The organism is Zhongshania aliphaticivorans (genome assembly GCF_902705855.1).
Lineage (GTDB): Bacteria > Pseudomonadota > Gammaproteobacteria > Pseudomonadales > Spongiibacteraceae > Spongiibacter > Spongiibacter aliphaticivorans_B.
In genome coordinates, this window is sequence record NZ_CACSIJ010000014.1 from 1 (window position 1) to 57,180 (window position 57,180).

The window sequence follows — 57,180 nt, forward strand, 5'->3', positions numbered from 1 at the left end:
GAACAATGATTTATCGCCGGTTCAGTATGAGAAATTAGCAAATTAATGTGTCCGGTTTTGTTGACCAGAACACACCTATTCAATCAAGGTATATACGGTATCAATCTCTAATATTGAAGCATTATTGGTAGAGGAACTAAAAGCAAGTAACAACCATTCAACAAGAGCTAAATATACATTATTAACCCGCGCCCTTAAGAACTTTCCAGAAAATTCAGAACTATTGAGAATGAAATCTGAATTAAAAGAACAGCTAGCAGAAGAAGCCAAGCTGGCAAATATTAGGCAGCTGGAATACAGAGACAATACTGCCTATACCGACGCTAAGAATAAAGAAAAATTCTATAAATCTCGTGACAAATGGATTGAAGAATATCAACAATATCTTGCAAAATTTCCGAATGGAATCCATGCAAATAAAGTAAAGGAACGTATCAAGGAAATTCAGGCTGAAATTACTCAGGATGAACAAATTTATCTTGACCAGTTACGAAAATTCGAGAAATTAACTATCAATTTCGTACAAGCAATCAAAGCTCAAGACAAAGATCGGCTATCTAAAATGGCCTATCAATCAAAAAGCGCAGACTCTTGGTTACGCTCAAATAGGCTATCGAAAGCTGATTACTCGTCAATTAAAGCAGTGAAATTTCATTATTCAAATGCTAAAACCCGCAACTACACTTATGTCCAACTTTCTGGGAGCCCATTAAAACAGTTAAAGTTTAAGCTGCGTGATGGTCAGTGGTATGTTTCAGGCTATGTAATTTAAACTCACGGGAGCCGCATTTAGACACCCCACTGTTTCTCAAGGATAAGGCAATGAACATAAAAACATGGCTGCCCAAGCTGTCCAAACAAACAAAATCCGACACGCTTATTTTTATGCTTTTAAATATTGGCGCGGGATTGTTATGGGCTAGTGATATAGCATTAGACATGGTGTTTTTCGTGTCAATTATTTTGATAATCCCTATGCTGTATTGCGGTGTTAGGGCGATAGGCGGTATCGGTGCAGACTGGGATGCAGTGCTACGTGTTAAATTTAACAACCATATTCTCTATCGCCTTGCTCGACTTGTGATTGTCTTAGCCTTCGGTTTGGTGGCATTTATCGTTAATATCCTTGTCAGTGCTTTTAACACTCGAAGCTCAAGCTCAGATAGCTCTTATTCATACACGGGCAACGGCTCCACTGCTGGTTATGGCCATATTGGAGAAGATGATGCCAATGTAAATACACAAATTGCTAAATACCACCCTTACGACAAGGTGTAGTGTTGATGCTTAAAACTAAGGCGGGGCCACCATGCTCTAAGCTGCATATATTACCCCCCCTCTTAGATAAATTCATTGACGGCATCTTCGCACATCCTTTAATCGGCTCACAACCAGTTAGTTTACCCATCTACCACTTATATCCCCTCACCATAAAACATTATTGCCGTATTATGAGTGTTACAAGAGATACCGTCTCTCAGCTATTGAGCGCTAGCGGTAAGTGGGCCAATATCACGCACATCCAATAGGCGGCGTGCCGCCGGATCGGTTTTAACTGACGTCTCAATCCGAGTATCAAGATCGGCTATGCGGTGATCAAGGTGCCTCAAATCATTGGAGAGTTCGGCCAGTAAAACCCGAAAATCATCGGTCAAACCATTCTCCGCATCTTCAAGCCATTAGGGCAATGCTTGCCGAAGATTATTGATGCGAGCTGACAGAGCATATCAAGCCACTCATGACGCCTGAGCCTTACTTGCCACTGAGTCTTTTCATGTCGATCAACACCGTGAACATGAAAAACAGATTTTGCGATATCTGCTCCAACTCTTGTAATGTTCATATAGGGCTTCTCCTCATCTTCTGAATGGCAAACTGACACTTACCATTCTGGCGCATTGACGCCGCATTGCTAGGGTGAGGAGGAGTCCATCCCATTGCTTACCTTCAACCGGACTACAGCCGCCAAAATTATAGATATTTACACTACTCAAGATGTGAGCCCGCATCACCTACTATTGATAGAGAAGCGCCGTTATTACTGCGCGGCCATAACACTATATTCTGGGCCATTCAAAAAGACTTCATGCTTAAATGAGTCGCAAATATTTGGATGCTCCTTTAAGCACACTTCGTAGTGCGCATATCCAGCCTTGGGAGTTGTATCTAAAAATGTGCTCATATCCATAGTATGTACACCATAGTTTTCGTACCCTTCCCCCTCTTCATCTGAAAATGAAACGCATGTCATTTGCGCATTTTCGTCATAGACACACCGATATGAGGCATGCACACCGCAATGATATTTGAAGCCGAGATTAGGAATACTACATTCAGAAGATATCAACAAAGAGCTTTCTTCCTCAATAAGCTCTTCATCTTCGCTCAAATAGACTTTAGCAGTATACAGAACAGGGCTTTCAACCGGATCACCATCTTTTTCGATTGAAACGAAAGACCAATAAATATCTATCCTATCGCCTACACTGAACTCGTGATCGGGCTTGTCGCCATCAATAGTCGCCATATTTGGATCAAGTGGGGGGGGCGAAAAACTGATATTATAACCAGAAGAATTATCTCCCTCATTACCGCCATCATTACCACTACCATTACTCCCGCCATTACCGCCGCCACTACCACCGCAAGCTGTCATAGATAATGCCATTACAAGTGCGAATACGATTTTTTCCATGCGAACTTCTCCATTTTATTGTTAGCTGATGATAATACAGCCTGTTATATTTTTACGATTTAATGGGACACTACCCCGTGACCCTTTATTTATGCCACCGACAACGTGCCTGCTGGACATAAATTCACTTTCCCATGAAAATTTTTGGCAGCAAGCCCTGTTGAGCCTATTTTTAATATTTATTTTCGTTGGTGAGCGGCCTTGAACCTGACCCTTTACCACGTATATTTAATGGGATTGGCTGCACCACGCTTGCGGTATTCATCAGGAATACGTTTATCTATGTACTGTGAGCGGATTTCATCTGGTGCGTCTTTCCCGTAAAAACCATATCGTCCCTCTACATCCTCATGGCCCGCGAAATGCTCAGATGTGGCAGGTAGCCATTTATCTGCTATGAAGACACCAACAATCAAACCTTGTACAACGGCAAGGACAATCTCGGCTTTTTTCGCCTTCGCCAAATTAATTCGCCATGCAAACCGCATGGCCTCATAAACAGAGCTATCCAAGGCAGAGCGATTAATGTTGATCATTAAGGCTTTGTGAGTAAAGACGACGGTTTCTGCCGCATAACGGCGAACCACCTCTGCGGCGTGCATAACGCCGAAATCGTTACTGCCATGCCCGTCAACAATATTCGTGTTACTGGGGTAGGCGTCTATCAAGGCCGCTTCTACTTCAAAGGCGGTGCTTGAGTCGAGGTTGTGACGATGGATAACGTGGGCGACCTTAAAACCGGCGAGCTGGATGGCTCTTATTCGCGCCATTTTCTCTGAAAGGGCGTCACTCTCAACGTCGCCTTTTGCATGGGCAAAGATACGATTGCCTTTACCTTTTCCCACGTAAAAGGTTTCGCCGTTGCGAGGATCAATCAAGCGGTAAACGTAATAGCGGAGTTTTTCAATTACTTCAGAAGAAAAATTTTCAATGTCTGAGTCGGACACAGCATTTCCTTATTATGCTTTATATACACCCCGATTCCTTCGGATTGCCAAGTCCGAGTATCCCATAATTTTTTGAAGATCGGCAACTGATTTAGTACTACGATTTACTTAAGCCTATACACAACACGCCACCATACTCTAATTCCCCACTTATCTGCCCAAACCCGAGCAGTGAACCACAAAAGCCAAACCAAAGAGAATTGATAAATCAGCCCTCATCATCTAACGATTACGAACTGACGCGACAACTCAACTACTTCTACGTATTGAAACTTGATCTGGACATGCACTGGATTCTCCTTACAGAAATTCATATAATTCTCAAAAATATGACAAAGGAATGTCAAGTGTCGTTTTACAATGATTTCAAAGATTCACTCTGCTATCCATTTAAAGACAGCGAATGGGCAGCTAAGTTATGGCCATTGCCCTTAATCACTCTAATTCCAGCGATAGGCCTGCTTAGTGTCATCTTATTAAAGGGGTGGCGATTCGAAATGGTAAAGCGGTTAAGTACTGGAGACGTTACCTTGCCGCCATTTAATCCATTTATTATGTTTAAGCGCGGACTATTGCTATGGTGTGTTATGACAGCACACATATTTGTACCTGGTATTCTATGTGCCATATTAGGTATCGGTGGCCCGATTGGTTTTGTTCAAGATCTATATCAAATACTCGCAAATGGATTTTCCGATTGGGCTCAATCGGAGCCCGAAGACTGGGCATTCTCTATATTGATATATTTTATATGGGCCATTATTTCTTTCCCCGTTTTTCAAGCTGGCATGATTAGATACGCTAACTCGGGGGATTGGAAAACACTGCTTAATGTAGCGCTTAACTTCGCTTTATTTGTTAAATACATACATTACTTTATAAAATTTTATCTCTCTTGGCTCGCTCTAATCGTGCTAATTGCTGCACTTGACTCCGCACTAGCAATTACTGGCTTCGGTATTTTGCTAATACCCACGGTTAGTATTGTAGGCTATTACATTTCGTCCGCTTATGACTTGGGGGTATTGGCACACAAAATTAATAGCAAAGAGCAAAACGTACAATATTCATTGTGATAATTGCTAGTGCCGGATGGTAACTCTCCAACAATTGACGGGTATTGCCTCTTATTGAAGTGTACGGCTCATTCAACCAGAACTATGCTAGCTGGACTGCTCTTTCGGAAGGATAAAACACCATATTAATGCCGCAATCCAACCCAAACCACCAACAACACCAACGATATTAACCAATATTATGCCTACTTTTTGGGGATGCTTCTTAAGTAGCGCAATAATTGTTGGCAAAAAGAAGATGGCTAAAATTATTAGCACCGCTAAATATAACCCCATTGACTCATCCATAAATCCACCTCATCCTTACAAATATAGTTTTCTAAAAGGCATAGCCGAAACCACACTATTGCTAGGCTCAAGCTATCAGAAAGTCAATTCTCCCACTATAGGAATTTCAAATTATTTTATCTATACACGCGAACTATCCATGCTGCATCTTTAAATGTGTACTTTCTTTTTCCATATAATCCAATGCAAACTCTTGGGTGTATGCTGCTCTAGCCGTATAGTTGTTGAATTCACAATATGAGAAGCGAAGCTGGTTGGAGACCAAAGCGCCGACAAAAACTAAGCTAAAACTTCAGACATTTACGCAGCCTTCAAGGACGAAGACATGCCACTTGCTACTGTTTATAGCCGCGCCAAGCTCGGCGTGAATGCCCCACTGGTCACGGTTGAAGTACATTTATCTGGCGGTTTGCCCGCATTTAACATCGTTGGTTTACCCGAAGCAACGGTTCGTGAAAGTCGCGACCGAGTGCGCTCCGCACTGATTAATTCGCGCTTTGAGTTTCCCGTCAGTCGCATCACCGTTAACCTAGCACCTGCCGATTTGCCCAAGGAAGGTGGCCGTTTTGATCTACCGATTGCCATTGGTATTTTACTGGCCTCTGGGCAAGTGCCCGCCGCACCCCTAGAACATTTAGAGCTCATTGGTGAACTCGGTTTAAGCGGCGAACTTCGCGCGGTCGATGCCGCACTGCCCGCCGCGATTCAAGCAAATTTAGCCGGTCATATATTAATTTTGCCGGCGGCGAATACCGGATTGGCATCAATAGTCGACGACACCGGCCTACGTGAAGCCGACTCCTTACTCGCCGTAGCCGCACATTTACACGGCCAACATGCCCTCCCCTTTGCAGGCGCCAGTGTTGAACCTATTGATGAAAACAACTACCCCGACCTCAGCGACGTAAAAGGCCAAGCCGGCGCCAAACGCGCGCTTGAAATTGCCGCAGCTGGCGGACATAGTCTGCTTTTAAATGGGCCTCCGGGCACAGGCAAAACGCTGCTGGCAAATCGCCTACCCGGAATTTTACCGCCCTTAACTGAAGCGGAGCGTTTAGATATTGCCACTGTGCAATCGGTCGCCGGCCAGCCATTACGACTGCATCGCCCGTTCCGCTCACCACATCACACCGCCTCGGCAGCGGCCTTGGTCGGTGGCGGCAGTTATCCTCGTCCTGGCGAAATTTCCTTAGCTCACAATGGAATTTTATTTTTAGATGAGCTGCCAGAGTACCCCCGCAAAGTATTAGAAGTACTGCGCGAACCCATGGAATCTGGCGAGGTGATCATCTCCCGCGCCGCGCAGCAATTAACCTTCCCGGCAAAATTTCAATTGGTGGGTGCAATGAATCCATGCCCCTGTGGCTATGACGGTGACGAAAGTAAAAACTGTCGCTGCACACCAGATCAAATTCAACGCTATCGCAGCAAATTATCTGGCCCGCTGTTAGACCGAATCGATTTACGCATCACCGTGCCAAGACTTCCACCCGGCGTGCTACAAGATTCAAGCAAAGCAGAAAGTAGCGCAGTGGTTCGTGAGCGGGTATGTGCGGCGCGAGCCCGTCAGCACCAGCGCAGCCCTAACATCAACTCTAGGCTCAGCGCCGATGAAGTCGCTAAGTTCTGTAAACTTGATGAACCCAGCAAACAATTCATGCTCCGCGCCGAGCAAAAACTAGGACTCAGCGCTCGCGCCCATCATCGCCTAGTTAAAATTGCACGAACGATTGCGGATCTTGCGGGGGATAAAGACATCAGTCTTGGTCACTTGCAGGAAGCCATGATTTATCGAGGAGAACTTTAGCGGCGCGTGATGAGCTCAAAACGAATCATCAAGACCGCACTTTCCCAAATAGGTATATCTAACTGCTTTTATCTTCAGTCAAAACATAAGGCGAAGCTTCCGCTGGATCAGGCCGCGTCTTAAAGCGCTGATGAACCCAGAGGTATTGTTCAGGCGCCTCTTTTATTTCCTGCTCTAGCAACTCATTAAATACTCTGGCCACTTCCACGGGCTCGCCGGCAGCCTCATCCAACGGCGGCAAGATGCGCAGCAAGTAGTGACCATCAGCCTCGCGACGAAAGAAAAAAGGCACCAAGGCCGCGCCGGTACTTTGCGCCAATCGACCGGGAACGGTCACGGTTGCCGCCTCGACACCAAAGAACGGCAAGAACACACTGTGTTCCATACCATACTCACCAAAATCCTGATCGGGCGTGTACCACACTATCTTTCCCTGACGCAGATATTTGAGCGCCTTGCGCATATCATCACTGGGAATCATATCGGCAAAATGACGCAAGCGAGCCTGCAGCACCGTTGCCTCCTGTACCGGATCGGAGTGGCGACGATAGACGCAATGCACTTGGTGATGAAGGCTGAGCATACGCACTCCCATCTCTTGGGTGGTAAAGTGTGCACCCAGCAACAAGACCCCTTTGCCCCTCGCCAGCGTGACATCAAGGTGTTCAACACCTTCAATACGATATTGCTCACTCAGTAAAGCATCTGCGCTAAACCAGCTCGCCACGGCATCAAACACACCCATACCCAAAGCATCTACATGGCGGCGTAGAAGCGCTTCCCGCTTGGCATCGTCCAGCTCAGGAAAACATAACTTTAAATTGGTGCGTGCCACATGCATGCGTTGACCAAGCAAGGGCCACATAATAAAAGCAATGCCCCGGCCCAAGCTAAGCTGTATACGCAAAGGTAACTTCGCACAGAGTTTGAATAGTCCGTAGCTGAAACGAAGAATGATGTGACGAGGACGAAAAGACAGCTTGGTTGCGGTCTTAGCAGTCGGCTTCTCAATGGTGGGCATATGCTATACCTGTGCCTAATATGGTTTCTAATAACATCGACTGAAACCCTTAAATAACAGCTAAGGCAACTCGGTAAATCCTAGCTGGCTGAATTCATACCTGAATTTTTCACACGTCTTGACTAGGGGCTAGTCACATTAATTAATACAGTATTTCCTGTGCAAGTGACTTATTGCCCGCATCAGTCAATAGGGTCGCCTAGTATAATACCTGCCAGCAATTCAGGATTTTCTCTTTGAATATTGTGGCCACCTACAATATTGATCACTACCCACCCATTATGTTGCGCACGCTTAGCTTGAGCATAAAAATCATCTTGTTCAATTTGCGTGTGTGGCGCCACCGTTAAAACATATTTCGTGGGTATAGTTAAATTATGATGCGTTAGCGTGATTTTGTCTGTGACGGTATTCAAAGGCTGCGGCATAAGTTTTGGTGGAGGGGCGCTATCCTTATATCTCGGCGGGTAAACAAAACCATTGCGAGTTAGCGAGGCCAGTGCTTTTGCCGCCTTGCTATGAATATCAAGCATGCTTTCACCGTTAGACGGCACCATGCCTTCAATATAAATACGGCGCGCTATTCGCTCGGGGATGCTATCGCTTACCCCGCTGATAACCATGCCGCCATAGCTATGCCCCACTAGAACGACATCGTGCAAATCCTCATACAAAATAAGATTAACAATATCTTGAATATGCGTTTCTAAGCGGATGTCCGTAGAGCTTAAATGCGCACGCGCACCCAAACCAGTTAGCGATGGTCGATAAACTTGGTGCCCCTGTTTGCTAATCTCACGCGGTTTCAAATCCGAAGTGCATCAAGGTTTAAGCTGCAATCGCAGCCCGGTAATCACCCATTAATTGACCCGGTGTTTTAAAACCTAAATCTTTTCTTGGGCGGGTATTTAGTCGGTTCACAGCTCTATCTACCTCTGCCTTAGACACCAACTTCAAATTTGTGCTTTTTGGAAAATACTGCCGTAGTAGCCCATTCGTATTTTCATTTAATCCGCGCTCCCACGAACTGTACGGATGTGCAAAATAAATATCCGTTGAGAGCGCCTTACTGATCTCAGCATGATAAGCAAATTCTTTCCCGTTGTCCGCCGTAATACTGTGAACCACATCTTTAAATGGCTTTAACAAACTGATCGTGGCTTTTGTGACAGCCGCAGCACTTTTGTTATCAACCTGCGCAGACAAGGTGAATTTGGTGACCCTCTCCACTATGGTGACCAGCGCACCGCTATGGCCTTTCCCTATCATTGTGTCTATTTCCCAGTCACCAATTCGGGATTTGTTGTCCACAGCCTCAGGGCGGTCATCAATGCTTACACGGTTCTTAATGTGTCCTCGTGTGGATTTGCCATTACGGCGCTTGTCGTATTTCTTGCCTTGACGTCGCAAGTACGTATATAAATCTCCGTTTGATCGCTTATCCGACCAAACATGCAGATAGATCGCCTCATGGCTAATCAGAAGCTCTAGATCATCAAGCAGCCACCCCGATATTTGCTCCGGACTCCATTCCTGCCGAAGCTTGGACTCAATCAGTGCGACCATAGCCAACGTCATTTTAGAGCGCCTAGCTGCCGCCTTGCGACGTAAGGACGACTTAGCTTGAGCTTGTTTGTGCCGGTAACCTCGGCCACCTGTATTACGAGCTAACTCTCTACTGATTGTTGACTGACTTGTGCCGACGTTCTTAGCTATCTCTCTTTGTGAACAACCTGTTTTATTTAGGACTGATATCTGGCATCGTTGCTCATAAGTCAGCTGCTGGTAATAACTCATTGTGATTTCATCTCTTGCCGGAGAAAAAAATGATGAGCTTACCTTCAGCTGACCCTTTCTTCTACTGCATCAGATGATGCACTTCAGATTTGAAACCACGTATTTTAATAACTACCGTTCCTGGCTACTAAAGCAACATAAGCCCATAAGGCATGAAGCGTTACGCAGCACTTAAATCTAATGGAAACACCTTGGTAAGCTTCAGCTGCTTTTTTGCAACTGACAAATCGTAATTGTCTTGCATAATAAGCCAGCTTTCTGGGCTACGACCCAAAGCCTTGGACAACCTTAACGCCATTTCCGGACTGATGCCGCTCTGACCTTTTATCACCCTGTTAAGCGTTGAGGCCGCAACATCAAGATGTTTTGCAAGGGTGCGGCAACTAATATCAAAGGGCTCCATATAGGTTGCTTGAATAAACTCACCCGGATGAGGGGGATTATGCATATTCATTAGTGATAATCCTCATAATTAACGATGTAAACATGGCCTTCCTGGAACTCAAACGTGACTCGCCAGTTCCCATTAACAGTAATCGACCACAGACCTTTTCGACTACCTTTTAATGGATGTAATCGGTAACCGGGGATGTCCAAATCATCAACACAGAAAGCGGTATCTAAGGCAGCAAGCTGCATTCTTAGCTTACTAGCATGGGAAGCTTGAATGCCCTTCGTAGTTCCAGCCTTGTAGAACTTTTCTAGTCCTTTATGCTTGAATGATTTGATCATGAGCAGAGTGTAGCATGTTGCGCAACACCGTCAATAAAAACCCCCATAATAATGGACAGAGCGAAAATCCACCCAAGATTGATTTGACTGCTATCTACCTTTAGCGCTGGTCTCGAATTCTTGTCTCGCTTCAGTATCTAATATAATGTTCATGACATTTACTTTACCTTTGTCTTCAAAACCTAAGTCCTTTCGCATATCTTTCAAAAACTTATNACCGTCGCGAATAATTCTAAATGGGTCTGAGGGATCTGCTGGCAGTTGTGATTGGATATCAAAATCCAAGTAATTGGCAATAAGTTCTTCGCTTCCCCAGTTCATTAATCCTTTTTTAAACTCCATCATGTCAGATATAATCTTTGGTGTTATTTTGCTGCCGCTCCCTGCCTTGACACTGGCGATAAGATCAAAATACGCAGTATAAAAATATTGGAAGACTTTTATTTTCTCTTTAATTCTAAGTAGCTCTAACTCTCTTTCTTTGACTTTATTGTGATTTAGAGTAATTGAATGTACAGAGATTATGGTGGTTATCAAAGCTCCCACAATTCCAAAAATTAAAATCTTATGCTCCACACCCTCAACAATGAATGTTCCCCATCCCGTTAGGGAAACCAAGAATAACACTAAGAAAGCCATCCAAACTTTCATCATTTTCACAATACTCATCTAGGCAGATAACATCTATTTACTAAGCACACTCAGTTTTTTCTTATACTCCTTCGCGTACTACATAAAAATAATTTATTTATCAAAAGGAAATTTCAAGCGCAGTTAGTGGCATTTCCATATTTATATTCCCCACTCCCTTTGTGTTTTATTTTTTCTAAGTCTTTTCCGCCGCTTTCGACAAAGTGCCTCTCCAAGCTTATAAACTCAGCATCATACGTGCCGATTAAAAAAAATAGCGCACAGAAATTCTCTCCACGCCATCTCGTTTTCCCCACCTTTTAACCCAGCTTTAACCACTCTTTAAGACTATTCCCAATATCACTAATTTCTTCTCCACAAACTTCGTGCTGCATTGGGTAGCTGCGGTATTTAGGTTTGAAACCCATGCTTTGTAGAATTTGATTGGCGGTATGGCCCATGCTTTCTTGCACCATGGGGTCTTGGCTGCCGTGGAATATATGAATCGGTAGGGCTTTGTTCGCCTCATTGAGTTTTACTTCTTTAGCCGTGGCGAAGTAGGTGGACATGGTTAGTAAACCAGCCAGCGGCTTGGGGTAAGAAAGTGCTGCGTGGTAGACCACCGCACCGCCCTGACTGAAGCCCGCTAGCACGATGCGGTCGCTTGGGATTCCTGCATCTAATTCTCGCTGAATTAATTCGCGCACAGCGGCAGCTGAGGATTCTATCTGCACTAGATCGATCTCTCGCTCAATAGACATAGCAAGGATATCGTACCACCCCGGCATGACCATGCCGCCGTTGATTGTGATAGGTATTTCTGGTGCGTGGGGGAATACAAAACGAATACCGTGATTGTCTGGCAAACCGAGGTGGGGCACCACGGGTACAAAGTCGTGGCCACTGGCGCCTAGGCCATGTAACCAAATAACGGCGGCGTCTGCTGCGCCTTTCGGTTCTACTATTTCACAATTAAGCAAGGTCGAGCTCCTGAGCGTTTTTAATTTACGATGATATTTTTTTAGTTAAGCTGCAAAGTTTATTTTTTAAGCCATGCTTCAAGTAAATCGGTATTACGTATATTTTTCCGATACGCAATATCAGCGATGTCGCCGATAATGGGTATGCTACCTAGCAAGAAATCGAGGCCGATATTAGCTAACATTCTCAATTTTAGGCGCCGTGGTGCTTCAAGCCTATGGGCCTGCCAAACGATGATTAAGCCCAGCAGTGCGCTCACTAAATCACCGGCGACGGGCAGCAACCCGAGTAAGGCATCTATCCCGAATCGCCAGGGGGTATGTGGTATCCCCCACGCACCATCCAGTAAAGTGGCGAGTTTGCGACTGCGCTGCAGTCGCTGTTCTGCTTCTTGCGATATCATTTTTTTGCGATGATATAAACGGCATGAATAATGCCGGGCAAGTAGCCGCAGAGTGTAAGAATAATATTAAGCCAAAAATGCTTGCCTAAACCGACTTGTAAAAACACTCCCAATGGCGGTAGTAAGATTGCAAAGATGATACGAATAATATCCATAGTACGTTTCTCGCTCTGTTAGTTCGAGTTGGTAATGCCATCCATAAGGTAGCACAAAATTACCCTTTTCAAATTATCTGTGAGCACGCTATATAAGGATGGCGCTCGGTTGATCTGACTACTGATGTTGCATATGCTCTACGCCCGAATTGTATTATAGCGAGCAAGGCCAGCGTGAACCTCACCACAACGAATCGATATATTCCCAACGCCACCGAAATGCTGCAGTTTGACGTCATTGGAGAAGATCGATTTCGCGCTCGTCATAACCTCGACAATATGGCCGGCGTTACCTTTGGCGGGCAAGCACTTGGTCAATCGCTTGCCGCTGCGACGCTCACCGTAGATAACTGGCATTGCCACAGTATCAACGGCTTTTTTATGCGGGGCGGGATTATCGACGATGCTATCGATTATCAAGTTGAGCGCCTTAGCGACAGCCGCCGCTTCGCGACTCGTCGTGTTACCGCGATACAAGATGGGCGACCGATTTTCGAGCTATTGTGCTCTTTCCATGAAGGTGAGGAAGGCGTAAATCATCAATTTGCAAATTTAGGCAATCCGCCAGCGCCGGAGTCATTGATAGATTTACAAGTATTTGCTCAAGAGAATAAGCATCGCTTACCCGAGAATATTTTTGCCTTGCTATCTAAACCCTATATCTTTGAATTGCGTATGCTAGATATGGAAACCTATTTTGAAACGCCAGACACCGCATTTAGGGACTATTGGGTTCGCATTCCTTCCGCCGCGCAGATTGAAGACCCTCGCGATCATCATTCACTACTCGCTTTGTTGTCGGATTACTGGCTACCCGGCACAATCGCGATACCTCATGGCCGCAACACGGGCATTAAATTGCTAGCTTCGTTAAATCATTCACTTTGGATACATGCGCCCGTTAATGTCGATCAATGGTTGCTATATCGAACTGAAAGCCATTGGGCGGGGAACGGCAGAGGGCTTGCTACGGGAAAAATATTTTCTCAATCAGGCCAACTCATTGCGTCTGTTACACAAGAAGCGGTATTGCGTTAATTCAATACCCCGCTCATGTTTTTAATTTTTAGATTTTACCGAGCGTTTGTTTAACATCGAACGAACATGCATGAAACGATAACTTCCGAATATTAATACCAACACAGCACAAACCGCTAACACCCAGCCTGCCGTCATATACGAGTTTATCGAGGTAAAAAACTGAAACAAGACAGCGGCCCCTGCAAGTAAAGACAAGCCGGTTCGAATATACGCAAGAAAGGTCCGCTCATTAGCCAAGCGCGTACGCTCCAAAGCGAGCATATCTCTAATTTCAGAGTCATTATCCATTTTACATTCCCAATTATGCCTGCGGACACTCACGGCAGTATGACAAGGAACTCACGGAAATCCATTAAAATTCTGTTTTAATACGTTGTGTAGAGAGGGGCTTAACTTACGATTGCCAGACGATATTTGCAGTACCGTTGTAAATAAAAACCGCTGCGAAATATTATTTCACAGCGGTATTAACAGATGAGTGTTATTTTTTATCGCCATCCGCATCAACAGAAACAGAAGTACTTTCGCCGTCGCCTTCACTCTTAAATGAGAATGAGCCCTCGCCGGTATCTATACTTACCGCCGTTGCACCTTTCTCTGGCGCAGGCGCTGCAGCTTTGTCATCTGAGCACGCCATCAACAAACCACTCATAATAATGAACGAACTTGCAATCAATGTATTTTTCATAGTTTATCCGTAGGGTATCAGAGAAAGAACGTCGGTTTAGACTCTGCTTGGCACTCACAGTTCAATAACGAATTTTTAGCAACGCTAATCTAGAAAGGTAGGCGCTCACTATGTGGACGCCGGCCGTTCTAATTTCAATTTCTGCCATTTAAAAAATTATAACTGTGATGACAAATCACTAAGAAAATAATTTATTTTCCAATATCCAACTTCGCTTCCAAACCGTCGTTGGCGGCGGAAATAATATAGGCGCGCAACATTTTCACGTCATCTTTACTAAGTACATCCTTAAATGCGGGCATACCACGAGAGGTTAAGGCGCCACCAAGTACCACTGTTTCAATGGCCTCGTCGGCAACCAGCAAGGGTGACCAGCGTAGATCAGGAATCAAGCCACTAGAGATGACGTGGTCACCATGACATACCACGCAATTGGTGTCGTAAATGTGCTTACCCTTTGCAATGATTGCCGCGTCAGCGGTAGATTCAGGCGGTGTCGGCTTTGCCACTACCGTATCGGCTAACGCGGGTAATTTTGCCTTAGCGCCAAGCTTAAACACCATCAAACGGCCCACACCGGGGTCGCTCGCTGCGGGAAATAAACCGCCGTAAACCAACGCGAAAACACCACCCCAACCAGAGGCCACCGCAATATATTGTTCGCCATCTAATTCATAACTGATGGGCGGCGCAACAATGCCCGTCTGGGCGAAGAAGTCCCACAGGCGTTCGCCATTGTCAGCACGATACGCAACCAGTTTAGCGTCGGCATTACCTTGGAATACCAAACCACCCGCGGTAGACAGTACACCGCCATTCCACGGACTATTGTGTTCAACCTGCCACGCTGGTCCCTGCTGCACTGGGTCCCACGCAATTAGGCGGCCCTTAACCGCCGCTTTTACCGCTTTAAACTGTTCAATACCGCTGGGCAAGGAGCCCATAGCGCTATCAGAACCGGTATTCCAAGCGCCTTCTCGGTATTTAAAACCTTGATCATTCGCATACACATAAGGCGCTTCTAAAGCCGGAATATAGACCAAGCCGGTGTTAGGGTTAAACGACATGGGGTGCCAATTGTGCCCACCAAATGGCCCTGGCAATTGCAAATACGGTGCCTTATCGCCCCAGCGCGCGTCAGGTATTTCTACCGGTCTGCCCGTTTCTGAATCAATATGCGTTGCCCAATTTACCGGCACGTAATTTTTGGCTGACAGCAATTCGCCGGTCGCACGGTCGATCACATAGAAGAAGCCATTTTTAGGTGCCTGCATAATGACCTTGCGCGGCTTACCATCAATAGTGAGCTCGGCCAGAATCATGTGTTGGGTGGCGGTGTAATCCCAAGTTTCACCGGGCGTGGTTTGATAATGCCAAACGTATTCACCGGTGTCGGGGCGCAGCGCAACGATGGAAGAGAGATACAAATTATCACCGCCACCGGGGCTGCGAATGCTTTGATTCCATGGCGAGCCATTACCGACGCCAATGTATAGCAAATCTAGCTCGGGATCGTAGGCCATCGAATCCCACGCCGTGCCGCCACCCCCGTATTTCCACCATTCGCCTTTCCAAGTTTTGGCCGCTTTGGCCATGGCCTCGTTTTCAACACCGTCCTCTGGATTACCGGGTACGGTATAAAACCGCCATAGCATCTCGCCATTGCTAATGTCGTAAGCCGACACATAACCGCGAACGCCGTATTCTGCGCCGCCATTACCAATAATGGCCTTGCCGTTCACAATTCGTGGCGCGCCGGTAATGGTATAGGGTTTGCTTTGATCGATGGTGACAACATCCCACAATTTCTTGCCAGTTTTGGCGTCAACGGCAACTAAACGCCCATCAATCGTGCCGGTGATGATTTTACCGTCGGCATACGCGACCCCACGATTCACCGCATCGCAGCACAAATCTGCGCCCTTGCTACGGTCGACTTGGGGATCAAATTGCCAGCGCAGCGCACCAGTTTTGGCGTCCAGCGCGAATACCTTATTCCATGTCGCGGTCACATAAATAGTGCCGTCGACCACCAAGGGCGTGGCTTCAATGCCGCGGCTCACGCCTAAATCAAAGGCCCAAGCCAAACCGAGTCCACTGACATTTTCAGCGGTGATTTGATTTAACGGTGAAAAACGCTGCTCGGCGTCGCCGCCGCCGTGCTTATTCCACTCTTGAGTGGTGCCGGCCACTGTAACTTCGCTCGTGTCAGGCTGTGTAGGTGCTTTATCGCACGCCAAAATAAGCAGAGATGCACAAAGCAAACTGGCAGCCCGCAGGGCAGATTGTCGTTTATTATTCATTATTATCCCCATGTAATAGGTGATTACTTTTAGCGAACAAACAATGCCAAGCAAACTCACAGCTGTAAAGCCTTTAGTGCTTTGGCTAGCGGCTAGGTAACCGGCTTTACTCATGTAATACGGCGGGGATTCACAAAATTCAGGCAAAAAAAGAGCGCTCATAAGAGCGCTCAAATATACCTAGAGTAGGAGACTTCAAATGATTAGAGAGAGCCTATTGCAGAAAGTTCAGCAGCAGATGGCGCAAACCAGTAATTTCCACTCACGGGTGTTGAAAAATCCGTCAAATGGTCGTGAACACCGTCGCCACTGACCCCAAACATGCTCTGTAGAATATGGTCGAATCGACGAACATCGCAGCTAAATGCCAGAAAATACAAACCATGTTCTAGCACACCGCCATAGGGGACACTGCGCCGATATAATTTTTGGGACACCCCATTTATTTTCACATCGCTGCGACTCACATGGGAATTTTCTGGCATGACGTCGTCTTCCAGCTCGATGCTATCCGGCTTGGTACGACCAATGACACCCTCCTGCTCGCTCTGACTCAAAGCGTGAAACGAGGCCAAATTATGCACCCACTGCTGGCTCATCACATAGCTGCCGCCTGCGCCTGGCTCTCCGTCTGGAATCAGCGCCACGAGCTGTTGTCCGCGCCCCTTGGGGTTTTCGGTGCCGTCAATAAAGCCTGACAGGTCCCGTGAGTCCTTGTACAAAAAGCCTATTTTCTCTAGCTGCAATACCGCGACCGACGCCAAGACTGTGGTCGCCATCATCGCCGCATCAAAGTTCGCACTGTGATTATCGCCATGCAGCCATAAAAAAATACCCTGCTGGGTTGCCGGCGCAACACGCTTGCCTTCGCCAATGGCGACAAAGGGTTTTAAATCGGCTGGGCAGGCTGCAGGCGCGATGCTACGCCAACAATCAGCGCCAAAACTCCACACCCGGTTAACACCGGCATCGCCTAATACAACTGCCTTCGCTAAGACATCCTTTAGCTGCGCGGCGCTAACGCCCTCAATAAGTTTATATTCCAGAAAAAAATGGGACGTACTTCCTTCAACAAAAATACCAGCCTGCGGTTCAGACATTATCGTTCTCCTTATCCAGTGCAGTGTTTTATCAGCACTTTATGAACATGACAATCCCGTCATCTACAATGCTTGTTCACAACCGAGCGCGGACTTACACTTAGCGGCCTTTTCAAGCTCCGCTGAGGACGCCATTTTGGCCACATCGCTAGAACAAAGACTGGCATTTTTTGCAGCAGCTCCACGACAGCATCTTTTACGACAGATCCAGCGCGGTATCGAGAAAGAAAGCCTAAGAGCAGACCAAGATGGCATTCTGGCCCAAACTGATCACCCCGCCGCTTTTGGCTCGGCGCTCACGCACCCGTCCATCACCACCGATTTCTCTGAAGCGCTGCTGGAATTCATCACGCCGGTCAGCAACTCGATTGACGACACCCTAAATGAACTAGACGCCATCCACCGCTTTGCGGTGAGTGAACTGGGCGACGAGACCATTTGGAATGCGAGCATGCCCTGTCGCTTAGGCGAAGACGACGATGCCATCCCCGTCGCCCGCTTTGGCAGCAGTAATACCGCCACCATGAAAACCCGCTACCGCATGGGCCTCGGTCATCGCTACGGCCGCAAAATGCAAACCATTGCGGGTATTCACTACAATTTCTCGCTGCCTAAATCGGTGTGGGAAGAACTGCACGCCGCCGAAAATAGCGAGCTGCCACTCAAGACTTACATCACCAATAACTACTTTGGCATGATTCGTAATTTCCGCCGCTATGCTTGGCTGCTCATTTATTTATTTGGCGCCGCTCCCGCCGTGTCACGCTGCTTTTTAAACGGCAAGCCACATCAACTGCAGCCGCTTGGTAAGTACACACTATACGGCCCGCACTCGACCTCACTACGCATGGGTGATCTGGGCTACCAAAGCGACGCCCAGAAAAACCTGCACATTTGCTACAACCATATCGATTTTTACGTAGAAACCTTAAAAGGCGCCATCACTACCTCCCACAGCGACTACGAAAGTATTCCCAGCGGCGAGCAGTTATCGTCTGGCTTACTGCAAATAGAGAACGAATTTTACAGCCCAATTCGCCCCAAGCGCGTGACCGACAGCGGCGAAATTCCATTGGGTGCACTGCGCCGTGGCGGCGTGGAATACATAGAAGTGCGCTGTATCGATGTAAACCCGATGCTGCCAGTGGGTATTAACGCTGAGCAAATTCGCTTTATCGACGCCTTTTTACTGTATTGCCTGTATAAAGACAGCCCACCATGTGACGACGACCATAACGCCGAGATCAGCAGTAATTTACTGAGCGTCGTTAACAGGGGCCGCGAACCCGGCCTTGAGCTAAGCCAAGATGGCAGTCCTCGAACATTGGCCGCGTGGGCAGAAGGATTAATCGGCGACATCGGCCGTATTGCAGGCCAACTAGATGCGGTACACAGCACTGACGCTTACAGCCAAAGCTGCCAAGCGCAACTTGCCAAAGTCCACGACGTTAGCCTAACCCCATCGGCACAAATTGTTGCTGAGCTAGAACAGCGCGACGACGGCTATTATCACTACGCTATGGAGCAATCTCTGCAACACGCCAAGGTATTTCGTGATCGCGGCCTAAGCGCAGAAGAAACCCAGCGCTTCGCCGCCATGCGCGAAGCCTCGGTCGCTGCGCAGGCAAGTGTTGAGGCCGAACAACAAGACGAAAGCTTTGACGAATACCTCAGCCGCTTTTATATGCAATATCAGGATCTGTGAATTACCTTGCCCACTTCCATTTAGCCCAGCAGCTCGCGAGCCGCACTGGCTTAGATCAGCAGGGGCTACTCATCGGCGGGCTACTTGGCGATTTTGTTAAAGGCCCGCTGCGTGGCGACTATCCTGCAGAGTGGGAAGTCGGCATTCGTCTTCATCGGCGAATCGATGCCCTCACCGACAGCCATACTCGCGTAACAGAATGCTTGAACGTATTACCCGTAAATTATCGCCGCTACGGCGGCATTATGTTGGATGTCTGTTTTGACCACTGCTTAAGTCTGCACTGGGGTGATCTTCATCCCAGCCCACTTGGCAATTTCACCCAAGACTGCTATCAGCATATTCTCGTAAATAAAGACCAATACCCACGTGCAGCAATGCGCCAAATTGGTTTTTTGGCGGAATACGATGTGCTCAGTAAAATGGACAACTGGGATAATATCGAAGGCATGCTCGCGCGGATTGCCAAACGCATACCGCGAGAAAACCCCCTGAGTAGTTGCGGGCCTGAGCTGGCCCGCCAGCTGCCCTTTATCGAACAACAGTTCCTCGCGCTATACCCAGCATTACAAGCACAGCTATTTGCAGAATTTAGTGAGGCCCTACCAAGCTAAAATTTATAACATCTGGCACCAACAACAACGACCAAGGTCGTACTTGTCAGCATTTACACAATCCCCTACTGTATGGCGCTTACGAAGAGAGAAAACACTATGTCACTGACGCCCCGATGGATTTACGCCTTTATTGTCGCCAGCTGCTGCGGCCTTCTCGGCTACGCGCTTTACACCCAGTATTTTGACGGCCTGCACCCCTGCCCACTGTGTATTACCCAGCGCGCCTGCTTTGTGCTCACCGCACTCACGGCGTTAATAGCACTGATCGTTAACCCCCAACAAACCGGTCGCTATGTCGCCGCCGGCTTTATGTTGGCCAGCACCATTGCCGGCGGCTCCGTAGCCTATCGCCAAGTTTGGCTGCAAAGCCTACCACCAGATCAAGTCCCCGCCTGCGGCCCCAGCCTAGAATATATGTTTAGCAATCTGCCCTTTGGCGAAGCCTTTAGCACCCTCATGCTAGGTGACGGAAACTGCGCCGAAATCGTCTGGACACTGTTTGGCCTGAGCATGCCCAACTGGTCGATGTTTGCGTTTATTGGTCTAGGCTTGGCAGCCATTGCCAGCGCCCTACCCATGTTAAAACGCTAATGCTGGCTGGCTTTCTTACCTTAGTCGGCTGCCAACTGCTCGGTGAATTTATTCAGCGCGCACTGGGCCTACCGCTGCCCGGCCCAGTGATTGGTATGCTGCTGTTATTTATTGGCCTTTGTATTCACGGCAATGTACCAAAAGATTTAGAAATCGGCAGTCAACGCCTGATTGAATTACTACCCATGCTATTGATGGCACCCGCCGCCGGGGTGTTTTTTCTGGGTGCAGGTTTTGCCGACCAGTGGCCGGCATTTATCGCCGCCGTCACCCTTGGCACCGTGAGCACGCTGGTATTTTGTGGTTTGTTAATTCGTTTTTTACACGGCCGGAATAAGCGCACATGAGCGAGCTTATGCACGGGCCATTATTCGCCATCACGCTAACGCTACTCGCCTACCAAGGTGCAATGTTCCTGTATACCCGCAGTGGTCGCGCCGCCATGTTGCACCCCACTATTAGCGGCGCCACCTTAATTGCGCTGGCCTTAATGTTGTTGCAACAGGACTACCACGCCTATTATCAAAATATAAATTGGCTTACTTTTTTATTAGGTCCGGCCACCGTGGCCTTAGCCGTACCGCTTTATCGGCAACTTCATTTATTAAGAAATATGGCGGGGCCACTGCTCATCACCGTCACCGTCGGCGCTATATTCGCGTCGGCTTCGGCACTGATCATTGCATGGTTGTTTGGTGCTAATCACGGCACCTTGTTATCGCTTGCCACCAAATCGATTACCACTCCCATCGCCATTACCGTGACCCAAGACCTTGGCGGCATCACCACCATTGCCGTTGCTTCGGTCATTCTGACTGGCGTCGTGGGCATCACCACTATTACGTGGTTATTTAATAAATTAGATATTCAAGACGACAGGTTGTGGGGATTTTGCCTTGGCCTTACCGCGCATGCCATTGGCACGTCTAGAGCCTTTGAGCGCAGCGCCGTGGCAGGCGCATTTTCAAGTTTAGCGCTGTGTTTAACGGGTACGTTCACCGCGATCTTTGTGCCCTTTGCAGCACGCTGGTTTATGTAACGGTATTTTGCTTTTTTAAATATGCTCGATAGCCAGCGGCTAAGACCAAGCACGTAAACCCCGGCACCAATAAAGCTTGGAATCTAAACAGGGTAAATAGATACGTACCAAGGGTACCGCCAAGTACAAAACCAATAATAATATGCGTAAAAAGTGCAGCCTTTCTTTTATCAAAATTCTCACCTTTAAGCACAGAGCCCAGCATAATACCTAAGTCGGTAAAGATACCTGTCAAATGGGTTGTGCGTATTACTGCGCCGCTATAGGTCGTCGCCAAAGCATTCTGAATACCGCAGGCCACAGACGCTGCCAACTGCCCGGCAAAATAACCTTTTGATAATAAAAATAATGATACAAAAATGAATACAGCCTCAAAAAGCAGTGCAACATCATAGCGACGCCCCAGTTTTAATCGACCACCATGTAATAAAAAACCCGAGATTGACGCGCCTGCAAAAAACGCGATTAAAACAGCGCCAAGATGCAGACTTGCTTCGAATGAGTCACCAAGAAAACTGGTACCGAGTAGAGTAGCCGTACCAGAGAGATGCGATACCGACTGATGCTCAAAACCTAATAGCCCAATCGCGTTAATACAGCCAGCAACTAGTGCTAGAACAAATGCGCCGTATTCAATCCACTTGGGTAACTTAGATAGCAAAGTATATTCTCTTTACCAATGCTGCTAGCGGTAGTCATAGCTCATCGGTACCGACAGGGCGAAATGCGTTCGAGTTGGCCTAGTGTAACCTGTCTAAGGTTTTATTGATGTTTAGAGAAGCAGAAGGGTATCTGATGGAATTTCGATTCATACAATTTACGATCCGGCCAGTGACTAGTTTAATCACTGGCCGGATCGTAAATTTAGTTTAACGGTCTATTATTCAAGCCCGCCCATACACATGTATTTCACGACTTGGTATTCATCAATGCCGTAATGGGAACCTTCACGGCCAAAACCGGATTGCTTCACGCCACCAAAAGGCGCAACTTCATTTGAGATAAGACCGGTGTTTATGCCGACCATACCGTACTCCAATGCCTCAGCTACTTTCCACACGCGACCAATATCGCGACTATAGAAGTAGCTCGCCAATCCAAACTCGGTGTCGTTGGCAAGTTGAATGACTTCATCGTCGCTGTGAAAACGAAATATCGGCGCGACTGGCCCAAAGGTTTCTTCGTGGGCGATACACATATCTTGCGTCACATTCGCCAATACGGTTGGCTCGAAAAAATTGCCCCCTAATGTATGGCGCTTACCACCACTTAACACCACCGCACCTAGACCAAGGGCATTGCTAATATGCTGCTCTACTTTTAACACCGCGTCTTCATTAATAAGCGGTCCCTGTGACACGCCGTCATCAGTGCCATTGCCGACCTTTAATGCATCGACGGCCTTAGCTAGTTTTTCTGAAAAGCGGTCATACACGTTGTCATGAACATAAAGACGATTGGTACACACACAGGTTTGTCCGGTATTTCTAAACTTAGACGCCATCGCGCCATCAACAGCGGCGTCAATATCAGCATCCTCGAACACGATAAACGGTGCATTACCCCCCAACTCCAAAGACAATTTTTTTAGAGTTGGCGCGCACTGCTCCATTAATTTTCGGCCCACTTCGGTAGAACCAGTGAAGGATAATTTCCGCACTTTTGAATTAGATGTTAACTCAGCGCCAATCACCCGCGATTTACCGGTGAGCACGTTTAACACCCCAGCAGGTATCCCTGCCTCCTCTGCCAATACTGCTAACGCCAAGGCCGTGAACGGCGTTGCATCGGCAGGTTTAACCAGCATTGTGCAGCCCGCTGCCAGTGCCGGTGCGGCTTTTCTAGTGATCATCGCGGCGGGGAAATTCCACGGCGTAATGGCTGCGCACACCCCCACCGGCTCTTTAACCACTATTAGGCGTTTATCGTTGCTGGGACTTGGAATTACATCGCCGTAGGTGCGTTTAGCTTCTTCAGAAAACCACTCAATAAATGACGCCGCGTACTGCACTTCACCACGCGATTCAGCAAGAGGCTTACCCTGCTCGGCGGTCATAATCTGGGCAATATCTTCGGCGTTCTCTTGAATTAAATTAAACCATTTACGCAAATAGCTGCTGCGCTCTTTGGCAGGCAATTTTTTCCACGGCCCCCAAGCTAGCTCCGCAGACTCAATTGCCGTGCGTGTTTCGGTTTCACTTAAGCGCGGAATAGTGCCAAGCAGCTCGCCGTTAGCGGGATTATAAACCGCAGTCGTGTCGCCAGACACGGCGTCAAGCCATTGACCATTTACATAGGCTTGCTGCCGGAATAATTCAGGTTTATTAAGCGATAACATAATTTATATCCAAATAGAAAATGATGTCGTTTTAGATGCGCAAAAAAACATAAATATTATTTATCAAATCCCGTCAAATCGTAAGGCATTCATGATCGATTTAACTATCTCTTCTAACACTGACAATACAGTAGTAAAGGAGTTCTAAAATGGCCAAAACACCTTTGGCATTCGCCCCTGCTGAAGTAAAGACGCAACATCCATACCTACAGCTACGCCCGCGTGAACAAAGAATCCACCCCAGATTGATCGGGAGCGCAGCGCTAAAATGCCAAGGAATAAGCCAAATGAAATTGCCCCAAAGGCTTCAGGCCAAAGTTTAGGGAAGTGGATCATCAAATACGGCACACACATAATCCACACCGCATTGGCGCCCACCGCTGGCCGTAATGCCTGTAGAAAAAAACCGCGAAAGAAAAACTCTAAGCAAATAAATTGTGTTAAGTACAAGACTTCCCACGCGATAAAATCAAACCAGCTTCTACCCGCCTGTTTGTAAAAGGGGTAGTGCGCCAGAAATTCGCGATTAAAGGACGCAATAACAATAAACACCAAGATCGGCGATAACAGCAAGGCATATGCCCGCCAATGCTGAGAAGTGCTATTCCAGCGCCATCCAAAATTAATCAGCTTATCGCGAAATAAATATTTAATAAGCAATGCCGGAATGAATACGTAGCCGACCATATGCCACACGGTCCACCAGGCATAACTAGCAAGCTCTAAAAACCCTGTTTGTCGAAGCTGTAAATACAGATAGTTGGGCGATTTTTCTAATGTGCCGCTGAGTATTCGCAATGACTCTACAAACACACTGCCGTATTTAAGATAATGTATTAGCAACAAACACAGTGATACACAGGCCAGTACTGCAAACACACGTCTCAAGGCCTGTGGTCTATTCAAGGAATAGCTTGGCGATGACGCATCAATGTCATCTAATATCTGCATAATGCGCTTAGGGTGCAGCATGCGAACAAAATCAGAGCCACGCGATACTATCGTTCTTGTCATTAGATACTCTATGCAAATAATGTGTCTTGTCACGCTCCGGGATGCTAGCAGACTTGTATTACAAACGTCCCACAGTCAGCTGCCAGCCATTTGCTTAACAAAGACTGATATTTTTTATAATGCTATAGTTGGCCGTCCATAACCAGCCAAGATCGGCAACGAGACTCGATTCAGCGATGCCCATGCACCACAAATTACTACTGCCCCTGCGCACCCTACTCTACAGTAGCCTGAGTCTCATTCTATGCCTCTACTTAAGCTGGCATGTGCTATTGAGTGCCGATTTTTTCTATGGCTTTTGGCACGACAATATCGGTATTGCCGAGACCATCGCTGAGACCGGCCCCCAAAATCGCTATCGCAGCGGCTTTGAAGATACCGACCGTGCACAGCGAATTACCCTATTCCAAGAAATATGTCAGGCCATCACCCATCAGGGCGAGGGTTTACGGAATATCCGCTATTCCCCCAAACCCGATGTTCAAATTCCCTTGCTACATCATGCAGAAATTGTACACCTGCAAGACGTGGCGAACTTGATTACTCTTACGCAAAAACTAGAGTCCTATATGTTGCTAATGTGGTGCATGCTAATCGCTGTATATGCGCTTAGATCGTGGCCACTACCAAATTACAAACAAATACTCACTGTGAATTCGGTGCTAATCGTGGGTTTAATCGCCGCAGTATTAGCTGTGGGCTGGGTTGAGGTTTTTTACGCGGCGCACCGCTGGATCTTTCCGGATGATCACCAATGGTTCTTTTTCTATCAAGAATCACTGATGTCGACAATGATGCAAGCACCTGATCTGTTTTTATATATTGGTATCAGCATGGCAATACTGGCGCTGCTTGCGTTTGTATTACTGCATAGTGGGCTTGTTTTTATTCAAAACAATATTGGCCGTGAACTAAGCCACAATTAAACACCCAAAACTCTCAGCACAGATTCTTGCAGGGCGGCAATGCGCGCCTCATCAGACTCACCGGGTAATTTTTCTCCACCCTCATTCACTAAGTGATAGAACTCCGCATAACCCAACAACATCGCATTAATAGTAAAGACGGTATGAGCATCCGCTTCGTGGCCTAAAACCTCAGAGGCCAACTCCCGAATAAACCGCATAAAGTAGATATGCTGGCGACGACACAGGAACTGCCCTTGGGTAGAAGCGACTTGAGCAATATCGCGCTGAACCAATAATAATAAAGAACGCTCTTGGGTAAACAGATCGAAGAAACCCGCCACTAATTGCTTGAGGCGGTCGCGGGCGGACAATTCATCGGACAGGCGACCGCGAATGATATCGATGGCGTCTTCTATTCGATTCGCAAAGGCTTCGTTATACAGGGTTTGTTTATTAGAAAAATGGTAATAAATAATGGGTAAACTACAGCCACACGCTTTAGCTATTTCTCGGGTGCTCACACCGTCAAAGCCGTGCTCCGCAAATAAATTTGCGGCCGTGTTCAATACATGGTCAATATCAATAGCAGGGCCACGATGTGTGCCCTTGCCTGAGCCAAGCTCATCTTGTTTTGTCATGCTTAAACCAAATTGAGACAAATATTATTATTCACTGATAGTAGCGCTAAGCTAAACACTATAAACCACATTTTACGCTGGGACGAGAACCCAAAATGCGGGGCCGGTAATGCCCCACAATATGGAAGTTTCAGACTTTTTCTATGGCTTGATAGCCATCATGGCAAACACCGTTCACAAAAGTAGTCGGCATACGTTTGCCGCACTGGATATTTGCCGTTGATTCAAAATCACAGAAGCCACGCATATCGCCACAGCTAATTTCGCACAAGGTATCAACACAACATACACCGTGATGAGTGGAAATGAACGCTTTCTCTGCCGCACGGTGGCATTCAATATCAAAGACTTCACCAGTGGTGAGTTCAAAGCGAACACTACCGCCGCGATTGACCATACCGTCAACTTCAACATGAGTCAGAATATCCACACGCTTTGCGTAGGTTACCGTGTCGCCACGAACTACCCAGCCAAAGCTGGCGATATCCTCTTCTGACGAATACCATGATAGCGCCAAAAAGCTAAAATCTTCACCAAAAGTGCCAGCCACCCAGCGATGCGCTAATAATGACTCCCACTCACGGCGACCCCAACCGCGATCTCTAAAGCTCAGGCCTTTTACTTGGTAAGATTTACCACCGATGCTTAAGTCTCCGGTCACCAGACCAGGGATATCTGCGTGTACATTGGCAAATTCTTCCGACACCGTTGAATCCTTGGGATAACATTCAACCGATGCATGAAAGTCCGAATGCGACAGCCGGGCACTGACGTCGCCGTCTGCTATCGTCCACACATGCTGACCTTCCAAAAACTCGTAGCGACAGGTATCTCCCGCGCCAAAGCCACCATTATCTAAACGGTCGGCATCTCGCAGATCCAAATACTCATTTTTACGATAATTGCCGTCCGGAGAACACAAATGATTCCACAGTGCGATCTTCGGGCCGTCTTTAAAATTGGGCTCGTGACCTATACGATGAAAACCACCCACTTTGTTTTCGGCATCCCACCACACCAACACAACACTGTCCTGCCAATTATGCTCTGCGCCAGCGGGCTGCCAATTGTTTACCTTATCGTCTAGCAATGGCAGTTCGCGCCCGTCACTTACTTTCATCATATTCGTCTCCTAGTTATTCGTATCGAAATGGATTTAACCTTTTGCACTGTTTAGCGCTAGATTCATAAACGATGGCGTAAAGCCAAGCTCAACCATGCTGTAACGCAAGTCGCGATTTCGACCCTGTTGTAAATTTAATGTCGCCTTATTGCCAGCAAGGTTCGTTCGCAAGGCAGCGTAAACCATGCCGTAATTCATCATTGCTTCATCCGGCTCACGACCACCATGGGCAAGGTAGTGATTTAAGAATTTCTGCCAATCGATATGTTGAGAAATATGTGGGCGAATATAAGCGAGGTCTTGTTCCGCGGCGCCAAAGCCTGCGCACTCCCAATCTAATATCGCGGAAATGCGACCTTCACTTACCAACACGTTATGAATATTAAAGTCGCCATGCACTAATACCGGTGCACGCGTATCTTCAGGCAGGTTCGTCTCAAGCCAATTCATTAGCCAAATTAAATACGGCGACGGTAAATGCTCTTGCTCCTGAATATAGCCTGCCCATCCTGCAAGGTTTGCTCGGTAGCTGTCTGCAACTGTGCCCTGCAATATATTGGGTGCATCGTATTTTTCAGCGTAGTCGCTAAATGTGTTAAGTGGAACGCTGTGCAATTGTCCTAACATTTCTGCTAAATCAAGAAACACCTCCTCGGGCATTTCCTTATTCATACCGTGTAAAAACGCGCCCGGCACTTCGCCGGCACTTCGCTCCATAATGTAAAAATCGGCGTCAACATTTTGCCATTGGGCTGCATAAGCCAAGGGCTTGGGCGCGGGATAGTCATGCGGCAGCGCACATAGCAAAGCGTGCTCATTGTCGAGTAAGCAGCTGCCGTGCAACATGATCGGCATAGGATCAGATTTTCTTACTACTAACTCTCGGTTGCTACCGTCGGTGTTTTTATAGCTACACAAAAACGTTTGCTTACCAAAGCCACCCATTAAAGATTCAAACTTATCGAGCTTTACGGGTGCGCCAACATGCTCATCAAGACTGTTTATAAAATCTTGCAAGGCCGATTTTGTTAGCGGCTGGCGAGGATTTTCAAATTTCGGCCCATCTGCAACTTTCAATGCTGCAGTGTTGGTGTAATAACTTAACTCCCATTCAGCAACACGACGAAGTAGGTCTGCGGTTTTTTCTCCACGGTATTCCTCGCTTAAAGTTTTACTCGCCACCGATAACTGCGTAGTTAACTGCTGGTGCTCTATACTCAGGCTTTCAAAATGCTTTTCATGGGAAATGTCATTAAATATGGGCGCTGTATCGCCAATTACTGCATGCATGCCCTCAAGAATAGTACGCCCGTCATCAATAAAAATTCGCAATATATCCACTGCGCCAGATTCTCGTTTACGGAGCTNATTCAGCGTTGTCTTCATCATTTCTACCGCCGTCTTAGCGGCCGCAGAATTCACCTCTGGTGCGATCAGCTCATCAAGCGCTGTTATCACCAAAGATAAATAATTTTCATTACTATTAATTTTCATTTATAGGTTTCCAATTATAAGAATTAGTCTTAGTTAAATTTATAATCCAGACTAATACCCCATGTTCTAGTCATGCCCACATAGCGCGCAATCGTATCGGCGCCGGTTTCGAACATACCGCTGGTGTAGACTTCGTCGGTAATATTGCGCGCCCATATAGTCGCCTTCCAATCTCCGCCTACCGAACCGAGATGTACTCTGGCATTGGCAACGGTATAGGCATCGATCGTAAATAGCTCTTCACCGGTAATTACCGCATTGGTTTCGCTGCTATAGCTAATATCTCCACCAACACCGATATCTAATGAATTAGTTAGCGGCCAGGTATAATCAGCAATTAACGTCACTTCAATTTCAGGTGCAAAATTAAAATTATTTCCGGCTAGGTCGACTTCATTTCCTTCACGATCTAACGTGCTGCCTTTTTTAACTTCGGTTTGTAAAAAATTAGATGCTAAAGAAATGAATAAGCCGTCAATGGGATTCGTTTGAGCTTCAAACTCAACGCCATAGACTTCGGACTCTGGCACGTTCTCTAAAATTGGTAGAGGGCCAAATACTGGGTCATATGTGCGCCCCAGTAATTGCTTATCTTTATAGTCGTAGTAATACGCGGCAACATTTACATTTAATGCGCGATCGTAAAAGCCAAACTTAGCGCCCACTTCAAAGGCATCTAAACGCTCCTGTGTTGCGGGCGAATATTGACGTTGATCTGACGAGGCAAGTACCGGAAAACTTCCAGATTTAAAACCTCGACTATACGATGCGTAAAGTAAATCTGTATCCGTCATCTGCCAATCTGCCGCTAAACGCCACGACACATTATCTTCTTCAAGCACGCCCTCAAATAAACCGGCATTCCTTACCGCTGGGCCGCCCGGGATAGGCGACGGCTCATCACCTAAAATTAAACAGTCTCCCGCGCTAACACCGCCACTTCCGCCAGACGCCAAGCTCAACGCATTGATCAAACTGCCGTAGCCAATACCTGCAGAGTTTTCTGGGCTATCTATTGTGCAGCCGGCAAAGTCACGTTTCTCATTGGTATAACGCAGGCCCGTGGTCAGTTTTACGCTATCGCTAAGCTGCCAGTTGGCATTCATGAATATTGCCTGAGTATCGGCAACTTGCTCGCCATAGGTATCTACTCGGTTGCCAACAATAGGGCCAAGCAAATTAAGATTTAATGGATCAGGTGGTAAAAAAGATGAACTCGCTTCGTCAATATAGACCGACTGATATTCGTAGACATCGTCGTGGCTATAGAACGCGCCGACTAACCAGTCCATATTGTCACCCCAAATACCATCCAAGCGTGTCTCTAAAGACCATGCACTCGTATCTACGGTAATTTCTCGCTCGGCGTTATTCACCGACAAACCACTTTGGGGAATAAGCGAGTGATCGTTTTCAAAATCAGAATATGAGGCAAGTACCGTCAGTGTATTCGTGTCAGTTATGGCCCATTCATTGCGAAGAGACGCCATCATAAAGGTCTCATTAATTTGCCACGGCAAATCTGACCAATCCGCAACGCGATTGTCCTCCGTGTCGCGATCTACAATGGGATGGTTTCTAACACTATCGGGCAAACCTAATTCGGAGGGAGCGCCGGCCGCAGCCAAAATTTGTCCTGTGATCGCGTTCTGTAATCGTAAGGCAATTGCTTGTGGTGCTTGTGGCTCTCCCCTATCCGTCCAACCAGCTAAAGAAAATGTGGTTTCCATATCATCGGCTGATTGCCATACCAAGGTGGCGCGGCCTGAAAATTTATCAACTTCACCCAAGCTATCACCAGGACGAGTTAAACTTTGCTGCCAGCCATCACCGGAATAAATCTGGCGCAACGCAATCCGCCCACCAACCGTGTCACTCATTGGGCCACTAACATAACCCTGCACATCGTAGGTGTTAAAGCGGCTATAGTCTGCCGTCACACCCGCTTCAAATTCTTCGCCAGGTTTTGCGGAAATATAATTAACAACGCCGCCGGTGGTATTGCGACCATAGAGCGTACCCTGCGGCCCCTTTAATACTTCTATTCGCTCTAGATCAAGATTCGTGCCCTTAGAGAATACGGGGAACGCGAGGCTTTGTTCATCAATGTAAACACCAACCGTAGCGCTGGCGGTTTGGCTCGCCTCGTTAAAACCAACACCCCGCAATGAGTAAATAGGAACCGAATAGCCACTGTCTGAATAGCTAAAGCCCGGCACTAAATTACCTAAATCGCGGGTATCGGTTAAACCTAAATCTTTAATGGTGTCACCTGAAAAAGCGCTAATTGATATAGGTACTTCATAAATGGATTCAGATCGCTTTTGGGCTTTTACGAGAACTTCTTCTATGACGACGCCACGCGATCTACGGGCTGTCTCCGTAGAAGGCTCAACATCCTGAGCTCGTACTGTAGAACCGGCAGCAATTGCCGCGGCAAGAATTGCGATTTTTTTAGACGTCATAACGTATCTCGTTTCCTGTTGTTATTTTTACGACTCAAGTGAGCGTATTTTTTAACAGGCTATAGCATCCGTAATAACGGTTTTGAACGCTTGTTCAGGAAATACTGCAAATGCTAATCTTTGTGTCATTCACACAAAATTTCTAAGTAAATGCTCTTATATAAAGTCTGAAATATTCTATTTTTACAAAATTCTCTGAGCTTTTATCTCGCTGTTTTTACCGATACACATGAGCTGGCATGTTAATCATTCAGAAATACAGAGCTGGGATTTAACCTAGCTGTTAGTTCACTTAGAAAATCACCTCGGCGCTCAAGCCCTCCAACGATGTCCGAAATTCTACAGTTAGTGTCCGTCGCCCACATAGAACTCGGCGCATTTCTCCGTATGATTGCTACACTAAATCCACTTAGCGCCTACAAAAATAACAGGATCACAATATGGCAAATTCAAATGACGCTAGCGACGTAAGCTATACAAACACTCAAATCCTTATTGTCGGTACTGGCTTCGCTGGCCTGGGTATGGCAATCCGCTTGAAGGAAATGGGAATAAACGACTTCATCATCATTGAGCGTGCTAAAGATGTCGGCGGTACATGGCGGGACAACCGCTACCCCGGCGCGGCCTGTGACGTGCCATCACATTTGTACTCCTTTTCTTTTGAGCCCAATGCAGATTGGTCGCGGGTATATCCAACCCAGCCAGAGCTAGAAACCTATTTACAGAACGTTGCCAACAAATGGCAGCTGCGCCCGCACATTCGCTTTGATCACACCCTAAACCAAGCGCGCTATGACGAAAAAAATAGTCAGTGGTTAGTAAATACCAGCGGTGGCAATTTCAAAGCCCGCTTTGTCATTAGCGGCAATGGCGGCTTGGCCGAGCCAAAGCTTCCAGACATTCCCGGCGTAGAAAGCTTTGCTGGTCATCATTTTCATTCTGCAAACTGGGATCACAGCTACACTTTGCCTGGTAAACGCGTGGCGGTGATTGGCACTGGCGCATCGGCTATTCAGTTTGTGCCAGAAATTGCTGGCGTGCCTGCCAAACTCTCGATTTTTCAACGTACGCCAAACTGGATCATTCCCAGGGGCGATCGTCCTTATAGCCGTATTGAAAAATGGATTTTCAAACACATTCCCATCACCCGTAAAATTCTGCGCGCTAAAATCTATTGTCAAAATGAAAGCCGCGTACTCGGTATGGTCTTGCATCCTTCTATTATGGGCTTGTTCCGCCGCTCAGCGATGAAGCACATTCAACGGCAGGTATCTAACCCAGCATTGCGACCAAAACTTACACCCAGTTTTCCTATCGGTTGCAAACGTATTCTTGTTTCTAATGATTGGTATCCCGCACTTCAAAAACCCAATGTCGAAGTTGTCACCAACGGCATTAAAGAAATACGTGAACACAGCATTGTCACCAATGACAATGTTGAACACGAGGTAGATTGTATTATTTTCGGCACCGGATTCTATGCTACCGACAATCCCATCGCCGGCATGATTTATGGTCGAGACGGTCGTCAATTATCGCAGGTTTGGAAAGACGGCGAAGAAGCGTACTTAGGTGCAAGCGTACATGGTTTCCCGAACTTCTTTTTTATCGTTGGCCCCAATGTCACCCTCGGCCATAGTTCGATGGTGTATATGATCGAAACCCAGGTTCAGGCGATTAGCCGCATCCTCTTAGCAACTGATGAAAATAATGCCGCCACGGTTGAAGTGAAATTAGACGTACAACAAAGCTACAATGAAAAATTGCAAAAACTCTTAGGTGGCTCTATTTGGGCGACCGGCTGCGATAGTTGGTATAAGCACCGAACTGGAAAAATAACCCAACTCTGGCCGGGGTTTACCTTTACCTTCCGCCGCTGGAATCGCGATTTTAAACATTCAGATTATCTTTTTAATTCTGTAGAAAAATAATAATTGGGCTCAGTGCTATGACAGATACATACGACTTCGACGTGATTATTATTGGCTCCGGTTTTGGCGGTAGCGTTTCTGCTTTAAGGCTGAGTGAAAAGGGCTACTCCGTGGGGGTAATGGAAATGGGGCGGCGCTGGAGCCCTGAGAATATGCCGTCTAGCAACTGGAAGGTGTGGGATTTTTTATGGCGCCCCCTTCTTGGTTTACGCGGTTTTTTTAGTTTGCGGTTTTTTCGTCACGTTATGGTTTTACATGGCAACGCCGTTGGCGGCGGATCGGTAACCTACGCCAATACTTTATTGGTTCCGCCCAACTCGGTATGGGCAGACGGTAGCTGGGTCGGCTTAGATGATTGGGAATCGGTTATGCCCAGCCACTACGCCACCGCAAAGCAGATGCTCGGTGTAAATAAAAACCAGCGCCTTGCGGCTGCCGACCGCGCCTTAGAAAAAATGGCCATCGCACAGGGCAGACACGACACTTTTTACACCACCGACGTCGGTGTTTTCTTTGGCGATAAGGACGATACCTCTGGCGGCAAACGCTACCCCGATCCCTATTTTAACGGCGAAGGCCCAGACCGTCATAGCTGCATTGGCTGCGGTAGCTGTATGACGGGCTGTATTTACAACGCTAAAAATTCCTTAGATAAAAATTATCTTTATTTAGCGGAGAAAAAAGGCGCGCAGGTTTTTGAACAAACTCGTGTCGATGATGTGCGGCCATTAGAGAATAGTGATGGTGATAAGGGCTACGAAATTTTTACCAGCCACGGCACCTCATTATTTCGTAAAAACAAACGGCGCTTCACCGCAAAGAAAATAATATTTTCGGCTAGCTCATTAGGCAGCCAAGAATTGCTGTTTAAGCTGAAACAGTCCGGCTCCATGCCTAATATTTCCGATGAACTTGGTAAACGAGTTAGAACCAACGCCGAATCCTTGCTCGCACTGCGCTTTCCCGGCGGTGAAGATATGTCTAAGGGTGTGGCCATCGGCTCAGGGTTTTATCTAGATGATTACACCCATATCGAAGCCACCCGCTACGGCAAAGGTCACGATTTACTCAGCTTATTATTTACCCCCTTAACTGGTGGTAAACCCGGTCTAATACGACCCTTTTTGTGGCTGGCAACCTTGCTCTTATCTTTAATACGGCATCCCGTGAAAACACTGCGGGCCTGTAATCCCTTCGGCTTTGCTAAAGAAACAATTATCTTTCTATGTATGCAAACCATAGAGGGACATTTGAATATGCGTTATCGCCGCCCCTGGTATTTTCCTTTTATTAAGGTGCTGCAAACTGAGGGTGAGCCGATTCCGTCGTTCATCCCCGCCGCGAATAAATTTGTCGCAGATAGCGCCGCACAAATGAACGGTATGGGTGCCAGCATGGTGTCGGAGTTATTTTTTAATATTCCCACCATCGCCCACTGTATGGGTGGCTGTGGCATGGGGGAGTCGCCGAAAAGCGGTGTGATCGATAGCCAGAACAGGCTGTTTGGCTATAAAAATGCCTACGTCTGTGATGGTTCAATGTTGGGCGCCAATCTGGGTGTAAATCCCAGTCTAACCATCACCGCACTATCTGAACGGGCAATGAGTTTTATACCGCCGAAAGACACTATCGCCAGTGCTTAAACACTAAGACTGCGGCCCTGCTTGCGCAATACGCCCGGTGTTTTCCCGCTCATACGCTTAAAGGCCTGTGAGAAACTGGAAGCATCGGCGTAGCAAAGTCGTTCGGCTATTTGCTCAACGCTAAGCCGCGTACCGGTTAGCATTTCTTCAGCGAGGGTCATACGAATCTCGTCCACCAATTGTCGAAACGAGGTGCTTTCAGCTTCGAGTTTTCGGCGTAAAGTACGCGAGGTCATACACAGCGATTCGGCGACCAACTCCATGTCCATCGTCATTGGTCGTTGGCGCAATAAACTGTCACGCACCTTTCCCGATATGCCCTTTCTGGCGATGCGCTTAGCGACCAACTCCGAGCATTGTTTGTCTAATAAACTCGCGGTTGCCACATTGCCAACAGCGCGAGGTTCATCCATTAATCGACGTGGGAATATCAACTCATTACGCGGAGCTGAAAACTCGACCCGGCCGCGAAAGCATTTTTCGTAAAGATCGGCATGGGGTGGCCGTGCGTGCTGGAATGTCACCCATTCCGGCCCCAGTTGCGGTCCCGCCAACTCACGGAGAATAAGCATGGCGGCATGAATTTCTCGCTCTATTGAAAACAGCGCGACATCTGCTGGTACGTCCGAATTGTCGAACACCAAACTCGCGTAATCGCCCTGTTCTTTGACGGTAAAGCCAGAAAAGACAAAGGTAAGTTCTTGATACGTTTGCGACAGTTCCACCGCCTTGCGTGCAGTCGGGCTGCTAGCCAAGGCAAAACCCCAAATGCCGTAGGCCGATAAGTGGTAACGCTCGCCAGCGTATAAACCTAAACCGCCCATATCGGGTAGCTCGCGGAGTAAATTACGAACTACGGTCATCTCGGTGCTGGCTTCGACCTCAGTTTCCGGGTTATCTAAACTCTGCTGATCTAATCCGGTATTTTGAAGTAATGCTAATTGCTTTACGCCGTTTTCGACACCTAAGGCCACCAGAATTTGAACACTGGTGATGCTTCGACAAAAATCCCAACTTTTCATTATTATTCCTACTTATTTGCAACATCGTGCAATCAAATGTCGGTTTCATAAGCCGAATTCAAACTGCATTTGCAGCCCGCGTAAAGCGATAAAATTGTCCGTAAGCCGCCAGAAATGTCCGAATTTCAACATAGCTTATCAAGTAGACTGTGACTCGTATAATACTTTTAACGTTCGGCGTCACACTTTTCGCCGCTATGTCCTATGATCAAAGCTTAATAATAAATACATCGTCCTGCGAACTTGCTTTATACGCTCCGATCAGTAAGCGGATTACGGCAAGGTCGTCGAATCGATGATTAGAGGAGTTACCCGTGGCCGTTTCAAAATTCACCCGTCAATTGTTTCTCAATACCAGCCTTAGCAGCGTGGCGCTATTTACAGCCGCGCACGCCGCTGCCGCGCCAGCGCTAGAAGAGGTGCTGGTCACTGCGCAAAAGCGTAGTGAAAGCGCCCAAGACATTCCCATTGCCGTCACCGGCGTTACTGCCGATATGCTCGACAAACTCGGCTTTGAAAACGCCAACGACGTGTCTGCCCAAGTACCTAATATGCAGGTTAGTGGCCCCTATGGCGATGTGCAGCCCATTTTCTCGATTCGCGGCGTCAGCATGTCTGACTACAGCTCGAACCAAGCCAGCCCGATTGGGGTCTACGTAGATGAAGCCTATTTAGGTCCGGTATACAGCCACGGTGCCAACTTTTTTGACATCGAACGGCTAGAAGTATTACGCGGCCCGCAGGGTACGCTATACGGTAAAAACACCACCGGCGGCGCGATCAATATCATTACCCGCACCCCAAATTTTGACGGTGAGAATAGCAGCTACGTTAAAGGTGGTTTCGGCAGTTATAACGCCACATCGCTAGAAGCGGGCACTGAAGGCGAATTAATCCCCGGCGTTTTGGCCGCGCGAATTGCCGGTAGCTTGAAACGCGATGACGGCTATGTAGAAGTTGTTGGCCAAGATGCCAACGCGGCTCAAACTGATTTTTAAGGCGCTCGCCTCAGCCTAAATTGGATTATTAACGACAAGCTCGATGCGGTTTTAAAAATTACTACCTCAGGCAATGATTCGCTAAGCACGCCACCCCGTAACGAGGCGCGCACTGATTTGCGCGGTACCGGCCTAGAGGGGGACTCCAACGGTTATATCGACTACACCGGCTATTCACGTGGCAGCCGCAACCTCGACTTCCACGAAACCGAATCTAATGCCATCGGCGCGTTAATCACCAATACCGACCTTGCCGTTCTTACCATGAACTACAACGCCGATAACTACACCCTCACCTCGGTCAGCTCCTATATGGACGCCGACTACTACCAAATGGCCGACACCGACGGCAGCCCCAACGGTCTGCTGGAAATTAAATGGTCGTCAGATTCGGTAAGCTTTAGCCAAGATCTACGCTTCACCTCTAATTTCGATGGCATGTTCAATATTATTGCTGGCGCATATTACGGCAGCGAAGATTTATACATGCAGAATATCTACGATATATTCGACCAAATTCCTGACGTTCGCGTCGGCGTCGCCAAACCTGACAATATTCCTATTTTCCCCTACCTAATCGACTTCGGCATGATCGACCAACGGCTGGAAACTAAGAAAACCAGCGCTGCCATCTACACCCAAATGCGCTTCGATTTCAGCTCTGATTTCGGTATGGATGTTGGTCTGCGTTATACCCGCGACGAAAGCAAACTCAGCTATTTGAATATCTCGCGGCTTAGTAATTCGGGTCTGCCACTCGGCAGCTACGTTCCCGGTAATACCACTGGTGTAGACAATGCATGGATAACACTGCCATTAACCGTGTTTGATTTACAGAATCTGATTTCAAACCCAACAGCCCTATTAGACTATGCCAAAGCGGGTTTTACCCATGGCGCCTACACGCTAGATTCCGCGCCAAAACTCAGTGCACCAGAGCAGGAATTCACCGGCAAAATTGGTCTTGATTATCGTTTTAACGACGACTTCATGGTTTACGGTAGCGTCAGCCGCGGCTACCGCGCAGGCAGCTATAACGGCGGTGTGTACTATCAACCAAGACCACTGGAAACTGCCTACGCCTCACCGGAGTTTATCAACGCGTATGAGGTAGGTATTAAAGCCGATATGGCCGAAGGCAGCGTGCGCCTAAACGCCGCGGCATTCCTATACGACTACACCAACCAGCAGTTTATTAACGTGGTCGGTATTTCTAACTTCTTAGAAAACGCCGGTGGATCACAAATTATGGGGGCAGAAGCCGAGCTGTGGGCGCGGCTCACCGAGCGTCTAACCCTGCAAGCTGCAGTCGGTATTCTCGAAACCGAGTACACCGACCTATCGCTCGCCAATACCGAAACCATCGCCAACCAAGACGACCGCGTCGACCTCTCTGGCAATGAGCTAATCTCGGCACCCAAACTGAATGTGAGCTTTTCTGCCGACTACGACTTGATCGTAACTGAATACGGATATTTAAGCGTAAACGCCAACGCCAACTTTCAAGACGACCAATGGTTTAGCGCCTACAACGATCAGTACGGTTACGAAAACATTCGCCAAGACGCCTACTGGCTCTACAACGGCCGCCTAAGCTGGTACGCCAACGATGGCAGCTACAGTATTTCGATCTGGGGTAAAAATCTGTTAGAAGAAGAATACGACAGCTACGCCATTAACCTACAAGCAGGCTTTGGCTTCGACCAATACCTTGCGGGTCAACCACGCACCTACGGCGCAGAAATTCAGTTTAAATTCTAAGCGCCTCGCCCGTTTATCGATGTTGATTATCGATAAACGGGCACTAAACCTTTATTTCACTCACGTCCTACACTCAGCGTCATCAACTTGATGCATTTCTACGTAATAGCACTATCTGGCGTTTATTCATTCCCATTTAGAGGTATTACGTGCTGCACAAACTATCCAAATTCGGCCTACCGGTTTGGTTTCTCACCAGCTTCTCGTTGTGGATCTGGTTACCTACCAATAGCCTACTCGCCATTACACCTAGTGTTTGCGCGGTGTTACTCAGCACTTTAGGTGGCGTGTTAGGATTAGCCTTGTATCAAGTTTACCTGGCCCAATTTCACCACCATAAAGGCTTTTATACCGCTTTATGTTCAGCGTTATTAGCACCACCGGTGGCCATTATTTTTTCTTATAAATTAAGCGCATTATTGGCGGCATATCCGCTTAGAGAACTCGCGGCACTGGTATGGTTTCTGAGTTCGATGGGGGCCGTTCTAACAGTTATTGTTTGCCGCCTATTAAGCGAAGTGATTGTGCACCGACCGCACACGGCGGTCGACCACAATATTAGCGAACACGGCATTTATAAGACTCACGCAAATTCGAAATTTAATACTATCGTGAAAATAAAAACATAAATACCAAGCACTACTTTAAACTGAGCCAGTATCTACTGGCTACTTATCTTGGTCTTGGTCTGACTCTGCATCTCGTTCCGCTTGCTGCCGAAGATAACCGCCCGCATCCTCTTCCATTTTTGACAAGGCTTCCGGAGACTGGCGAGTAGCAATCGCTCGCGACTGTTTATTAATTTCATGAATCTGCGAGGCGTTGCGTAAATCTCGCTGACTGGTAATCGCAGCAATCGATTCTCTATCCTTCAAGAAGTTAATAACATCGCCGCGAATACTGTTTAGTTCATCGTCATTTTTATGCATTTCTAAAATGAATCGAGGGTGTTCTAAATTTTGAATACCGGTGGCGGCGAAGGTGCTAGACACCGCTCGGCAAACAATAATCCACGGTGTGATGCTCGATCTAACTAAGGTATTCTCTGAACGAGTGGAGTCGTGAATACTGGCGCCAGTAGAAATTTTAGACTCGGTAAATGTTCCCTCTACTTTCAAATAAATTAGATTGCTTTCAAATAGCATTTCAGCGAAAAATAAGTGTGCAGAGTTTTCAAGTATTTTTGCAAAAGCGCGAATCAGCACACCCACTAAAAACAAATGAATAATCGCGCTGATATGACTAGACACCTCAGCTCCCTGCGACGCGCTTAATTGAGTAAGGCCACCCAGGGTTTTTATGAAGGTATAGGCATCGGCCACGCTAAATGCTAGGGCCAGAGTAAGAATTGAGCCAATAACAAACAACACATTTGCCGACACTAAACTAATAAGCCGTGCGCGTTCAAATATAAAACCTAAATCCATCGTCTTAAATTTTGGCTGGATTTCTTGAATCATTTCACCAAAGAAATTACCTTTCCCCTCAACCTGCTCATTCAAGCTAGGCTCTAACTCCTGATAAACACGGTTAGGCACTTCCTTATAGCGCCGGTTGGCCATAACCAAATTATCTAAATTAATAAAAATCTCATTTGGGTGCACCGACTCCTGCCAGTTTTCCCGTAATTCCGAAACCTCTACTTTTGGGTCTGCATAGTTAAGGCGTTTGTTTAACATAATCGCTACCACAAACGTCGACGCACCCGCGCCAAGCAACACACCCAGTAAGTATAAAATAGTATATGGCCGCGGAAGATAAGCCAGATATGTATCTATTTCTGCTAGCGTCAAATCACTAACGCTTAATACAAATTTCAAGCTCAACCCAATAACAACCGGCATAAGAATCGCGACGGCAACCACCTTCACCAAGGTCATACTGCCCATCGTCGGAATCGTCGTATCGGCCATACGACCAATCGCACGCCCCGCTGACCGCCACACCAGTAGGAGGTAAACGGTAAATACCACTGAATACGCAGGGAAAACAAATTCACCCACCTCACCAGCAAATCCTGCCAGTGATACAAACGCAACAAAGGCATAGGCAATCAGCGCAACCAAGGTTTGCGCCCACGCACCACATAAACGCTGAGCCATATTCCTCACCGGATAAGGCATGTAGGTTAAGCGTCTAAAAACACTGTGTACAAAGCGCGCAAGAAAGCCAACTGGTTCAACAAACGTTGAGTTTTTGCGCCCCACCAGCATTTCTGTCAGACGCTGCTTGGTATAGGCAACGTAAGACGCCTCTTCCTGAGCGGTGCTGGTTTCAGAACGGCTGTAATTATGCGCCAACGAAGTCGGATGATTACGACCAACAAAAAAGCGCATCATGGCGATAATGCCCCTAGATGCGGTAGTGATACCGTTAGCTAATAGGCCCAGTCCAAACACCACAATAATCCAACCGGCTACCGCCTGATCCTTCACTGTTGCAGCAGCTTCAATCAAAAGATAGATACCCAACAAAGTCACAATCACACCGCGAACAGCAGTTACTGCGCCTTCCGTTTTAAATGGGTTTCTAAGCCCTAAATCAATGGAGCCATAATCAAATGCCATTGGTAGCTTCCTTCTATGTATCAGATGGCGTAAATCGTCTTGCCCAATCCACGCGGGCAAACTATGCGCTTTGCTTTAAAAAACTATTATAAAAAAGGATGGGATAAGACCTTACGGCGTTTCAAAAAAGCTACGCGTAAAGATAGCTTATTAGAAAAATATTTATCACCACATCCCTATGTAGCCGAAAACGCCGCAGACCCTAGAGTGCAGAGGCAAAAATCAATATTACCGCTATAAACTCACTTTACAGCTATTCCGGCAGCTTAATATTTCTTACGTCGAATACCTGAGCATAATGGCTAAGCCCCCAAAAATACACTGAATTTAGCCTTCTCGCTAATCAAACCTACGACAAAACTAGGCTAGCATTAAAACCGCAATACACAGTGCCAAACCGAAAATATAGGTGCCACCCGCGCCGATTTGACGCAATGGGTTAGGCCGCGCCATGGTTCTTGGGAAAATCAAACCCGCCACCAGAACAAAGCGACTCACCGTGGCGAGAATAATTGACCACAGCACCCAGCTCGCCATTTGCGACTGACTGAGAATATACATAAGCACCATCAATACTGGCGCAAACTCGATAGTATTAGCATGAGCGCGAATGTATTTATGGAGGGTATCCTTAGGATCGCTAGGGCAGCCCGAACCCAACTTCTGTTTGATTCTGTTCACGCTGACGGCAATCCCCAAAGCAATACATAAGGAGCCCAATAAACCGATACACAGCAATGCAATATTCATATTATTCTCCGAAGTAATTTATTTAGCCAAAGTCACTAATTACAAGATCTATCAAACCGCCATAAACAAGGCCAATACCAAGTAATAGCCCACGCTGCTTATCAGCACAATACCAAACACGTTTACCAAAAATCCCGCCTGCATCATGTCTTTAATCCGCAGCTCACCACTGCCAAACACCACCGCATTAGGTGGCGTTGCCACCGGCATCATAAAAGCGCACGAAGCAGCAATGGCGGCAGGAATAACAAACAACATAGGTGACACCGACTGCGCCACCGCTAACGCGCCAAGCAGGGGTAAGAAGGTCGCAGTTGTTGCGGTGTTACTGGTGATCTCGGTTAAGAAAATAATCACTGTCACAATCACAGGCACCATCGCATATAGGGGCCACGCATTTAGCATCGAGAAATTCTGCGCCAGCCACTCCGCCAAGCCTGAGCTTTTAATCATGGTCGCCAAGGCCAAGCCACCACCGAATAACAACAACACGCCCCAAGGTAACTTCTCAGCGCTTTGCCAATCCAATAAGGCTTTCGAATCGCTCCCGCCAGAACGCACCGAAAACAATAGCAGCCCCGCCGTCATCGCAATGACGGTATCAGTAACACCCGGTAAGTAATCGTTTAACAAGGGTCGAAATATCCACACCGCCGCTGTCGCGACAAAGATCAATAACACCCGCGCCTCTCCGCCACTGAGCGGCCCCAACTTTCGTAATTCAGCGTGGAGTAAATCGCGACTACCCGATGTTTCTAGACCCACAAAGCCCTTGCGACACAGCCACCACCACGTAAACAACAACATGCCTAGCGCTACCGGCAGGCCAATCATCATCCACTGACCAAAGCCAACGCTAATACCGTGACTCTCTTTTAAATAAGCCGCCAACATCGCATTGGGCGGCGTACCGATCAGAGTCGCAATACCACCGATACTCGCGCTGTAGGCAATCGCCAACAACAGCGCGACGGCAAAACGGCGACGCTCACCATCATTACCATCAGGTAAAAAGCTAATCACCGACACGCCAATCGGCAGCATCATAATACTGGTCGCGGTATTGCTCACCCACATGCTTAAAAATGCCGTGGCAATCATAAAGCCCGCAATCTGCCGATTAGGCTGCTGCCCCACCGCCAGCAAAATATTCAAAGCAATACGACGATGCAAAGCCCAACGCTGCATCGCCAAACCTAATAGAAAGCCACCCAAAAACAAAAAGATAATACTGTTAGCATAAGCACCGGCTAAATCCCCCACCTCGGCAATACCCAAAACCGGCACCAAAATTAAAGGCAGCAATGCCGTCGCTGGAATAGGCACCGCCTCCGTCGCCCACCAAATAGCCATCCATAAGGCTGCACCTAGAGCTAACCATGCTTCAGCGTTCATGCCGGTGGGCGCGGGGATCAATAGAGTTAAGGCCAGCATGGCGGGGCCGATAATTAGAGCTAGCAGCGAAGGCTTAACGATGTTTTCTGGCGCAGTACTCATGTCAGCTCACAAATATTTGGGGTCAGTGTAAAAACTCTTGATTCTAGGCCATTTAAGATTCTAACCCATGCTGGAACTTGATGTGTTTTCTGACGCAATGGATAGGAGTTTTTACACTGACCCCAAATATCGTAAGTTTCGCTCTACGAATACACTCACACACACCGAACAGCATCACCTTTTTTACAACATCTCCCCAAAAAGTGCCATCATTACGCCTACAGCTGAGGCAGAGTTACAAATACGGCACTACACGACATTATGTTATCGACACTAATTTAGTATTACGGCGTAATCCCTATGAAAAATAACTACGCCTGTATTGGCTTGTTCAATCCTAAATCTCCTGAGAATATCGGCTCGGTAATGCGCGCCGCTGGCTGCTATGGCGTTAACTCTGTGTTCTATACGGGCACGCGTTACGACTTAGCGAAGCCCTTTTATACCGACACTCAAAAGGCGCTTGAAACGCTGCCACTCATTGGTGTTAAAGAATTGAGAGATGTTATTCCCTTAGGCTGTGTGCCCGTGGCGGTTGAGTTGATTGATGGCGCCAAGCCATTGACGACGTATAAGCACCCCGCCCGCGCTTTTTACATTTTTGGTCCAGAAGATGGCACCCTGAAAAAAGAGATTACCGACTTTTGCGACGATATTGTCTACATTCCCACCGAGGGCTGTATGAACTTAGCCGCCACGGTGAACGTGGTGCTCTATGATCGCCTCGCCAAAGGCGACAATTTTTCTCACCATCAAGATGCCTTAAGAACGAAACCAAAATAAGCTTAAGTTGCTGTTACTCGGTCGTCGTTTATATTTGTTTCATTCGCCAATAGCTCATCGCAATTCTCAATCAAACTCAACACCAAATATCCACGCGACCAAGAGTTTTCTGAGTTGAAATTTTTTACCTGCCCTTGCATGAGTCTTTATGTTTCACTGGCCACCACTAAGGGGCTTAAGCATGGATTTACTGGTCGAATATCCGTTTTTGTTAGTACCACTCATCTTTTTTGCTCGGGTTGCCGACGTATCACTTGGCACATTTCGCACTATTGTGGTTTTTCGGGGCAATAAACTTTTAGCCTCGATTATCGGCTTTTTTGAAATCATGATTTGGTTGGTCGCTGCGGGGCAGGTTTTAACAAATCTTGATCACTGGTATTTAGCAGTCGCCTATGCCGGTGGTTTTGCGGTGGGGAATTATGTGGGTATTTCAATTGAAGGCCATTTTGCTATTGGCAAGGAGCTTATCCGTTGCATTTCGTTTAACCGTGATGTGCTTGCCGACAAATTGCGCGAGCAGGGTTTTAAGGTGGTGTCATTCGACGGAGATATGGGCGAAGCCAATCCGGTTGAATTGCTACTTATTATTGAAAAAAGACGCAACACGGCGGCGCTTATTCAACAGATTAAAGAGCTAGACCCCAGTGCGGTCTATTCTGTATCTGATATTAAAAGCGTTTATGACGGCCCCGATCTTTTACCCCGCCGTCGGTTTTACAGTAGCTTACTAATGCAAAAACGCAGCTGAACAGAATTCGGACTGGCCTTTAAATTATGCTAGTTTAGCGAATTCTCAATTTAAAGCTTGGGCCAGCAGCCCTTTAGGACACCTCGCATGCCCCCATTATTTGAAGAAATTGATAGCCAAACCTCTGCATTAGGTGAGATCTCATTACGCAGACGGCGTATGCCCGCCTTTGGCGACCGAGACATTTATGAAGTTAAGTTGGGCGACGAATTTTTAATGTCGAGCATGTTTGTTGATGCCGAAGAAGCTTTATCGACCCTTGGCTTAGCGGCAACACAGGGCGATAAGCTGAGTGTGGTTGTGGGTGGTTTAGGCCTAGGTTACACCGCTGTGACCGCCTTAAAAGACGAGCGAATTAGTGAGCTATTGGTAGTTGATGCCTTAGATACTGTAATAGGCTGGCACAAAGACGAGCTGGTTCCACTGGGGAGAATACTCAATGCTGATGCGAGAAATCGCTATATATTAGGTAGCTTTTTTGACCTAGCCACCGATCCTAGCACGGGCTTTGATCCCGACAGTGCGGCCAAGAAATTTGATGCCATTCTTTTAGATATAGACCACTCCCCCACCGAATTTTTAAACGCCGCCAATGCCAGTTTTTATACCACTGAAAATCTCACACTTATGGCAGAGCAATTAAAGTCCAAGGGTGTGTTTGCGATGTGGTCGCAAAACCTGCCGGAAGCCAATTTCGAAACGTTATTAAAAACGGTATTTACTAGCGTTACCTCCCATGTCGTGTCTTTTTATAATCCGTTTCAAAATGGCGAATCGACCAACTCTGTTTATGTGTGCATAAAAACTTAAAAAAGATTTACGTTAATTTTGACTAAAACTCAGTGCAACGAATACGCAATAATTCCGTCAGAACAATCTGTAAAATATCTCTTTTAAAAAGGGATTAACAGAATTCACGGTGAGACAGATAATGGCCAGAAAAAAAGGACTAGCAGGCTTGTTATGGCGCGCGGCACTGACATTAGTCTTACTCAGCGTCGCGCTGGTTTTGCCTTTCCGCTGGATAAACCCGCCTACAACTATGGTTATGCTTGAACGCAGCTGGCAGCAGCGCGGCACGGACTATCATATAAATATGCAATGGCTGAGCTGGAATCAAATACCGCGCCATGCCGCGCTGGCCGCAGTAGTGTCTGAAGATCAGAATTTCCCCAATCACTACGGTATCGATATAAAGGCGATTAAAAAAGCCATTGCCGAGCGAGAGCGCCGCGGCAGCCTGCGCGGTGCCAGCACCATTAGTCAGCAGGTCGCCCGCAATATGTATTTGTGGACGGGGCGCAGCTGGGTACGCAAAGGTCTAGAGGTTTGGTTCACCGGGCTGGTTGAGCTGTGCTGGCCCAAACAGCGTATTTTGGAAGTTTATTTAAACATTGCAGAATGGGGCGACGGCGTATTTGGCTTGGGTGCCGCCAGTCACTATCACTTTGGCATACCCGCCTCGCAATTATCTAACTGGCAGTCTGCGCTGCTAGCGTCTAGCCTACCCAGCCCGCTTAAATACAATCCAGCCTCACCCGCGCCGCATTTGATTGAACGCGCCAATTGGAATCTTGGTCAGCAACGGATGCTGGGCGGCACTAACTGGCTAGCGCCATTGAGGTAGCGCGTCTTATTCAGATTCCCGCTTGAGAAAATACCGTTAAGAAAATGTCTGGCTCAGGTCTTACGCGATAATCATCGGTAAGATCTGCAAACAATATTCTTCCTACCGCGTCCGTCATAATGACTGTTGGCATAACGGTGTCGCTGTCGTAGCCTAAAACCTGCATGCCCGACGGCAAGCCATTTGCTGCGAAGATACCTAGGTGTTTAGCCATGGCATTATCTTGGTCGACCAAGAAGGACATTGGCGCGTCAAAGCGTTGCGCAAGGTTGGCAGTATGGCTTTGCGACTGCGGGCTGATTAGCATTATCTCTACGCCTTTCTCTGCAAGCTCTCGATATTGCCCGGCTACTTCTTTTATTTGCGCCATACATAATGGGCACCAATTACCGCGATAGAAAATCATCAGCATTGGCTTATTTAATTCGCTCGTTTTAATGCGCATGCCTTCGGCATTAATAAATTCCAACGCCGGTAAGGTTTGACCTACCTTAAGTACCTCACTGCTACGACCGCCAAAGCTGGAGTACCACCATTCATACAAAGCCGACCCGATAACACCAGCGCCCAGAACCCACATGAATGGCTCTGTAGTCAGGCTTGGCGACAATGCCACGCCGACTAATGAGCCCAGTGTTATTACAAAAATACGCTTTGTGATATTTTTTGTACGAGCGACATTCGACGTAAATACCCAAGTAAAAAATGATAGTGGAGCCGCCATACTAAGCAGCACCCAATACCAAATAGTATTACTTGGGTAACTATATATTTCCCAACCGCTGCGCACCGCTCCCGCAACAAGTAACGTCATCCACGCGGAAATAAAAAAAGCTTTTAAACGGTCCATAACCATTTCCTTTTGATTGTTATTTTAATTAGGCATTAACATATTAAGTAAGGGGCTAACACTCTGGCGTAAATGTGATTTTGCTGCGCCACGCCGACACTGTACGCGTAAGCCAATCATGCTATTCATTAGCATTCTTCCCGCTTCTTCTGCACTTACCATCTTATTCATTTGTTTCAGAGTTTGGGCGCGCCTGCAGGCATCGATGAACGCTTGCTCTACTAGCATGAGTTTTTCTGACGCCTGCGCTGTTAATTCAGAATTCATCGGCGACAGCTCGTTAACGGTATTAACCAATAAACACCCCATCGCCAATGCGTCTTTCGGCAAACTAAAAACCGTGAATTCAAATACGTCACGAATACCTTTTGCGGGGTTTTCTTGATTACCCAATAACTCGATAACAACGACCTGCATACTGCACTGGTAATTGTTAAGCACTTCTGTAAACAAACCGGCTTTATCACCAAACGCGGCGTAAAGGCTGCCACGATTTATCTGCATAGCGTCGAGTAACTGTTGCAATGAACTTGAGTAATAGCCGTGCAGCCAAAAAACCTGCATGGCAGAATCCAGCGCCTGTTGGCGATCAAATTGCAAGGGTCTGGCCATGCTGTCCTCCTCAATATAGAAGGCACACTATCGGTTCTGGAATGGTCGGTCAATAACGATGTAACTTACCGTAAAAAGCTGCCTTAGCAAGTGAGCAAGGCCTGCACCAAATTCATAGTAGGGAATGAGGACTTAAAGCAACACAGAATGGATACATATTTTGCACTTCTCTTTATATAAGTTCAGTAGACTACCCCCCAAACGATAGCCCCAATACTCAAACACTGGAGTACATCATGTCCCGCATGCGGCTAGCACTGCTCACCACAATGGCCATGCTGGCATTTGCAGCAAATTCCTTGCTTTGTCGTGAGGCATTGGCTGCTGGCCACATCGACGCGTCGAGCTTCACTCTGGTACGGCTTGTCTCTGGCGCCGCCGTGCTAGGTTTTCTACTGCTAGTTAAATTTCGGGGCGTCACCCTCGGTGGGAGCTGGCTGGCAGCGGCTGCCCTATTTGGCTACGCCGCTGCCTTTTCATTTGCCTATATAAGTTTGAGCGCGGGAACAGGGGCACTGCTTTTGTTTGGTGCAGTGCAGGCAACAATGATTGGCTATGGCTTATGGATGGGAGAACTCCTTAGCCCCCAAAAAATGATGGGCGCCGGTGTCGCCTTTGCTGGATTGGTATGGCTGATGCTGCCCGGCATTGAAGCGCCGCCTTTGCTGGGTGCCCTTACCATGTTTGCTGCAGGTGTTTGCTGGGGCGTGTATTCCTTGCTTGGTCGGCGCAGCACCGAAGCAACCATTGCTACCGCCGGCAATTTCATTCGCACTATACCTTTCGCGATCATTCTATTCTGGCTTATGGGAGACGCCAATCAAGTCACCCATCTAGGCCTAGCCTATGCAGTTGCGTCAGGTGCCGCGGCCTCTGGCTTGGGTTATGCGCTTTGGTATGCGGTGCTACCCGCGTTGCCGGCATCTAGCGCTGCTACGATTCAATTAAGCGTGCCTATAATCGCCGCGTTTGGTGGCGTGTTACTGTTGGATGAGCAGCTAACACTGCGTTTTGTTTTGGCGGCGATTGCGGTACTTGGCGGTATCGCGGTTTTTATATTGAGCAGACGCCGGTCATAACATAGGCAACGACACTGTTATTGCACAGCAATATTCATTGAGATATTTTGCCACCACATTTGCTGCACCACGCCATGCCAGCTACCATTAAGAACAAAACTAATAATGCTTTAGGACACACCATGCGCTTTTTAATGCTGCTACTTGCTACCACCGCCATGATTTCAATTTCTGGCTGTGAATCGACGTACTACAACGCCATGGAAAAGGTGGGTGTGCATAAGCGGGATATATTGGTAGACCGCGTTGACGAAGCCAAGGAAGCACAGGAAGACGCTCAAGAACAATTTAAAGACGCTCTTACTGAGTTTCGTTCGGTGGTGAATTTTGATGGCGGCAATTTAGAGAGCCATTACAATCGTCTCAACAGTGAGTTTAAAGACAGCGAAGCCGCCGCTCAAGAAGTAACGGATAGAATTAACAAAGTCGAGTCAGTCGCTGAGGCATTGTTTGATGAATGGCAAGACGAACTAAAGTTGTACACCAACGATAGCCTGCGTAGCGACAGTGCTAATAAGCTCCAAGCCACTAAACGCCAATACGCTACGCTGATTAAATCTATGCGGCGTGCCGAAAAAAGCATTGACCCAGTACTGAATGCGCTACGCGACAATGTGCTCTACCTAAAGCACAATTTAAACGCCTCGGCGATTGGCGCGCTTAAAGGTGAGCTGGCCGGTATCGACCGCGATGTGCAGCAACTAATTGGCAATATGGCAAAAGCCATTAATGAATCTGACGCCTTTATTAAGCAGTTAAAATAGCGCGAGCTAATAAAGCCAATAAATGCCACTCACCAGCTATTGACGAAATTTGAGTTTGGCCTTAAAAAGGCGCACCTCAATTTATTGTAAGCAATCATGGCGTGGATATCTTTCGACGTTTTTCGCACCCTCGGTTTTAATGACACTCTGCAGTTAAAGCCTGAGCAAATTTTTAAGCATAAAGACGATATCAGTAATGCCGACTGGGTTTTGTATCCCGAGTACTGGCAACTCAATGCCTTAATTTATGGCCTTAAAGCCAAGGTTTTCCCCAGCCAAGCTAGCTACCTGTTAGGCCACAACAAAATTGAGATGAGCCGCGCCTTTGAAATGGTCGCGCCGGCCAATATTCCCCAAACCGAAATTCGCGCCAACACCCCCAGTAACGCTGATGAATTGTGGGAGCTGATGCTTCACCCATTTGTTGCGAAGCTTCCCAAGGCCTCTCAGGGCAGTGGCGTTTGGCTAATTCAGGACCGCTCGGATTGGCGGGCGTATTTAGAACGCACGGATATTTTGTATGTGCAGGAATACCTGCCCATTAACAAAGATATACGCGTGGTGGTTATTGGCGATCAAGTCGTGTGCGCTTACTGGCGCTTACAGTCAGATCAAGGCTTTTACAATAATGTCGCCAAGGGCGGTGTTATTGACCAAAGTCCGATACCCGCACAGGCCATTAATCTTGCCCTACATTTAGCCCAAAGCTTGGATATAGACCACGCTGGCTTCGACATCGCGATGGTCGGAGATCACCCCTATGTATTTGAGTTTAATCGCTTATTTGGCAATCAGGGCATCGAAGGTGGCGACCAAAAAATTCGCGATGCGATTATTGATTACTTGCATCGCAAACAGGAACCCACCGGCCCGAACTTCCCCAAAGCGCCAGCCAACGGCCGCAAGCGTCTACGTCGCGTTGCATAGCTAAATACCCGCCCCGATGCCCTTGGGGCTAAGCCTTATATCCAACCTAAGTACAAACTTTCTCCAGCCTTTAGTGTCCAAATGGAAAATGTTTCCTATTGACACCTTTTTGTAGCGCGTTAACATACACCTCCATTATAAAAACCTTACAAGCTCGATCGGCTCGCAGACTCCGTCGATATATGGAGCCACGACAAGCTTCTGGGCTATAACAAGGGCATAAAAAATATGAACTCGAGATTCACCTTGTTCTGTACGGGAAGCGGCCTCGCCTTCGGGGCGCTTTTCGTTGTTGCTTGGCTCTTAATTGCCGGCTTTTTTCCGCTGCACCTACCTTCTGCTAGCGCGAATGACATTGCCGACATCTACGCAACTAACGTCGGTGGAATTCGTGCAGGTATGATGCTCAGCATGCTCGCGACAGGATTCTATGCTCCGTGGATTGCCGTTTTATACGTTGTTACAAAGCGAATAGAAGGCGACGCGGCGCCTATTATGGCAGTTACCCAGATAGTAAGCGGAGCAATGGGGGCGCTCGTATTTTGCCTGCCAACCATTATTTGGACGGCGGCGTCTTACCGAGTGGGACGAGATCCCGAATTAATTTTGCTACTCAATGATCTTGCTTGGCTAATTTTAACTGTGATTGTATCGCCCTTTATCTTCCAAAATCTTGCGGTAGGTATCGCGATTTTACGAGACAAGGCAAACATACCGCTAATGCCTAGATGGCTCGGTTACATCAATATTTGGGCCTCGGCTGTTTATGTGCCTGCGGTGCTAATTCCTTTCTTTAAATCTGGCCCATTTGCATGGAACGGCATCCTTGCGCTTTGGCTACCCGCAAGCACGTTCTTTTGCACCATCATTATTATGACGATCTATTGCAGAAAAGCCCTGATGAATGACACCTACGTAACAATCGCATAATGATTCAAGTGAATCATTAATTGTGACAATTTGCTGACATTCTTCGCCGCCAGAAATAAGAATCCCCCCTCCTCTGCAGCGCTACGCTATAGGGTGTACCATAAGGACCTGATTAACTTTGAGGCCTAAAAAATGCACCCAGCAATGCCATCACTTGTCCGTCGTAGCCACGCTCTTTTAGCTCTACTGTTCATCAGTTTACTGCTGTCCGGCTGCGGTATTAATAATATTCCGCGTTTAGACGAAGAAACCAAAACCGCCTGGGCTCAGGTCGAGAACCAATACCAGCGCCGTGCAGACCTGATTCCAAATCTGGTTTCTACTGTGAAGGGATTTGCCGCCCAAGAGAAAGAAACTCTAACAGCAGTGGTTGAAGCCCGCGCCAAAGCAACCTCCATGCAGATAGATTCCAGCATTCTCGACAACCCGGAGAAACTTCAGCAGTTTGAAGCCGCGCAATCTAAGCTGAGTGGCGCGCTAAGCCGCTTGATGGTGGTGTCTGAGCGCTACCCCGATCTTAAGTCCAACCAAAACTTCTTGGCATTGCAATCGCAACTGGAAGGCACTGAGAACCGGATTAGTGTGGCACGACGTGACTTTATTCTCGCCGTTGGCCGCTACAACACGGAGATTCGCACTTTCCCCGGCAAGATTTGGCACAGCATGATGTACAGTGAGCTGAAACAAAGAGAAACCTTTAAAGCCACCGCCGACAAGGCTGACGAAGCGCCTCAGGTTAATTTCTAATGGCGTTATTTAAAAGCACATCGTTACTCCTCTGCGGCTTACTCTGCTGCCTCAGTGCCTTTGCCGCTGAGCCAGCGTTTCCCAAGCTCAGCGGTCGCGTGGTAGATAGCGCAAACTTACTTTCTCCCAGTACCGAACAAAGCCTTGTTAAACAGCTCGCCGCGCAGGAGCAACGTACTGGCAATCAGCTTGTGGTGGTAACTCTGCCAGATTTGCAGGGCTACGACATTGCCGACTTTGGCTTTCAGCTGGGTCGCCACTGGGGCATTGGCCAGAAAGATAAGAACAATGGCGCTTTGCTAATTATCGCCAAGAAGGAGAAAAAAATGCGTATTGAAGTTGGCTACGGTTTAGAGGGCCAACTTACCGATGCTCGCAGTGCACAAATTATTCAGCAAATTCTGACTCCCGCGTTTAAAGCAGGGGATTTTGATGGCGGCGTTAGTCGCGCTGTTGAAGCCATGATTTTAATCATCGATGGCAAGGCCGCAGCAATACCCAAAAAGCAAAGTTCCGCTAAGAAATCTCCGCCCGCACTGGGTGGTCTACTTCTTATGTTCATTCTGTTTATGGTGATCGGCGGTGGCCGTGGTCGCGGCGGCCTCCTTGGCGGCCTGCTACTTGGCTCAGCCCTTGGTCGCAGCGGAGGCGGTTTCGGTGGTGGTGGCTTTGGCGGCGGCGGATTTGGAGGAGGTGGCGGCGGATTTGGCGGCGGCGGCGCTTCTGGTGGCTGGTAAGGCTAGCTAAGGTTTTGTACTCACACCTCCACTATTCAAAAACACAGAGTAATTTATGGCTTTATTAAACCAACAGGAACAGTCGCAGGTCGCAGAGACCATTAGCAATGTCGAACGCTTAACTGATGCCGAATTAGTCACGGTACTGGCTCGTCAGGCAGATGACTACACTTACATCCCTTTACTATGGGCCAGTGTATTGGCTCTGCTACTGCCCGGCGCAGTAAATTATTTCGGCCAATGGCAGGATATACACCAGCTTATTTTAAGTCAGTGGGCAGGTTTTATAATTCTAGCCGTCGTATTTCGCGCACCCAAAATTCAAACACGATTAATTCCGCGCGCGGTGCGGCACTGGCGCGCCAGCAATTTGGCAAGACGACAATTTTTAGAGCAGAACCTACACCACACTCACGGTGAAACGGGCATGCTAATTTTTGTTTCTGAAGCCGAGCGCTATGTCGAGATTTTGGTTGATCGCGGTATTTCTGCAAAGATTCCCGACGTCTATTGGGAGACTATCGTTAGCCAATTTACCGCAAGGGTTGCCAAGGACGAAACTGCACAGGGATTTTTAGAATGTATAAAATCCTGTGGTGAAGAGCTACAACGGCAATTACCTGCCAGCGGAGAAAAAAACGAGCTGCCGAATCATCTTATTATTTTAGAGTAGCGCGGCTCATACTCATCTAAACATTCAAATGAACCGGTAGCAAAATCACCGCAAATAAACGGTCTGTTTTCATAGATAGTACAAAGCATGGTGTCGCGGTCTAGTGCCGCGCACCAGCCATCTTCCAAACGCGCCATCACTTCACCGCCCCACTCATCTCTTTTTATAAACTGCTCCGGAACACCTGTCTCACTGATCAACATCACCTCTAAGCGGCAGCAAGAGGCTTTGCAGCTAGCGCAGCTTATATTGCTGTCTTCAACCAACGTTGCTGCAATTTTCATTTAGCTGTGGCCTTCGACTGAATGATCGCGCTGCGTTCAGCTAATAAAATGCCAGCGACAACGAAAGCTAACGCAAATATATGATAGGTATGAAGCACCTCACCCAGTATTAAAACCGCTAAAATTGAACCAAACACGGGGACTAAATTAATAAATAAATTAGCTCGATTACCACCCACCATTTCTACGCCACGAATATACAGCGACTGGGCAAGGAGTGATGGAAAAATAGCGATGTATAAAATAACGCCAAGCCCTTGAATATCAGGCAATATCATATTGCCCGTATGATATTCAACATAGGCCAACGGCAGTGAAGACAATAAAGCAGACACCGCTAACACGAATATCATAGCTCGCCAATGCAACGGCGGCTTGTACCTTAGCATAACGGTGTAGCCACCATAGAGCAGCGCAGCCATGAGCATTAATGCGTCACCACGATTTAAATTCAGCAAAAGTAAACTTGCCAAATCCCCATTAGAAACCGTTATTGCCACGCCAAACAGAGTCAGAGAAAAGCCAATCAATTGCAGCGGTGTCGGTCTTAATTTAAATAATAAAAAATTACCGAAAAATACAATCAGGGGCATAATTGATTGTTCGATGGTAACGTTAATCGCTGTGGTGTAATTCAAGGCATAGTAAAAAAGCGCATTGAACCCGGCAAAACCAAAAGCACCAAACAAAAATAGCATAACCATATTTTTGCGAATAATTGGCCATTGTTCACGGACATTCGCCAGCGCAAAAGGTGCAATAAATATAACCGCAAATAGCCACCTCAGCGCCGTTAATAGCATCGGCGAAACATGCCCCACCGCCAATTTACCGGCTACCGCATTGCCACCCCAAAATAATGCGACACACGTAAGCAGTACAATAGGATTACTCAATACGCGCCGAATTTTAAGAATAATGAACTCCGTGTTTCTCTAAAAGACGAGATGCTTGGGAAAAAATAGATCGTCGCGGGCTAAGAGTGTATTTCTAGCTTTAGGGCATCATCGCCACGGTCAGGTGCGTCGTCACTCCAGCGGACTGAACCTGCCGGGCGATCAAGCCAACGCAACACTTTAATCGGCTCAATGCCGATGTGCATTTTAGCCGCTTGCCGCTGCAGATTACTATCTTCGACGGTTCTTCGGTTGCGCAAGCGTAAGTAGTCGTTCCATGTTGGGCAGCTAAATCGCTCAGACCAGCATTGTGGGTCAGCGATATTACGAGATAACGACCACGCGTATGCGCCATTACGAGACCGAACTTTCTGCTGGTCGCGCATTAGTCTATAAAAATCCCGGGCCTTGTCCTCTGGAATTTGGTACTGCAACTCAATACTGATCGGGCCACTGCGGCCGCTTATACCCAAGGTGACATCAGGGTCGTCTAAGACTTGTTCATCTAACTCGGTAGAGGTCGTCCGATCTGCAACCGGAAGAAAAAACCCTAATAGCAGTGACACAATGAGCGCGATAGCGGAAATCTGAAAGGCCATCACCACCCCGTGATCTTTGGCAATAAGGCCCCACACCCAAGAACCTATCGCCACACCCAACGTAATCGACGCACTTGACGTCGCTATCGCGCGGCCCATCACCCATCGCGGCACAAACAACTGAACCAGAACACTGATAGACGTCGTGATCATCATCCACGCCATACCTGCGACCATCAAAATGATAAAATCCAAGGCAACGCTAGTACTCGCAGCCAAAGCCACTAAGCTTGCAGCGACGATCACCGTACACACTCTTAAGGTGTTCTCGTTGCCGATTTTCTTGCGCATAGGGTGAAGTACAAAAATGCCGCACACCGCACCAATGCCAAATGAACCCAACAACAGGCCGAATGTACCGGCATTACCTTGTAGCAAGTCGTGGGCGATCAAGGGCATCAGAGATGGTAGTGACGCACCGATAAAACATAGAACAAATGCGCGCCCGATAGCACGACGCACTGGCTGCATATTCATTACATAGCGCACACCGGAATTGATGGAGCGCAACAAGCCCTCAGCAGGTAAGCGAGAAACCTCGGTCTCTCTCTTCCATCTCCGCAAGGATTCCAGCATTGGCACAAAAGAAATTGCATTAATAGCAAAGGCGACAGTTGCACCAAAGCTAACGACAATAAGCCCGCCAATTGCCGGCCCCACGCTGCGCGCCAAATTGTAGCTAATATTATTTAACGCCACCGCTTGAGATAGCAGCTCTTTGGGAACTTGTTCTGCGATGGACGCTCCCCGCGCCGGCGCCGCCAAGGCGCCGCCCGTACCCACCAAAAAGCATAGGCCGAGTAAAACCCAGGGTGTAATTAAACCCAGTATCGATACCAAAGCCATAATGACGGCGGCAATCAATGACAGCATAAAGAAAGTGATTTGCACCTTGCGGCGGTCATAAATATCCGCAATGGCGCCGGCCGGTAATGCGAACAAGGCCATCGGTAGAAAGGTTGCTGTTTGTACTAAGGCGACGTGATCGGCGGTCGAAATACTGGTCATAATCCAGGCGGCTGCGACGCTCTGAATCAGCCCGCCAGCATTGGAAATCGTGTTACTGAACCACATATTACGAAACAAGGCGTGGCGCAAAGGAGAAAAAATAGCGTCATTATTATTATCGTTCCCTGACGTTGCCATTATTTCT

At 47.4% G+C, this 57,180-nt stretch carries 59 protein-coding genes; 27 read left to right on the top strand and 32 right to left on the bottom strand.

The genetic code is table 11. The features are described from left to right. The first annotated feature begins 124 nt into the window (after positions 1-124). Both GVJ32_RS11985 and GVJ32_RS11990 read left to right on the top strand, forming a co-directional pair. The gene (locus GVJ32_RS11985) at positions 125-772 is read left to right on the top strand and encodes a hypothetical protein (RefSeq protein WP_159240348.1); all 648 of its coding nucleotides are present in this window, start codon (positions 125-127) and stop codon (positions 770-772) included. Positions 773-822: 50 nt separating this feature from the next. Continuing rightward, on the top strand, positions 823-1,278 hold the full coding sequence (locus GVJ32_RS11990) for a hypothetical protein (RefSeq protein WP_159240349.1): 456 nt from the start codon (positions 823-825) through the stop codon (positions 1,276-1,278). Positions 1,279-1,481: 203 nt separating this feature from the next. Here GVJ32_RS11990 and GVJ32_RS11995 read toward each other — a convergent pair whose 3' ends face one another. From GVJ32_RS11995 to GVJ32_RS12005, 3 genes are all read right to left on the bottom strand, one after another. After that, complete coding sequence (locus tag GVJ32_RS11995) at positions 1,482-1,655, bottom strand: hypothetical protein (protein WP_159240350.1); 174 nt, start codon at positions 1,653-1,655, stop codon at positions 1,482-1,484. A 383-nt stretch (positions 1,656-2,038) separates the two neighbouring features. After that, positions 2,039-2,695, bottom strand: coding sequence for a hypothetical protein (locus GVJ32_RS12000; protein WP_159240351.1), 657 nt, complete (start codon positions 2,693-2,695; stop codon positions 2,039-2,041). 215 nt (positions 2,696-2,910) lie between these two features. After that, positions 2,911-3,642: an LEM-3-like GIY-YIG domain-containing protein gene (locus GVJ32_RS12005; protein WP_159240352.1), complete on the bottom strand. Its 732-nt coding sequence runs from the start codon at positions 3,640-3,642 to the stop codon at positions 2,911-2,913. Positions 3,643-3,989: 347 nt separating this feature from the next. Here GVJ32_RS12005 and GVJ32_RS12010 point away from each other — a divergent pair, with 347 nt between their 5' ends. Then, entirely contained in the window at positions 3,990-4,718 is a 729-nt protein-coding gene (locus GVJ32_RS12010; RefSeq protein WP_159240353.1) for a DUF4013 domain-containing protein, read from the top strand. An 87-nt stretch (positions 4,719-4,805) separates the two neighbouring features. Here the strand turns inward: GVJ32_RS12010 and GVJ32_RS12015 are convergent, their stop codons facing one another. After that, entirely contained in the window at positions 4,806-5,006 is a 201-nt protein-coding gene (locus GVJ32_RS12015) for a superinfection immunity protein (protein ID WP_159240354.1), read from the bottom strand. A gap of 325 nt (positions 5,007-5,331) precedes the next feature. Between GVJ32_RS12015 and GVJ32_RS12020 the strand changes: the two genes are divergently transcribed. Then, entirely contained in the window at positions 5,332-6,813 is a 1,482-nt protein-coding gene (locus GVJ32_RS12020; RefSeq protein ID WP_159240355.1) for a YifB family Mg chelatase-like AAA ATPase, read from the top strand. Positions 6,814-6,871: 58 nt separating this feature from the next. On the opposite strand, the gene GVJ32_RS12025 is transcribed toward GVJ32_RS12020, so the two are convergent. From GVJ32_RS12025 to GVJ32_RS12065, 8 genes are all read right to left on the bottom strand, one after another. Next, positions 6,872-7,834 (bottom strand): LpxL/LpxP family acyltransferase, encoded by a 963-nt coding sequence (locus GVJ32_RS12025; protein WP_159240356.1) that lies wholly within the window; start codon positions 7,832-7,834, stop codon positions 6,872-6,874. A gap of 182 nt (positions 7,835-8,016) precedes the next feature. After that, entirely contained in the window at positions 8,017-8,643 is a 627-nt protein-coding gene (locus GVJ32_RS12030; protein WP_159240357.1) for an alpha/beta fold hydrolase, read from the bottom strand. Positions 8,644-8,662: 19 nt separating this feature from the next. Continuing rightward, positions 8,663-9,631, bottom strand: coding sequence for an IS30 family transposase (locus GVJ32_RS12035; RefSeq protein WP_159240358.1), 969 nt, complete (start codon positions 9,629-9,631; stop codon positions 8,663-8,665). Between the two features lie 160 nt (positions 9,632-9,791). Then, positions 9,792-10,085 carry a HigA family addiction module antitoxin gene (locus GVJ32_RS12040; protein ID WP_159240359.1) on the bottom strand — a complete coding sequence of 98 codons (294 nt, stop codon included), beginning with the start codon at positions 10,083-10,085 and terminating at the stop codon, positions 9,792-9,794. After that, on the bottom strand, positions 10,085-10,363 hold the full coding sequence (locus GVJ32_RS12045) for a type II toxin-antitoxin system RelE/ParE family toxin (protein ID WP_159240360.1): 279 nt from the start codon (positions 10,361-10,363) through the stop codon (positions 10,085-10,087). Before GVJ32_RS12045 ends, GVJ32_RS12040 begins: the two co-directional genes overlap by 1 nt. A 950-nt stretch (positions 10,364-11,313) precedes the next feature. After that, positions 11,314-11,973, bottom strand: coding sequence for an alpha/beta hydrolase (locus GVJ32_RS12055; RefSeq protein WP_159240362.1), 660 nt, complete (start codon positions 11,971-11,973; stop codon positions 11,314-11,316). 59 nt (positions 11,974-12,032) lie between these two features. Then, positions 12,033-12,377, bottom strand: coding sequence for a DUF4112 domain-containing protein (locus GVJ32_RS12060; RefSeq protein ID WP_159240363.1), 345 nt, complete (start codon positions 12,375-12,377; stop codon positions 12,033-12,035). Next, positions 12,374-12,532 carry a YqaE/Pmp3 family membrane protein gene (locus GVJ32_RS12065; protein WP_103685093.1) on the bottom strand — a complete coding sequence of 53 codons (159 nt, stop codon included), beginning with the start codon at positions 12,530-12,532 and terminating at the stop codon, positions 12,374-12,376. Before GVJ32_RS12065 ends, GVJ32_RS12060 begins: the two co-directional genes overlap by 4 nt. A 174-nt stretch (positions 12,533-12,706) precedes the next feature. Between GVJ32_RS12065 and GVJ32_RS12070 the strand changes: the two genes are divergently transcribed. After that, a complete protein-coding gene (locus tag GVJ32_RS12070) occupies positions 12,707-13,570 on the top strand; it encodes an acyl-CoA thioesterase (protein WP_159240364.1) in 864 nt (287 codons plus the stop codon). A 21-nt stretch (positions 13,571-13,591) separates the two neighbouring features. Here GVJ32_RS12070 and GVJ32_RS12075 read toward each other — a convergent pair whose 3' ends face one another. The 4 genes from GVJ32_RS12075 to GVJ32_RS18355 all read right to left on the bottom strand — a co-directional run bounded on the left by GVJ32_RS12075 (position 13,592) and on the right by GVJ32_RS18355 (position 17,664). Then, on the bottom strand, positions 13,592-13,861 hold the full coding sequence (locus tag GVJ32_RS12075) for a YidH family protein (protein WP_159240365.1): 270 nt from the start codon (positions 13,859-13,861) through the stop codon (positions 13,592-13,594). 193 nt (positions 13,862-14,054) lie between these two features. Further along, positions 14,055-14,261: a hypothetical protein gene (locus GVJ32_RS12080; protein ID WP_159240366.1), complete on the bottom strand. Its 207-nt coding sequence runs from the start codon at positions 14,259-14,261 to the stop codon at positions 14,055-14,057. A gap of 191 nt (positions 14,262-14,452) precedes the next feature. Beyond that, a complete protein-coding gene (locus GVJ32_RS12085; protein ID WP_159240367.1) occupies positions 14,453-16,564 on the bottom strand; it encodes a PQQ-dependent dehydrogenase, methanol/ethanol family in 2,112 nt (703 codons plus the stop codon). Positions 16,565-16,767: 203 nt separating this feature from the next. Further along, complete coding sequence (locus GVJ32_RS18355) at positions 16,768-17,664, bottom strand: Dyp-type peroxidase (RefSeq protein ID WP_159240368.1); 897 nt, start codon at positions 17,662-17,664, stop codon at positions 16,768-16,770. A 136-nt stretch (positions 17,665-17,800) separates the two neighbouring features. Here GVJ32_RS18355 and gshA point away from each other — a divergent pair, with 136 nt between their 5' ends. From gshA to GVJ32_RS12115, 5 genes are all read left to right on the top strand, one after another. Next, on the top strand, positions 17,801-19,369 hold the full coding sequence (gshA, locus tag GVJ32_RS12095; RefSeq protein WP_159240369.1) for a glutamate--cysteine ligase: 1,569 nt from the start codon (positions 17,801-17,803) through the stop codon (positions 19,367-19,369). Beyond that, on the top strand, positions 19,366-19,983 hold the full coding sequence (locus GVJ32_RS12100) for an ACP phosphodiesterase (RefSeq protein WP_159240370.1): 618 nt from the start codon (positions 19,366-19,368) through the stop codon (positions 19,981-19,983). Before gshA ends, GVJ32_RS12100 begins: the two co-directional genes overlap by 4 nt. 99 nt (positions 19,984-20,082) lie before the next feature. Further along, positions 20,083-20,577 (top strand): disulfide bond formation protein B, encoded by a 495-nt coding sequence (locus GVJ32_RS12105; protein WP_159240371.1) that lies wholly within the window; start codon positions 20,083-20,085, stop codon positions 20,575-20,577. Beyond that, entirely contained in the window at positions 20,577-20,924 is a 348-nt protein-coding gene (locus GVJ32_RS12110) for a CidA/LrgA family protein (RefSeq protein WP_159240372.1), read from the top strand. The genes GVJ32_RS12105 and GVJ32_RS12110 overlap by 1 nt, the downstream gene beginning before the upstream one ends. Beyond that, a complete protein-coding gene (locus GVJ32_RS12115; protein ID WP_159240373.1) occupies positions 20,921-21,616 on the top strand; it encodes an LrgB family protein in 696 nt (231 codons plus the stop codon). The genes GVJ32_RS12110 and GVJ32_RS12115 overlap by 4 nt, the downstream gene beginning before the upstream one ends. Here the strand turns inward: GVJ32_RS12115 and GVJ32_RS12120 are convergent. The 3 genes from GVJ32_RS12120 to GVJ32_RS12130 all read right to left on the bottom strand — a co-directional run bounded on the left by GVJ32_RS12120 (position 21,609) and on the right by GVJ32_RS12130 (position 24,968). Next, a complete protein-coding gene (locus GVJ32_RS12120; protein WP_159240374.1) occupies positions 21,609-22,277 on the bottom strand; it encodes a YoaK family protein in 669 nt (222 codons plus the stop codon). The two genes, GVJ32_RS12115 and GVJ32_RS12120, sit on opposite strands and share 8 nt — an antisense overlap. Positions 22,278-22,496: 219 nt before the next feature. After that, positions 22,497-23,954 carry an NAD-dependent succinate-semialdehyde dehydrogenase gene (locus GVJ32_RS12125; RefSeq protein WP_159240375.1) on the bottom strand — a complete coding sequence of 486 codons (1,458 nt, stop codon included), beginning with the start codon at positions 23,952-23,954 and terminating at the stop codon, positions 22,497-22,499. 144 nt (positions 23,955-24,098) lie between these two features. After that, the gene (locus GVJ32_RS12130) at positions 24,099-24,968 is read right to left on the bottom strand and encodes a CPBP family intramembrane glutamic endopeptidase (RefSeq protein ID WP_235035124.1); all 870 of its coding nucleotides are present in this window, start codon (positions 24,966-24,968) and stop codon (positions 24,099-24,101) included. Positions 24,969-25,150: 182 nt separating this feature from the next. Between GVJ32_RS12130 and GVJ32_RS12135 the strand changes: the two genes are divergently transcribed. Further along, the gene (locus GVJ32_RS12135; protein WP_159240376.1) at positions 25,151-25,894 is read left to right on the top strand and encodes a DUF1461 domain-containing protein; all 744 of its coding nucleotides are present in this window, start codon (positions 25,151-25,153) and stop codon (positions 25,892-25,894) included. Here GVJ32_RS12135 and GVJ32_RS12140 read toward each other — a convergent pair. The 4 genes from GVJ32_RS12140 to GVJ32_RS12155 form a co-directional block, all read right to left on the bottom strand. Next, entirely contained in the window at positions 25,891-26,514 is a 624-nt protein-coding gene (locus tag GVJ32_RS12140; RefSeq protein ID WP_159240377.1) for a TetR/AcrR family transcriptional regulator, read from the bottom strand. The two genes, GVJ32_RS12135 and GVJ32_RS12140, sit on opposite strands and share 4 nt — an antisense overlap. Positions 26,515-26,644: 130 nt before the next feature. Beyond that, the gene (locus GVJ32_RS12145; RefSeq protein WP_159240378.1) at positions 26,645-27,637 is read right to left on the bottom strand and encodes a DUF7065 domain-containing protein; all 993 of its coding nucleotides are present in this window, start codon (positions 27,635-27,637) and stop codon (positions 26,645-26,647) included. Between the two features lie 33 nt (positions 27,638-27,670). Next, the gene (locus GVJ32_RS12150) at positions 27,671-29,131 is read right to left on the bottom strand and encodes a phosphotransferase family protein (RefSeq protein ID WP_159240379.1); all 1,461 of its coding nucleotides are present in this window, start codon (positions 29,129-29,131) and stop codon (positions 27,671-27,673) included. Positions 29,132-29,160: 29 nt separating this feature from the next. Then, complete coding sequence (locus tag GVJ32_RS12155; protein WP_159240380.1) at positions 29,161-31,596, bottom strand: TonB-dependent receptor; 2,436 nt, start codon at positions 31,594-31,596, stop codon at positions 29,161-29,163. A 440-nt stretch (positions 31,597-32,036) separates the two neighbouring features. Here GVJ32_RS12155 and GVJ32_RS12160 point away from each other — a divergent pair, with 440 nt between their 5' ends. Beyond that, positions 32,037-33,530: a flavin-containing monooxygenase gene (locus tag GVJ32_RS12160; protein WP_159240381.1), complete on the top strand. Its 1,494-nt coding sequence runs from the start codon at positions 32,037-32,039 to the stop codon at positions 33,528-33,530. Positions 33,531-33,547: 17 nt separating this feature from the next. Beyond that, positions 33,548-35,173, top strand: a complete 1,626-nt coding sequence (locus GVJ32_RS12165; protein ID WP_159240382.1) for a GMC family oxidoreductase — start codon at positions 33,548-33,550, stop codon at positions 35,171-35,173. Here the strand turns inward: GVJ32_RS12165 and GVJ32_RS12170 are convergent. After that, positions 35,170-36,195 carry an AraC family transcriptional regulator gene (locus GVJ32_RS12170; protein ID WP_159240383.1) on the bottom strand — a complete coding sequence of 342 codons (1,026 nt, stop codon included), beginning with the start codon at positions 36,193-36,195 and terminating at the stop codon, positions 35,170-35,172. The two genes, GVJ32_RS12165 and GVJ32_RS12170, sit on opposite strands and share 4 nt — an antisense overlap. 314 nt (positions 36,196-36,509) lie before the next feature. Between GVJ32_RS12170 and GVJ32_RS18360 the strand changes: the two genes are divergently transcribed. The 3 genes from GVJ32_RS18360 (at position 36,510) to GVJ32_RS12180 (ending at position 39,583) form a co-directional block, all read left to right on the top strand. After that, entirely contained in the window at positions 36,510-37,193 is a 684-nt protein-coding gene (locus tag GVJ32_RS18360) for a TonB-dependent receptor plug domain-containing protein (protein WP_235035125.1), read from the top strand. A 117-nt stretch (positions 37,194-37,310) separates the two neighbouring features. After that, positions 37,311-38,954 carry a TonB-dependent receptor gene (locus GVJ32_RS12175; protein WP_235035126.1) on the top strand — a complete coding sequence of 548 codons (1,644 nt, stop codon included), beginning with the start codon at positions 37,311-37,313 and terminating at the stop codon, positions 38,952-38,954. A 149-nt stretch (positions 38,955-39,103) separates the two neighbouring features. Continuing rightward, positions 39,104-39,583 carry a hypothetical protein gene (locus GVJ32_RS12180; protein ID WP_159240384.1) on the top strand — a complete coding sequence of 160 codons (480 nt, stop codon included), beginning with the start codon at positions 39,104-39,106 and terminating at the stop codon, positions 39,581-39,583. Positions 39,584-39,622: 39 nt separating this feature from the next. Here GVJ32_RS12180 and GVJ32_RS12185 read toward each other — a convergent pair whose 3' ends face one another. The 3 genes from GVJ32_RS12185 to GVJ32_RS12195 form a co-directional block, all read right to left on the bottom strand. Further along, positions 39,623-41,521 carry a hypothetical protein gene (locus GVJ32_RS12185; RefSeq protein WP_159240385.1) on the bottom strand — a complete coding sequence of 633 codons (1,899 nt, stop codon included), beginning with the start codon at positions 41,519-41,521 and terminating at the stop codon, positions 39,623-39,625. Positions 41,522-41,881: 360 nt separating this feature from the next. Continuing rightward, a complete protein-coding gene (locus GVJ32_RS12190; RefSeq protein ID WP_159240386.1) occupies positions 41,882-42,271 on the bottom strand; it encodes an MAPEG family protein in 390 nt (129 codons plus the stop codon). Between the two features lie 51 nt (positions 42,272-42,322). Further along, positions 42,323-43,768, bottom strand: coding sequence for an SLC13 family permease (locus tag GVJ32_RS12195; RefSeq protein WP_159240387.1), 1,446 nt, complete (start codon positions 43,766-43,768; stop codon positions 42,323-42,325). Positions 43,769-44,068: 300 nt separating this feature from the next. Here GVJ32_RS12195 and GVJ32_RS12200 point away from each other — a divergent pair, with 300 nt between their 5' ends. From GVJ32_RS12200 to mtgA, 4 genes are all read left to right on the top strand, one after another. Then, positions 44,069-44,551 carry an RNA methyltransferase gene (locus GVJ32_RS12200; RefSeq protein ID WP_159240388.1) on the top strand — a complete coding sequence of 161 codons (483 nt, stop codon included), beginning with the start codon at positions 44,069-44,071 and terminating at the stop codon, positions 44,549-44,551. A 181-nt stretch (positions 44,552-44,732) separates the two neighbouring features. After that, positions 44,733-45,302, top strand: coding sequence for a DUF2179 domain-containing protein (locus GVJ32_RS12205; RefSeq protein WP_159240389.1), 570 nt, complete (start codon positions 44,733-44,735; stop codon positions 45,300-45,302). An 87-nt stretch (positions 45,303-45,389) separates the two neighbouring features. Further along, complete coding sequence (locus GVJ32_RS12210; RefSeq protein WP_159240390.1) at positions 45,390-46,112, top strand: spermidine synthase; 723 nt, start codon at positions 45,390-45,392, stop codon at positions 46,110-46,112. Positions 46,113-46,233: 121 nt separating this feature from the next. After that, entirely contained in the window at positions 46,234-46,929 is a 696-nt protein-coding gene (gene mtgA, locus GVJ32_RS12215) for a monofunctional biosynthetic peptidoglycan transglycosylase (RefSeq protein WP_159240391.1), read from the top strand. 10 nt (positions 46,930-46,939) lie between these two features. Here the strand turns inward: mtgA and GVJ32_RS12220 are convergent, their stop codons facing one another. Both GVJ32_RS12220 and GVJ32_RS12225 read right to left on the bottom strand, forming a co-directional pair. Continuing rightward, complete coding sequence (locus GVJ32_RS12220; protein WP_159240392.1) at positions 46,940-47,779, bottom strand: peroxiredoxin family protein; 840 nt, start codon at positions 47,777-47,779, stop codon at positions 46,940-46,942. Between the two features lie 24 nt (positions 47,780-47,803). Continuing rightward, on the bottom strand, positions 47,804-48,391 hold the full coding sequence (locus tag GVJ32_RS12225) for a TetR/AcrR family transcriptional regulator (RefSeq protein WP_159240393.1): 588 nt from the start codon (positions 48,389-48,391) through the stop codon (positions 47,804-47,806). A gap of 236 nt (positions 48,392-48,627) precedes the next feature. Between GVJ32_RS12225 and GVJ32_RS12230 the strand changes: the two genes are divergently transcribed. The 7 genes from GVJ32_RS12230 (at position 48,628) to GVJ32_RS12260 (ending at position 54,248) form a co-directional block, all read left to right on the top strand. Then, on the top strand, positions 48,628-49,470 hold the full coding sequence (locus tag GVJ32_RS12230; RefSeq protein ID WP_159240394.1) for a DMT family transporter: 843 nt from the start codon (positions 48,628-48,630) through the stop codon (positions 49,468-49,470). 122 nt (positions 49,471-49,592) lie between these two features. Next, on the top strand, positions 49,593-50,234 hold the full coding sequence (locus tag GVJ32_RS12235) for a DUF2959 domain-containing protein (protein ID WP_200841411.1): 642 nt from the start codon (positions 49,593-49,595) through the stop codon (positions 50,232-50,234). Between the two features lie 96 nt (positions 50,235-50,330). Continuing rightward, positions 50,331-51,161 (top strand): ATP-grasp domain-containing protein, encoded by an 831-nt coding sequence (locus tag GVJ32_RS12240; protein WP_159240395.1) that lies wholly within the window; start codon positions 50,331-50,333, stop codon positions 51,159-51,161. 228 nt (positions 51,162-51,389) lie between these two features. Further along, entirely contained in the window at positions 51,390-52,091 is a 702-nt protein-coding gene (locus tag GVJ32_RS12245) for a DUF4386 family protein (protein ID WP_159240396.1), read from the top strand. A 132-nt stretch (positions 52,092-52,223) separates the two neighbouring features. Continuing rightward, positions 52,224-52,838: a LemA family protein gene (locus GVJ32_RS12250; protein WP_200841412.1), complete on the top strand. Its 615-nt coding sequence runs from the start codon at positions 52,224-52,226 to the stop codon at positions 52,836-52,838. Then, positions 52,838-53,575: a TPM domain-containing protein gene (locus tag GVJ32_RS12255; protein ID WP_159240397.1), complete on the top strand. Its 738-nt coding sequence runs from the start codon at positions 52,838-52,840 to the stop codon at positions 53,573-53,575. Before GVJ32_RS12250 ends, GVJ32_RS12255 begins: the two co-directional genes overlap by 1 nt. 55 nt (positions 53,576-53,630) lie before the next feature. Then, on the top strand, positions 53,631-54,248 hold the full coding sequence (locus GVJ32_RS12260) for a TPM domain-containing protein (RefSeq protein ID WP_159240398.1): 618 nt from the start codon (positions 53,631-53,633) through the stop codon (positions 54,246-54,248). Here GVJ32_RS12260 and GVJ32_RS12265 read toward each other — a convergent pair. The 3 genes from GVJ32_RS12265 to GVJ32_RS12275 all read right to left on the bottom strand — a co-directional run bounded on the left by GVJ32_RS12265 (position 54,227) and on the right by GVJ32_RS12275 (position 57,173). After that, on the bottom strand, positions 54,227-54,532 hold the full coding sequence (locus tag GVJ32_RS12265) for a YkgJ family cysteine cluster protein (RefSeq protein WP_159240399.1): 306 nt from the start codon (positions 54,530-54,532) through the stop codon (positions 54,227-54,229). The two genes, GVJ32_RS12260 and GVJ32_RS12265, sit on opposite strands and share 22 nt — an antisense overlap. Beyond that, entirely contained in the window at positions 54,529-55,428 is a 900-nt protein-coding gene (locus tag GVJ32_RS12270; protein ID WP_286187616.1) for a DMT family transporter, read from the bottom strand. The genes GVJ32_RS12265 and GVJ32_RS12270 overlap by 4 nt, the downstream gene beginning before the upstream one ends. Positions 55,429-55,508: 80 nt before the next feature. Beyond that, positions 55,509-57,173 (bottom strand): MFS transporter, encoded by a 1,665-nt coding sequence (locus tag GVJ32_RS12275; protein ID WP_159240400.1) that lies wholly within the window; start codon positions 57,171-57,173, stop codon positions 55,509-55,511. Positions 57,174-57,180: the final 7 nt, after the last annotated feature.

What these genes read in the sequence shown, in the direction of transcription:
- GVJ32_RS12220 (WP_159240392.1), bottom strand. Translation starts at nt 47,779, where the DNA reads ATGGACCGTTTAAAAGCTTTTTTTATTTCCGCGTGGATGACGTTACTT.
- GVJ32_RS12225 (WP_159240393.1), bottom strand. Translation starts at nt 48,391, where the DNA reads ATGGCCAGACCCTTGCAATTTGATCGCCAACAGGCGCTGGATTCTGCC.
- GVJ32_RS12140 (WP_159240377.1), bottom strand. Translation starts at nt 26,514, where the DNA reads ATGACAAAACAAGATGAGCTTGGCTCAGGCAAGGGCACACATCGTGGC.
- GVJ32_RS12015 (WP_159240354.1), bottom strand. Translation starts at nt 5,006, where the DNA reads ATGGATGAGTCAATGGGGTTATATTTAGCGGTGCTAATAATTTTAGCC.
- GVJ32_RS12170 (WP_159240383.1), bottom strand. Translation starts at nt 36,195, where the DNA reads ATGAAAAGTTGGGATTTTTGTCGAAGCATCACCAGTGTTCAAATTCTG.
- GVJ32_RS12065 (WP_103685093.1), bottom strand. Translation starts at nt 12,532, where the DNA reads ATGGATATTATTCGTATCATCTTTGCAATCTTACTACCGCCATTGGGA.
- GVJ32_RS12195 (WP_159240387.1), bottom strand. Translation starts at nt 43,768, where the DNA reads ATGAGTACTGCGCCAGAAAACATCGTTAAGCCTTCGCTGCTAGCTCTA.
- GVJ32_RS12125 (WP_159240375.1), bottom strand. Translation starts at nt 23,954, where the DNA reads ATGTTATCGCTTAATAAACCTGAATTATTCCGGCAGCAAGCCTATGTA.
- GVJ32_RS12205 (WP_159240389.1), top strand. Translation starts at nt 44,733, where the DNA reads ATGGATTTACTGGTCGAATATCCGTTTTTGTTAGTACCACTCATCTTT.
- GVJ32_RS12275 (WP_159240400.1), bottom strand. Translation starts at nt 57,173, where the DNA reads ATGGCAACGTCAGGGAACGATAATAATAATGACGCTATTTTTTCTCCT.
- GVJ32_RS12025 (WP_159240356.1), bottom strand. Translation starts at nt 7,834, where the DNA reads ATGCCCACCATTGAGAAGCCGACTGCTAAGACCGCAACCAAGCTGTCT.
- GVJ32_RS18355 (WP_159240368.1), bottom strand. Translation starts at nt 17,664, where the DNA reads ATGTCTGAACCGCAGGCTGGTATTTTTGTTGAAGGAAGTACGTCCCAT.
- GVJ32_RS12045 (WP_159240360.1), bottom strand. Translation starts at nt 10,363, where the DNA reads ATGATCAAATCATTCAAGCATAAAGGACTAGAAAAGTTCTACAAGGCT.
- GVJ32_RS12155 (WP_159240380.1), bottom strand. Translation starts at nt 31,596, where the DNA reads ATGACGTCTAAAAAAATCGCAATTCTTGCCGCGGCAATTGCTGCCGGT.
- GVJ32_RS12110 (WP_159240372.1), top strand. Translation starts at nt 20,577, where the DNA reads ATGCTGGCTGGCTTTCTTACCTTAGTCGGCTGCCAACTGCTCGGTGAA.
- GVJ32_RS12060 (WP_159240363.1), bottom strand. Translation starts at nt 12,377, where the DNA reads ATGATATCGCAAGAAGCAGAACAGCGACTGCAGCGCAGTCGCAAACTC.
- GVJ32_RS12245 (WP_159240396.1), top strand. Translation starts at nt 51,390, where the DNA reads ATGAACTCGAGATTCACCTTGTTCTGTACGGGAAGCGGCCTCGCCTTC.
- GVJ32_RS12165 (WP_159240382.1), top strand. Translation starts at nt 33,548, where the DNA reads ATGACAGATACATACGACTTCGACGTGATTATTATTGGCTCCGGTTTT.
- GVJ32_RS12105 (WP_159240371.1), top strand. Translation starts at nt 20,083, where the DNA reads ATGTCACTGACGCCCCGATGGATTTACGCCTTTATTGTCGCCAGCTGC.
- GVJ32_RS12260 (WP_159240398.1), top strand. Translation starts at nt 53,631, where the DNA reads ATGGCTTTATTAAACCAACAGGAACAGTCGCAGGTCGCAGAGACCATT.
- GVJ32_RS12145 (WP_159240378.1), bottom strand. Translation starts at nt 27,637, where the DNA reads ATGATGAAAGTAAGTGACGGGCGCGAACTGCCATTGCTAGACGATAAG.
- GVJ32_RS12200 (WP_159240388.1), top strand. Translation starts at nt 44,069, where the DNA reads ATGAAAAATAACTACGCCTGTATTGGCTTGTTCAATCCTAAATCTCCT.
- GVJ32_RS12035 (WP_159240358.1), bottom strand. Translation starts at nt 9,631, where the DNA reads ATGAGTTATTACCAGCAGCTGACTTATGAGCAACGATGCCAGATATCA.
- GVJ32_RS12230 (WP_159240394.1), top strand. Translation starts at nt 48,628, where the DNA reads ATGTCCCGCATGCGGCTAGCACTGCTCACCACAATGGCCATGCTGGCA.
- GVJ32_RS11990 (WP_159240349.1), top strand. Translation starts at nt 823, where the DNA reads ATGAACATAAAAACATGGCTGCCCAAGCTGTCCAAACAAACAAAATCC.
- GVJ32_RS12040 (WP_159240359.1), bottom strand. Translation starts at nt 10,085, where the DNA reads ATGAATATGCATAATCCCCCTCATCCGGGTGAGTTTATTCAAGCAACC.
- GVJ32_RS12185 (WP_159240385.1), bottom strand. Translation starts at nt 41,521, where the DNA reads ATGGCATTTGATTATGGCTCCATTGATTTAGGGCTTAGAAACCCATTT.
- GVJ32_RS12250 (WP_200841412.1), top strand. Translation starts at nt 52,224, where the DNA reads ATGCACCCAGCAATGCCATCACTTGTCCGTCGTAGCCACGCTCTTTTA.
- GVJ32_RS12255 (WP_159240397.1), top strand. Translation starts at nt 52,838, where the DNA reads ATGGCGTTATTTAAAAGCACATCGTTACTCCTCTGCGGCTTACTCTGC.
- GVJ32_RS12080 (WP_159240366.1), bottom strand. Translation starts at nt 14,261, where the DNA reads ATGAAAAATACATTGATTGCAAGTTCGTTCATTATTATGAGTGGTTTG.
- GVJ32_RS12265 (WP_159240399.1), bottom strand. Translation starts at nt 54,532, where the DNA reads ATGAAAATTGCAGCAACGTTGGTTGAAGACAGCAATATAAGCTGCGCT.
- mtgA (WP_159240391.1), top strand. Translation starts at nt 46,234, where the DNA reads ATGGCCAGAAAAAAAGGACTAGCAGGCTTGTTATGGCGCGCGGCACTG.
- GVJ32_RS12130 (WP_235035124.1), bottom strand. Translation starts at nt 24,968, where the DNA reads ATGACAAGAACGATAGTATCGCGTGGCTCTGATTTTGTTCGCATGCTG.
- GVJ32_RS12190 (WP_159240386.1), bottom strand. Translation starts at nt 42,271, where the DNA reads ATGAATATTGCATTGCTGTGTATCGGTTTATTGGGCTCCTTATGTATT.
- GVJ32_RS12210 (WP_159240390.1), top strand. Translation starts at nt 45,390, where the DNA reads ATGCCCCCATTATTTGAAGAAATTGATAGCCAAACCTCTGCATTAGGT.
- GVJ32_RS12085 (WP_159240367.1), bottom strand. Translation starts at nt 16,564, where the DNA reads ATGAATAATAAACGACAATCTGCCCTGCGGGCTGCCAGTTTGCTTTGT.
- GVJ32_RS12115 (WP_159240373.1), top strand. Translation starts at nt 20,921, where the DNA reads ATGAGCGAGCTTATGCACGGGCCATTATTCGCCATCACGCTAACGCTA.
- GVJ32_RS12000 (WP_159240351.1), bottom strand. Translation starts at nt 2,695, where the DNA reads ATGGAAAAAATCGTATTCGCACTTGTAATGGCATTATCTATGACAGCT.
- GVJ32_RS12135 (WP_159240376.1), top strand. Translation starts at nt 25,151, where the DNA reads ATGCACCACAAATTACTACTGCCCCTGCGCACCCTACTCTACAGTAGC.
- GVJ32_RS12075 (WP_159240365.1), bottom strand. Translation starts at nt 13,861, where the DNA reads ATGGATAATGACTCTGAAATTAGAGATATGCTCGCTTTGGAGCGTACG.
- GVJ32_RS12240 (WP_159240395.1), top strand. Translation starts at nt 50,331, where the DNA reads ATGGCGTGGATATCTTTCGACGTTTTTCGCACCCTCGGTTTTAATGAC.
- GVJ32_RS12160 (WP_159240381.1), top strand. Translation starts at nt 32,037, where the DNA reads ATGGCAAATTCAAATGACGCTAGCGACGTAAGCTATACAAACACTCAA.
- GVJ32_RS12020 (WP_159240355.1), top strand. Translation starts at nt 5,332, where the DNA reads ATGCCACTTGCTACTGTTTATAGCCGCGCCAAGCTCGGCGTGAATGCC.
- GVJ32_RS12235 (WP_200841411.1), top strand. Translation starts at nt 49,593, where the DNA reads ATGCGCTTTTTAATGCTGCTACTTGCTACCACCGCCATGATTTCAATT.